Origin of the sequence: Paenibacillus apii, assembly GCF_011043685.1 — a bacterium.
Classification (GTDB): domain Bacteria; phylum Bacillota; class Bacilli; order Paenibacillales; family Paenibacillaceae; genus Paenibacillus_AQ; species Paenibacillus_AQ sabinae.
In genome coordinates, this window is the sequence record NZ_JAAKGU010000008.1 from 1 (window position 1) to 57671 (window position 57671).

Sequence of the window (57671 nt, forward strand, 5' to 3'; positions counted from 1 at the left end):
CTGATGCTTGGCGGGTTTTTTTCCAGATTAGAACTTAGCCAAACCACTGAGCAAGGCGGCATGCCCGAATGTGACCGTCGTCACGGCTTGATGATCATCCTTTTCTCCCCAAAACATTGGGAAAATTGCGGGATTGCTTGTCGTATGTTTCAAGTAGCCGCTGCCGAAATAGACCAGGGAACAGCGGTCTTCCGCGTGGCGTTCAGCCGCGATCAATCCATTTGTCGGCTTCAAGGTCGGTCCTGATGTGAATTTGATCAACGGGGTTGTCTCAATCCAACCTTTCGAGCCAGTGTCATCGGTCTGGTAACAGCGGGCCATTCGTTGGGAATCACGTTGTAACCATCCAGGCAGGTCCTTATCCAGTCTACTTCGAATGTAGGAAGGGGCATCGTGGTCCCATACTTCCTTCCAGGCGTTAAGGAACGGGGCCACATCCGCACCGAAGAGGGTGTGGCCATCGATGCCGTTAATGTTGAATCGCGTATCGTCCATTTTTTGACCGAATGTGGTTGGGAGCATATCTGCGATCGGCCCCACACCGGCACTAAAACCGCCTATAACGACCCGTCGTACCGTAGGTGGGGGCTGGTGGATACGATTGAAGCGGAATTGTGGTGGTACGGGAGCACGATCTTCATCGCGGCTGCTCTGTCCTCCTGACGTGTAACCCATACGGTGAAGGAAATGAGTGACCTCGGCTAAAAGCCGAGATAGTCCGGCGGCGTCAGCGAACGGACCCCAATTTCCATATGGTTGGACAGGAAACACCACCACCGCTTGTCGCTTAGCGGCGAGTAATTGATAGACCAGCCATTTCTCGCGGAACAAGTAACGATGACCCAACCCAGGGTACGGCTGAACAAGTCTATCGCCAATTTTCCATGCCATATAGGGATATTCTTCTTTACGGGCAGGAAACTTTTCGGGTATGGCGGTGTTCGGCGAGAAGAAGATAACGAAGTCGAGTTTACTCGGAGTTGTGCCGCGCCAGCGCGGCACCCATACAGCGACGAGCAAACGGGGACTTTTGTCGCCGATTCCCCACTCCAACCAAATCAGATTGCCCTCGCGGTTCGGTTCGATCTTGATTGGTTTGCTGTGATTCAGCCGGCCCGGATCGCCCGGTTCGATCTTATCCGGTTTACGACCCCACCCTTCCGTCGGTTTAGCGGGCAAGAGGGGGTGGTTCACTCGAACGAAGATTTCCTCGTTGTTGAATATTCCCAGGTAGCGGTTAGTAGGGTTTCCAGCATTGTCTTTCCAGGTGAAGACCGCCTTCGGATTAAACGAATCACGCTGCTTCATTTCTGCATCGGAGATCGGAAAAAGCGGCGCGGGACGGATGCGCGACAGGTGGACGATGACGGTAGCTGGAGGTGTCACCGTGCACACCGGATTTCCCCAAACAAAAGATCCGCCTCCATTTGGGGGGATGACGTCAACTTCTTCCTCCAGGTACAAGGGGTGAGTCGCTTCGACCGTGAAGAGTACGTTCGGCAGGGGTCGTAGAACGACCTGCCCTTTCCCGTCGGTTTTGCCGGTCTTGCGGTCTCCCGAAACGACGACAGCAACATCCGCCCCGCTGATCGGTGTACCCGCCGCATCCTTGACTTCGATAATTAGGTCCATGTAGTTCTTCCCCCTCTTAAACCCTATAATCTTTGGGTTTATCGCGTGATGTCTTAGAGCCCCCGCCCTTTTCTCCTTTAGAGTTGCTGGCCGGTCTTGGGGTCGTATTGTACGGCAACGGCAGCCACCTGATCAGTCGGTAGCACCTCGATCCATTGGTCGAAGACCTGGTAGGGCTCGGCGGGCCGGAAGCCGCCGGCCAGGGGGTCAAAACCGGTTTCAAACACCTTCTCCGAGGCCAAAGTGTTGGTATAGCTGGTATTAGTGTCCTTGAGTTCCTGCGCGAGGAGCTTCAGGGCCTCGTCGACCTTCTTGCCCTGGAATATGCCAGGGTCCCCTTGTTGATCGGGGCGGTAGGGGAGGCCCAGAGCGGCCACTCCTTCAACCTCAATGAGCCAGTTGAGGGCGGCGACCTCCTGTCCAGGACGGATCGGCAGGATCGCTTTCACCCACGCGGCGTTGAGGAATTCATTACGGCGCTCGTCGCCGTCGATCTGAATCAGCCACCCCAGCGAACTACCCATCGGCGCAGGCTGGGTCTGCTCAGTGATGAGGTAGTTCACCCGCCACTCCGAATCACCTTGAATAACGGTACTCATGGTGCCTTTAGCACCAGTTGAACCAGCAGAGTAAGAAGCGTCAATCTTGGAACCCGCAGAAGCAGCAGTGAATATAACCGTTGCACCCATACCGCCAGTTGTCCATCCAGAGAAAGATGTTCCTCTGATCAAGGTTGCAACATCAACAGCAGTCGATTGAATCGCTGGGTCTACAGCCACTTCTTGACTTACACCGTTAAGAGTAACCGTAATATTACCCGCAGCAGTTGGAGCCGCAGTAATTGTTAAGCCGGCTACCTCTGCTATGGTAGGGTTGATCGCCTTATACTCGTCCGTCCTGGAGTACCATCCGGCTACGGTCTGCCCCGTGAGCGGCAGCGGGGCCACAGGTTCCTCCACCTCGGGAGGCACCGGATATCTGCCGACGCTGTTTTTGGTGAGGGGAGGGGGAGATACAGGGCCGGGCCGCCAGAAGTCGGGGGCGACGAAGTACAGCATCTCGTCCACATCGAAGAACTGCTGGATCTGCTGGGATTCCAGGTACGGGAGGTGCTGCGGATTCTGGGGGTAGTGACCGAGTTCCTCCAGCTGACGGATGAGACTCCGGAACACCCAGCGACGCTCTTCACTGCGCAGGTCGTCAGCAGGCCGGGTGCGCATCGAACTGACCAGCTTCAGTCGCTCGCGGACGGCCTTGCCGTAAGCCTCGTGATGCAGACGTGCCACCTCCTTCTGATAAGCAGCCTCCGCATCGGCGTTTTTCTGGGCAACCTCCTTCTTGAGCTCTTCCGTCGGTTCGTAGAGCAAGACAATGTCAAAGGGCAATGACTTCTTGCCTTGGAAATTGGCGAAAGTTAGCTGCAGCTTGATGATCTTCTTCGTTTGGTCGAGGGTGAGCGGCAGAAAATCAACCTGAGCGCCTTGACGATCCACAGAAACGACCTTGCTGAATTCATAGTCCCGCGGAGGGGGCGGGAGCGGCACGTCGAAGCAGAACTGGATGGTGTCGTCGATGCCGGGATTAGACGGATTCACCCCGCGGCACGCATTTTGGGGATGCGGCGTATACGTTAGCTTGGCATCTTCGTCTGTCCCCGGCTTAGGTTTAAACGGTACGTCAAAGCGAATGGTCACTTGTTTGGCCTCCGGAGCCGGCAACTTCTCGGGTTTGCTGATCGCGGTAAGGTCCGGGGCCTCGACCACATGGACCATGTCCCCCAGCCCTAGGTCCTTGCCCGGGTCGCCGAGGTACACCTGCCAACACAGCCGCATACCGATGTGCTGCAGCTGCACTCCGACCTTCCGCATCTTGCGCCGCAGTTCGTAGTTCACCAGGTTCGGGGTAATGTTCTGAAGGATATAGCGGCGGCTGGAAATGTCCGTGGACTCGGTCACCGTCTTGAAGCTGGTCTTGAAGTTCCGCTTGATCTCGCTGGAGACCTTGGCGGTCTGTGTACGCGTCTGTTTGTGCGTCTCCTCCGATGCCTTCCTGACGTTGTTTGAGGTGCTGAAACTGGCGCTCGCGTCGGCATGGTAGATCTTGGCATTCACGCCGCCGGTCACACTAACGCCCAATTTAGTGTCCCTAGAGTTGTCCTCCTTGACGGCCTCCGCGACATCGTCCTGGTTCGTTAGGCTCTCCTCCGACTTATGGGAAATCTCCTCCGACTGCTCGGCCACCTTCTCTACCAGCGTGCGCCGGGTACTGGTCTCGACTACCTCCACAGTGCCGCCGGGGCTGACCCAGATGTGACCCGCAGGCGTACCGAGGAAGGTGTCGAACTCGAAAAAGTACTGCCGGAAAAGGTTCAGCAGCCCAACCGGTGACAGCCCGCCCGCAGTGACCGCCTCGTAGCGCTTAGCTAGCGCAGCTAGGGCCTCGTCGCTCAGGGTGCGGGCACTCTCCCCCAGGAAGCGTTCTCGGGTCAGCTTCGCGAACACGGACCCGGGATGCACCGCAACAGCCGACAGAGCGGACTGCAAGCCGATCCACCCGGGAAGGGGCTGGTAGATGCCAAAGAGCTCACTGGCGTACGGCAGGGTGCCTGCGAAGTCGTGTATCGGCCGACCGGTGTAAGCAGGTGCTCCGGGAGCCGGCAGTGGTAATATTTGGGTGTGGCTTGGCGCACCGTCCGGCACGGTGAAGGGCACAGATATCCACGAATCACCCGGTGTGGACTTGAAAAGAAGCACCTTGCCGGAGGCCGTGCGGGCCGGGGCAACGAACACGATCGTCAGACTGCCGGCAGAGCTGACCGTACGACCCGCATACTGAAGACCTGACGCAGGATCCCGCGAGAGGAACGTCCCCTCCAGTGCAGTCACATGAGGGAAGAGGCTCGGGTCCTGCACATTAACGTTACCCGGCAGGCCCAAAGCCCACTGCCGCCCCACCGGTATCTCCGATCCGGTTCCCTCGATTTTATATGTCCAAATCTTGTATGCAGTACCAGCCCCCGGTGTTTCGATCGGTGACGTACCGACGAATGTAACCAAAACCGCCATTGAAATTCCTCCTTAACATAAAGAATAGGAAACTAGCTTTTTTCTTTCGCAGGAATACACAGAGATAAACTTGCACATTAAACATGAAAATATTCAAAAGACGTCTCTTTTCCCATGATTTACCATGAGAAATATTCAATTAATTTGACGAAGAACGAGATAGGATTCCATTCGTATCCCGTGTAGATTATGACCCTGAAGTTTCACAGCAGCTTATAATTCAGCTTACCGAGAGTGTTAGGGCAGGGATCGAAGAAGCATACCATAAGGGATAGTCGAGGTACGATTATCGGCTGGTTTCAACTCAGTCATGAAATCAAAAGCAACTTTTATAGATAAAGCTTTTTGTAAAAAAAATCGGGCCCCGTCTCACGACGAGGCCCTTCATGGGAGAGGAGAAACCGGACGAAGAGCTTATGGGGAAGCGTAAGCTTGCTCCGCGGTTGTCTTCGACATTTTGTGATGTCGATAATTACAGGATGACCCCGGATAACCGGTTTTATACATCGGATGCAAAATTTTGTCCGCCGTCTTAGGTGACGGGGTGTGACAAACTTTTTTATAGAAATAGGAGAGAAGACCCCTTCCTCTATAGGCAGGGGATGAATCGACTTTTCACGTCTTACGGTTTCCTTTCGCCCCCTCAGGCATACAGCAGCTCCTTTTCTGGAAACTCCTTGAAATAAGAACTTATGTTCGATTATAATTGTAGGGAATGGAGGAGGATCATGCTGATTAATAAAGCCTACAAATTCCGCATCTATCCCACACCCGAACAAGCCACACTCATTAACAACACGATTGGATGCAGCCGCTTTGTGTACAATCGTTTTCTGGCGCGGTGGAGGGATGCGTTCCAGAAGACAGGCAAAGGCCTAACTTACAACTCGTCTTCAGCTGAATTAACCCTCCTCAAACAAGAATTGACATGGTTAGGTGAAGTAGACAGCATCGCTTTGCAATCGGCGCTCAAATACCTTGCCGATGCGTATCAACGATTTTTTAAGAAGCAGAATGATGCTCCCTGTTTTAAAAGCAAGAAGAATCCGGTGCAATCCTACACCACCCAAACCAGGGGAAAAGCCAGTCTCCGGAAGTGAGCATTGTAGAGAGTCGGATCAAGCTCCCCAAACTGGGATGGGTGAAGTTTGCCAAAAGCCGTGAAGTGATGGGACGCATTATCCATGCCACCGTTAGGCGCAGTCCTTCAGGAAAATATTTTGTATCCGTACTTGCAGAAACGGAAGTGCAGGAGCTGTCCCCAGCTCATTCCGAGGTTGGTATTGATGTTGGAATTAAGGATTTTGCGGTTCTATCAAATGGTGAAGTATTTGGCAATCCCAAATTCTTTCGTACTTTGGAGAATCGACTGGCCAAAGCCCAGCGCAAGCTCTCACGCCGGAAGAAGGGCGGATCAAATTGGAATAAACAGCGGATCAAAGTGGCTCGAATCCATGAAGATATCCGAAATGCAAGGAAAGACTATCTGGACAAAGTCTCCACGCATATTGTCAAAAACCACGACATCATTGCGATTGAAGATTTGAAAGTCGAGGGAATGCTTAAAAACCGGAAGCTATCCAAAGCGATTAGCGAAGCCTCCTGGTCTCTGTTTCGAAAGATGCTGGAATATAAGTGTGCATGGTACGGGAGAGTATTGATCACCGTAGGCCGTACCTTCGCCTCTTCCCAATTATGTTCTTGCTGTGGATATCGGAACCAAGAGGTCAAGAATTTGAATGTGCGTGAATGGACATGCCCGGCGTGTGGAAGCAGTCATGACCGAGACTTGAATGCCAGCCGTAACATTCTGGCCGAAGGCCAAAGACTGCTACAAGTGTAGATATTACATAAACTGCTGGAGCGGCAGGGTTCGCTTGGCCAACTTCTCTTCGGTAGAAGGGATTACCCAAGAATCCCCTTCCTCTAAGCCTAAGCGTAGGGAGGGGAATGTTCAATTAACGACGGGAATGTGGTACGATAGGCGTGAAATTATGCCGCTAACGGCGTAATAAATAGATATACAGAGCAGGTGAAGCAAGCAGTGAGAGTGGTGTCGGGCACAGCCAAGGGAAGACCATTAAAAAGCGTTCCGGGAACCGGAACCCGCCCTACGACCGATAAGGTCAAGGAGGCGATTTTCAGCATGATCGGCCCATATTTCGATGGAGGCGATTGTCTGGACCTGTTCGCTGGGACCGGCGGACTTGGAATCGAAGCTCTGAGCAGGGGCATCGGGAGCGCCGTATTTATCGACAAGGAACCGAAAAGCATCGATACGGTGCGCGAGAATTTAAAGACGGCAAAGCTTGAGGAACAAGCCGAGGTATACCGGAACGATGCGAACAAGGCGTTGTTCGCGCTCGAGAAACGGGGGCGGAAATTCGATCTCGTCTTTATGGACCCGCCTTACCGGCATAAATTCGGGGACGAGCTTATGGTCATGATGACTGCCAAGGGGCTGTTGCGGTCAGGCGCGGTCATTGTACTTGAGCATGAGTCCGGTTATGAATATCCTGAATTAATCCCGGGCTTTATACAGCTGCGTCATGCAGTGTATGGGGAGACGGCTGTCTCCATTTACCGTTATGAATCCGGCGCAGAGACCGACATCGACAAGGATGAGGGGGTATAAGAGTGAGTCTGCAAATCAGAGAGGAAAGAATCGCGATTTACCCCGGCAGTTTCGATCCGGTAACGCTGGGCCACATTGATATCATTGAGCGGGCGGCGAAGCAATTCGACCGGCTCGTCGTGGCTGTCTTGAACAATATAAGCAAAAACCCGCTGTTCTCTGTTGAGGAACGCATCGATTTGCTTCACGAGGTAACATCGCATCTTCCCAATGTGGAAATTGACAGCTTCCGGGATTTGACTGCCAACTATGTCAGGCAAAAAAATGCGCACGTCATCGTACGGGGCATCCGCACCGTTACCGATTTCGAATATGAGCTGCAAATCGCCACCATTAACAGCAAGCTGAATTCTGATGCCGAGACGATTTTTATGATGACGAATCCGAAGTATTCCTATCTGAGCTCCAGCGTGGTTAAAGAAATCGGCCATTTTGGCGGAGATTTGACCGATTTCGTGACTCCGGAGGTCGAACGGGCCATCCGGCGGAAGTTCAGTGAAAATGGCGGCGGAGAGCGAAAGTAAGCCGGACGGCGAAGGCCAGCACCAGCAGGGCGAGCAGGGTTATCGCGAACAGGACGGCTGCATTCGGAAAAAAGCTCCAAACCGCTCCTTCGCCGGTTGTTCCGGACAGAGGAGAAAGGTTCCCGCCTGAAAAAGCGGGCAGCGTCTCTTGAATCGCTGTAATCGGCTTATAGAGCAGCAGCGTCAGTAGGAACGCATAACCGCCATGCAGCAGCCGCCCGGCGGCAAACGGGAGAAAGCGGGCGCCGGCGGGTCTCAGCACCGTCAGTGATTGAAGCTGCGCGCTGATGCCGCTCCAGCCCAGCGCCCCCGACAGAACTGCAAGCCCCAGCGGTCCGGCGGATACGCCTGGAATTGCCGACGAGAGCAAGACCCCTGACGTGAGCGCCTTCGCCCCGAGATGAATTTCGAGAAAGCTGGCGGGCAGCGCTGCGGGCAGTGCAGGCCACACCCTTGCCACAATATTGATGACAACGGAGAAGATAATGATATATCCCCCGGCCAGCATCAGGCTCTGCACCGAGGCGCCAACCGACTCGCCGAGCAGTCTGCCGAAGCTGCGGCCGTCCCTGGCGCGGGCGTCCAATGCAGCGCATACCGCGCGCCGGAACAAGGAAGCCCGCCGGTTGGCGGGGGCATCAGGAGAAGTGGTATCCTTGCGGTGCGAAGCTCCCGCTGATACCGTCATGCCCGCGGCGAGCCCCGCTAGCCAGTGCACGGCCAGCAAGCCGTAACCGGCAGAGGGGCTGTGAAGCATGGCGGTGCCGACGACGATCAGCAGCGTCACCGGACTGGCGAAATGGGCAAGCGACGCCAGCCGGCAGGCATCTTTGGCGGAGATTTCGCCCTGCCTATGCAGTTGGAGCGCGCCTTGGGCTCCGCCGGGGAAGCCGGACGCCATCCCAAGCGCCAGCGTCCAGCCCGCGGAGCCGGGCAGGCGGAAGAGAAGCTTCATGATCGGTTCCAGCAGGACGCCGACAGCGTGGACGAAACCGGATGCACTTAGCATTTCTGAGAGCATCAGAAATGGCAGCAGCGCCGGAAAGACGAGCGTCCACCACAGCTGGAGGCCCTGAAGAGAGGCATGAAACGAGCTTTCCGGCGAGGAAATGATGGCTGCTGCGAGAAGTATGGCCAGGCCCCCAGACAGAAAAGGAGCGGATTGTTTGGCGATTTGTTTTATTTTGACGCTCATGTTTCATTCCACCTCCTCATAGCTTGGGAGCAGACGAGTTCTCTAACAATTTATGCAGGCTTGGCAGCCTTCATGCTACCTTCGGGTGCAGGACAGAAGGCTCGTTCATCGCACTATACATAACCGGAAATAAAGGGCGGAGTTTATTGGAAAGAGGGGGAACTCCATTGAGGCAGTCCAGGAACAGAACGGGAATACGTGCCGGAGTTTATCTGTTCACGCTAATCGTGCTAATCTACGTTATTGTGTTCATGGGGACTCCTTACGTGGTGTACCAGCCGGGAGCGGCTTCCGAGGTTGCCCCCATGATCAAGGTAGAGAATGAGGATAGAGATGAAGCCGGAACGTTCATGATGACCACCGTTTCCGCCAGCTATGCGAATGTGGCGCTGCTGATCTATTCAGCGCTGAACCCGAATGCCGAAATCGCTCGCAAAGCCGAAAGACTCGGCAACCAGTCAGAGGATGAGTACGCGGCTACACAGGTGTACTATATGAGCAGCTCACAGTCGAATGCAGTGGAGGCCGCATACAAGGCGGCAGGAATTCTGTACCGTGATGTCACCGATTATTTGTTCGTGTTCTCCGTTCCCGGAGAGACCGGTCATAAGCAGCTTCAGCCCGGAGACAAAATTCTCGGCGTTGATGGTAGGCAAGTGGCCGATCCCGAAGCGCTGAGCAAGCTGCTGTCGGCCAGAAAAATCGGGGATAAGGTCTCGGTATCGCTCGAACGAAAGGGCAAAAAGCTTACCGAAGACGTAACGCTCGTAGAAATCAAGGACAGCGGCAAGAAGGCGGTTCGTCCAGGTCTGGGCGTCGTTATCGGGGCTATTCAAAAGGTCAAGGCATCGGAGCCGGGAAGGGAAGTCAGCTTCACGGATACCGATGTCGGTGGACCGTCGGCGGGCTTGATGTTCACGATGGAAATATACAACCGGTTAACGAAGGGCGATCTGACCAAAGGGTACAGGGTCGCAGGCACCGGCACGATCGATCCTAAGGGGGAGGTGGGTCCGATTGGCGGAGTGCAGTTCAAAATCGTCGCCGCCGAGCGGAAGGGTGCCGAAATCTTTTTTGTTCCGGTGAAGAACTATGAAGAAGCCAAGGCGAAGGCGGACAAGATCGGCGCCAAAATGAAGCTGGTGCCCGTTTCGACATTGGACCAGGCTATTCAGTATATGAAGAAGCTGCCGGTCAAACCATAACCGGCGGCTGCAAATAGTCGCTGTACAGATCGCTGCGCAGCGGGTTCGTAAAGGCGGCGGCATACGCCGAAGAAGCCTGAAGATCCCGCGCAAGCATAGGATCGGAGCAGAGCGCCGGCCGGATGATGACGGGGAGAGCGGCGCTCTGCTTCATTTTTTTGAGAAGCGGCCGGCCGCTTTCCCTGAAGCCGAGCACCCGGATATATCCCGGCCCTTTTGACAGCGATTCCGGCGAGAATTCTTCCTTGCCGTGATTCAGCATGATATGCAGCAGCATCCGCTGAAGCCGGGTACGGGTATAGCGTTTGCTCTTCAAGGCGGAGAGCAGTCCATCGACCGTGAACCGTTCAAGCTCCGTTACAACGCGGAGGAGACGGTTCTCCAATCCTTCGCCGACATCAAGCAGTCCGGCGAGCTCGGCGGCTGTGCGGGTGGAGAGAAGATGAAGCAGCGGGGAGCGGAAGCTCTCCCAGTCCAGCGGCCCCCGGCCTTCCGTCTGTTCGCGCCGGAGAATGCTCAGGCTGTATTCCGGCATATAGCCTTCGGGAGAGCCCCCTTCCCGCAGCAGCCCGCGCAGCGCCGTTGCGCTGGCGATCGAGGCTCCCGGGCGGAGCGGATCGTGAAAGCCCGCCCCCAGGCGGGGAACAGTCAGCGGGACGATCCCGCTGCCCAGCCGCCGCAGGGCGATCAGGTAATGGAGACCGAGACTGTTGTTCGGTCTCCGCAAGAGATCCTCCAGGCCGCTGCCGCTGCCTGGAGAACCGGCGCTGCCCTCAGCAGCGTCTCCCGGACCGGCCGCCTGTCCGGCTGGTCCTGCGCTGCTGCCTGCAGCGCCCGCCGGACCGCCTTCGCCCAGGCGGTCCCGCCAAGCAAGCGCCGCCGCCGCGCTGTAAGCGGCGGGGAAGCTCTCGCCGAGCGCGAGACGCCGGCGAATCTCTCGCTGGAGCGGGCCGCTTTCCTCGGCGAGAAAGCGGGCCAGCGGCAGCAGCTTCGCCAGGCTGCCGGACTCAGAGCCGAAGCACAGGCTGTCCACGACGCCTGTCGCTTCAAGCAGCGAAGCCGCTCCGAAGGCGAACCACTCCGCGGGCTGCACGGCATATGCGACCGGGAGCTCGATCACTAGGTCGGCGCCCATGCGGAGGGCCATTTCAGTCCGCGCCCGCTTGCTTATGGCCGCGGGCTCTCCGCGCTGGGTGAACGCGCCGCTCATCACGACGATGGAACGGGATGCGCCGGATCGTCTCTTGGCCTCTTCGAAATGATGGACATGCCCGTTATGCAAAGGATTGTATTCGGCAATAATTCCTACTGTCGGCACCAGGGGTTCACTCCTGTTCGGTTTATCGGTCCGTTCTGAGAAAGTGTATAAAATCCTCCGTCAAAACGTCCCGAATCGGTTACTAATAGTTATAACATAAATCCTCCAGTCTTCTGCAACAATATAAAGGGAAAATGGTTGACAAAGGTAATAGACGATAGGTATAATAAATTTTGTTTGTTTGGAGTGATATCTATGAAGTTTCACTTTCGCAAAATTGCAAATGCCGACGGACCTTTGCGCTTTCACGAGAACGTGGATGTCAGCGGAGCCGTCAAAGGGCGTAAGGATATTTTGACTGTATCGCCGTTATTGGCCGATCTCGATGCGCTGCCCGCGGGTGCGGATCTCGTAACCGTGGAGGGTAAGCTGAGCGGGGATGCGGACATGTTATGTGCTCGTTGCCTGAATCCAGTCAAGAGCCATATGGATATTCCTTTTGCCGAGACGTTTAAGTGGGGTAAGGAACCGGCCGAGCCGGAGGAAGAGGAAGACGAGGATTTGATTTACGTGACCGATGAAGCCGTGGATCTGAAGCCTTATGTTATGGAGAGCTTTCTTCTCCATTTACCGCTTTCCGTGCTCTGCACTTCAGATTGCAAAGGACTCTGTCCGACTTGCGGGAAGAACTTGAACGAAGGCGCCTGCACTTGCGACAACACCGTAATCGATCCGCGTCTCGCCGGATTGAAGGATTTTTTCAAATGAGAAGATGAAATAAACAAAACCTGTATTAACGGGTTTACTTGAATAAGGAGGTGGAACACATGGCAGTACCTCAACGTAGAACGTCCAAAACACGCCGTGACAAGCGTCGCACGCACTTTAAGCTGGTTGTGCCGGGCATGGTGAAATGTGAACAATGTGGAGAACTGAAGCTTGCTCACCACGTATGCAAAGTGTGCGGAACGTACAAAGCTAGAGAGATCATCAAACAATAGTGATCTTTCTGAACAAAGTAGTACTTCATCTTTTGGTGAGGTGCTATTTTTTTTGCGGAATAAAAGCATGGGTTGTCAATCGGGTAGCACAATGCAGTTTTTGCGTCATAGCGCGGGTTTGAAGTCAATGCTTTATTTTTCCGGCTTCATGCTTTATACTACATACTAGTACCTGGTTCTAATTTATGAATTTATGATTGCTTCCATATCATTTGCGGCCGTTCAGAGGCCGGTCATTGCTTGCGCAGGGACGGACGGGAGGTGAACCGCCATCGAGCGGCTGACAAAAAAAGAACGCCAGCAGAAGCTGCTGCAGATCATTGCGGACAACCCTTTTGTCACGGACCGCGAGCTTACACGGCAGCTGAAGGTTAGCATACAGACGATCCGGCTGGACCGGATGGAACTCGGCATTCCGGAGCTGCGGGAGCGCATGAAGCAGATGGCGGAGCATTCCTACGATCAAGTGCGTTCCCTTCCGGCGGATGAAGTGGTTGGGGATATCGTTGATTTGCAGCTGGACAAGAGCGGGATCTCGATCTTCGAGATTCGTGAGGAGCATGTCTTCTCCAGAAACGGCATTGCCCGGGGGCATTATGTGTTCGCGCAGGCCAACTCGCTTGCGGTTGCCGTCATCAACGATGAAATCGCACTCACGGCTTCGGCCGATATCCGTTTTATACGCATGGTCCGGCTCGGGGAGAAATGCATTTCCAAGGCTTATGTCCGTTCGCTGGCGGGCCGCAGGGGCAAGGCCGAGGTCGACGTCTTCACTTATGTCGGCGAAGAGATGGTCTTTCAGGGCCATTTCGTCGTGTACCGGTCCGCGTCAGAAGAATACAGCGAAGGGGGAAGCCGAAGTGCAGATCGCCATTGACGCCATGGGCGGGGATCATGCGCCCGAGAGCAATGTAGAAGGCGCTTTGTCCGCGGCGACGGAGTGGAAAGATACGCAGATAGTGCTGGTAGGCGATGAAGCAAAGCTTGCGCCGCTGCTTAAGAATAAACCGTCCAATGTAACGGTACGCCATGCGAGTGAAGTCATTGGGCCTGATGAAGAACCCGTCAAAGCCGTTCGGAGAAAAAAAGATTCATCCATGGTTGTTGCGGGAAGAATGGTTAAAGAAGGCGAAGCCGAGGCCATGATATCAGCCGGCAATACAGGGGCTCTCATGACAACGGGGCTGCTTGTCGTCGGCAGAATGCAGGGGATCGAACGGCCGGCGCTTGCCCCCATGATCCCAACCCTCGATGATGTAGGGGTGCTGGCTTTGGACCTTGGTGCGAATATGGACGCCGAGCCGCAGCATCTGGCGCAGTACGCGCTGATGGGAAGCATCTATCGCAGCAAGATGCACGGGATTTCGCGGCCGCGCGTAGGGCTGCTGAACGTCGGCGCCGAACCGGGCAAGGGGAACAAGCTGACCAAGGAAGCCTATCCGCTGCTGGAGCAGCTGGAGGGCATTCACTTTGTCGGCAACGTGGAAGCGCGTGACGTATTAACGGGAAGCTGCGATGTGCTTGTCTGCGACGGCTTTGCGGGAAATATCTTGTTGAAGTCGCTCGAGGGAACGGCGGGAGCGATTTTTTCCCTGCTCAAGGAACAGTTCAGCAAGTCTCTGAAGACAAAGCTGGGGGCAGCGATGCTTATGCCCGAACTTAGAGGACTTAAGGGCAAGATGGATTACAAGGAGCACGGCGGAGCGCCGCTGCTCGGCTTAAACGGTCTGATCGTCAAGGGACACGGATCTTCCGATGGCAACGCCATCAAGAATGCCGTCCGTCAGGCGCGGCAGGCGCTCTCGTCCGGTCTTGTGCCAAGTATATCCAAGGAAATTAGTGGGAAGTGAGTGACAATATGAAGAGCTTACGGCCGGTCGGTATTATCGGCACCGGTAAATATGTGCCGGAGAGAATATTGACCAACAGCGATTTGGAAAAAATAGTGGAAACGAATGACGAATGGATCGTTAGCCGCACAGGCATCCGGGAGCGCCATATCGCGGCTCCGGAACAGGCGACCTCCGATCTGGCTTACGAGGCAGCGCTCCGTGCGCTTGCATCGGCGGGCATGAAGCCCGAGGATCTGGACCTGATCATTGTCGCAACGATTACGCCTGACACGACATTCCCTTCTACGGCTTGCATTCTGCAGGATAAGCTTGGCGCGAAGGGGGCTGCTGCGTTCGATCTGTCTGCAGCCTGCTCCGGCTTCGTATACAGCCTGGCGACGGCGGTCGGCTTCATTCAGAACGGCATGTACAACAACGCATTGATTATCGGTGCGGACGCGCTGTCCCGGATTACGGACTATACGGACCGCAATACTTGCGTGCTGTTCGGTGACGGCGCGGGAGCGGTTATTGTCGGCGAAGTGCCGGAAGGACGGGGATTCCAGTCCTTCGATCTTGGCGCCGAAGGCGCCGGCGGATCGCTCCTGAAGCTCGAAGGCGGCGGCTCGCGGCTGCCCGCTACGGTGGAAACGGTTGAAGGCAAGAAGCATTTTATCTACATGAACGGGCGGGAAGTGTTCAAGTTCGCAGTTCGGGTTATGGGAACTGCAACGGAGAAGGTATTGAACAAAGCCGGTCTTACGAAAGAAGACATCGATCTGTTCGTGCCGCATCAGGCGAATATCCGGATCATTCAGTCGGCGATGCAGCGTCTGGAGCTTCCGCCGGAGAAGTGTGTTATTAATGTAGATAAATATGCGAACACTTCGGCCGCATCCATCCCGCTTGCCCTTGTGGAAGCGGCGGAAGAGGGCCGGATAAAGGAAGGCGACACCGTTCTGCTGGTCGGCTTCGGCGGCGGCCTGACATGGGGCGCTTCCATCTTGATTTGGTAAGTGAAAGGGAGTTATAGCATAATGGGTAAAATCGCATTCGTATTTCCCGGACAGGGCGCGCAGGCGGTCGGCATGGCGAAGGATGTATTTGATGCCGTGCCCGAGGCCCGCGCGATATTTGAAACAGGCGATGAGGTTCTCGGCTTTCCGCTTAGCCAGCTCGTCTTCGAAGGGCCTGAAAGCGAGCTGAAACAGACCGTCAACACGCAGCCTGCGCTGCTGACCGCAAGCGCAGCCTATCTGGAAGCGCTGAAGGGCAAAGGCCTTGAGCCGGATTACGTGGCTGGGCACAGCCTGGGCGAATACAGCGCGCTGGTTGCAGCCGGAGTCCTGACCTACGAGGACGCCGTCAAGCTCGTGCGTCTGCGCGGCCGGTTTATGGAAGAAGCCGTGCCGGGAGGACAAGGCGCGATGGCGGCCGTACTGGGGGCCGAGCGCGAGGCGCTGGCCGAGCTGTGCCGGAGCATATCGGAGCAGGAAGGCCCGGTAGAGCTGGCGAACGTCAACTGCCCGGGACAAATTGTCGTATCCGGCTCGCAGGCAGGCGTGAACGCAGTCGTTCAGCGAGTGAAGGAAGCGGGCGGCAAGCGGGCAATTCCGCTGGAAGTGAGCGGCCCGTTCCACTCCTCCCTGATGAAGGAGGCGGCAGAGCGTCTGGCGGACGAGCTTGCCAAGATCACGTTCAATGCTCCGTCCGTTCCGGTTGTCGTAAACGTTACTGCTCTTCCCGTTACCGATCCTCAGGAGATCCGCGAGCTGCTGGTACGGCAAGTATATTCGCCGGTGCTGTGGCAGGACTCCGTGGAGCGGCTGATTGCAGATGGCGTGGACACGTTTGTCGAGATTGGTTCCGGAAGCGTGCTGGCCGGACTTATCCGCAAAATTGATAAGAACATCAAAGTGATCAACATCAACAGTCTGGCAAGCATTGAGGCACTTGCCTGACCTGTGAACGGATTTGAACCGCGCAAATAAGTTTTACGGATTATGAAAGGGGACTACTAGGATGTTCTCATCATTGCGGGGCCAGACGGCCCTCGTCACCGGCGGGTCGCGCGGCATCGGCCGCAGCATCGCGCTGGCGCTTGCGGAGTACGGCGTCAAGGTTGCCGTGAACTATTCTGGCAGCGAGGATGCGGCCCGGGAAACCGTGGAACGCATCGCGGAGCTCGGCTCCGAAGGCATCGCCCTCCGGGGGAATGTCGGCAGCGTCGAACAGGCGGAAGCTCTGGTTAAAGAGACCCTTAACGCTTGGGGACGGATCGATATTCTCGTCAACAATGCCGGGATTACACGCGACAATCTGATCATGCGGATGAAAGAAGAAGAGTTCGACCAGGTCATCGAGACGAATCTGAAAGGCGTGTTTAACTGCCTGAAGGCGGCTACCCGCCCGATGATGAAGCAGCGCTATGGCCGGATCATCAACATTTCCTCCGTGGTCGGCGTGACGGGCAATCCCGGGCAGGCGAACTATTCGGCGGCCAAGGCAGGCATTATCGGGCTGACCAAGTCGGCCGCGCGCGAGCTGGCTTCCCGCGGAATTACGGTCAACTGCATTGCCCCTGGCTTTATCGACACCGACATGACCCGGCAGCTGTCCGAGGAAGTACGCGCCGATCTCGCGAAGGGCATTCCGCTGGCCCGCCTCGGGCTGCCGGAAGAAATCGCGTCGGCTGTCCTCTTCCTCTCGTCGGAGGGAGCGGCTTATATGACGGGACAGACCCTTCATGTGGATGGCGGCATGTACATGTAAAGTGATCAGAAGCCCCTTACCGGGGTGCTAAGTACGGGAATGAGCTGCTGTAAAGCGTTTTTTTCGCTCTATGGTATTTTGGATTCATATCTCGTATAATACCAAAAGAGGAGGTGAACCGGATGTCCGATGTATTGGAGCGTGTAAAGCGCATTGTCATCGACCGCTTAGGCGCCGATGAAGCCGAAGTCACACTTGAAGCGTCTTTCAAAGATGATTTGGGAGCTGATTCTCTCGACGTTGTAGAATTGGTGATGGAATTGGAAGATGAATTCGATATGGAAATCTCTGATGAAGATGCAGAGAAAATTACGACCGTGGGTGAAGTTGTAAACTACATACAATCTCATACCTAGAGTCCTTTGCTTAAAGAGTCCCGTACCTGCTTAAGGCGGGACTTCTCCTCATTTTTAGAAGCGACTAAGTCTTGGCGAATGAAAAGCTCGGACACGCGAATTTCCACGGAAAACAACAAACCGCCGCCTTATTCGCGGCGTTTGCGGTATATATAGCAATTAATCAAGAGAGAAATCAAGCTAACAGTTAACAGATGGGGTGAATGCGTTTGAGTCATAGAGTGGTTATTACCGGTATGGGCGTGATGACAGCGCTGGGGAAAGATTTGGAGACGTTCTGGGACAGCCTGATGAACGGCAAGTCCGGCGTATCTACTATCGAAGCTTTCGATGTCAGTGAATATCCGACAAGGATCGCTGCTTCGATTAAAGATTTTGATCCCGACGAGCTGTTCGGCCGCAAGGAAGCCCGCAAAATGGATCGTTTCGTACAATTCGCCCTTGCGGCAGGGCAGAAAGCGCTGAATGACAGCGGTCTCGTGCTTGGCGAGAACATTAATCCCGAGAGAGTGGGCGTATCGGTCGGCTCGGGTATCGGCGGACTTGGCACTTGGGAAGACCAGCATAACCTGCTGCTTGAAAAAGGCCCAAAACGTGTCAGCCCGTTCTTTATCCCGATGATGATCGCCAACATGGGTTCGGGGCAGTTGTCCATCAGCCTTGGAGCGAAAGGCCCTAACACGACGCAGGTTACCGCTTGCGCCACGGGCAGCCACGCCATCGGCGATTCCTTCCGCATGATTCAGCGCGGCGACGCGGACGCCATGATCTGCGGCGGAGCGGAAGCGACGATCCGTCCGACAGGCGTGGCCGGTTTCTGTGCGATGAGAGCGATGTCCACACGCAATGATGAACCTGAGAAGGCAAGCCGTCCGTTCGACACGGACAGAGACGGATTTGTCATGGGCGAAGGTGCCGGCATTCTGGTGCTGGAATCGCTGGAACATGCGCTTGAGCGAGGCGCCCGGATCTACGCCGAAGTCATCGGTTATGGCCTGAGCGGCGACGCGCACCATATGACTGAGCCCGATCCGGATGGAGCAGCCCGCTGCATGAAGATGGCGATCCGCGACGCAGGCATTCAGCCGGATGAAATCGATTATATTAACGCTCACGGCACCTCGACTCCCGTAGGGGACAAGTCTGAGACGGCGGCCATCAAGAAGGCGCTGGGCGACCATGCGTACAAGGTGGCGGTCAGCTCCACGAAATCGATGACAGGCCATCTGCTCGGAGCGGCCGGTGGCGTTGAGGCGATCATTTGCGGACTTTCCCTGCAAAACGGCATGATCGCTCCGACGATCAATCTGGATAACCAGGACCCCGAGTGCGATCTGGACTACGTTCCGAATACGCCGCGCAAAGCGGATCTGAACATCGCTATGTCCAACTCATTTGGATTTGGAGGACATAACGCAACCGTTATTTTGAAAAAATACAATCAGTAAGGAGACCGTGCGATGAATGGGGACCTGAAGCAATTACAAAGTCAACTTCATATTCAATTCCACGATTCTCAGCTGCTGAAGCAGGCTTTTACCCATGCGTCCTATGTCAATGAACACCGCTTCAATCAGCACCAGGACAATGAGCGTCTTGAATTTCTGGGCGACGCCGTTCTGGAGCTGACGGTTTCCGAATATTTGTACAATCTGCTTCCGGATCGGCCGGAAGGCGAATTAACCAAGCTGCGGGCCGCAATCGTCTGCGAGCCCTCGCTGGTCAAGTTCGCCGAGAACCTCGGCTTTGGCCGCTATGTGCTGCTCGGCAAAGGCGAAGAGCTGACAGGAGGACGTACGCGGCCGGCGCTGCTGGCGGATGTGTTCGAGTCCTTCATCGGAGCGCTTTTTTTGGATCAGGGTTTGGAGACGGTGCGCCAGTTTCTGGCTGAGTATGTGCTCCCTTTGGTGGAGACGGACGGCAAGCTGCTGCTAGGAGTTAACGACTTCAAGACGGAACTGCAGGAATTGATTCAGCATCATGGGATGGGCACCCTGGAATATCGGATTATTGAGGAACGGGGACCGGCTCATGAACGTGAATTCGTGTCCGAAGTGAGCATGTCCGGCCGTACCCTGGGAAGGGGAAGCGGGCGCTCGAAGAAGGAGGCAGAGCAGCAGGCTGCTGCAGCTGCGCTATTGCGTCTGAAAGAAGACGGTTCTGAGAAATTGGGCTAATTGAACAAGCAGGTTATACGAAACGCAGCAGAGCAGCAAAGCTCTGAATTCATCGTAGTGATGGAACTCAGACCTTTGCTGCTCTTTTTTATTTTCTGGTGATCATGTCGAAAATTCTTGCTAAACAATTGAAAATGGATGGATTTGTGTTAATTTGTGTATTGACAAGAAATTTGGAAAAGTCTAACATGAACATGTAATAAATGAAATAAAATACCATATCTAAATGATACTGCTGAGGTGTTTGGATGTCTGAATTCGAATACCAGGAGAAGATCAGAAGGCTTGTAGTCAAGATTGTCAAGCATTATCGAGGCAAAGGTCCGGAGAATGTGAAGGTTAAGCTGGAGAGCAGCCAATTAATCACGATTGAGATTAGAGGGGTTCTCTCGAGCCTGTCGGAGATTTTGGTAAAGGAAGGCGCTGTCGATCTCGTTGCGGAATATTGGAAAGTGCTAAAGCCTTATTTGGAAAAAGAATTTATGGCCGAAATGATAGAGACGCTTGGCAGCCGGTTTACGTATACATGGCAGATTTACGAGCTTTGTCCAAGCGGCCGGGCAATTATGATTCAACTGAATAAATCGGTTTGATTAAAGAGAAAGAGCGTATGCTTCTTCGCTTTTTAATAAGCCAGTACACGGTGTATGTTCTGAATATACTTTGTATTGGCTTATTTTTTATTGTATAAATTGTGCAAAAAATCACATGAAGAGGTGGTTAACTAATGGCGAACAAAGTTCTGACGGTATGCCCATACTGCGGAAGCGGTTGTCAGATGCATTTGCTGGTTGAGGATGGGAAGGTTGTGGGAGCCGAGCCTGCTGACGGGAGAACGAATGAAGGGAACCTGTGCCTGAAGGGCCATTATGGCTGGGATTTTCTGAATGATCCGCAGATTCTGACCGCGCGCCTTCGTAAGCCGATGATTCGTAAAGAAGGGGTTTTACGTGAAGTTTCCTGGGAGGAGGCCATCCAATTTACAGCAGAGAAGCTTACGGCTATAAAGGAAAAATATGGACCGGATGCGATCATGGGCACGGGTTCGGCCAGAGGACCGGGGAATGAAGCCAACTATGTGATGCAGAAATTTATGCGGGCGGTGGTCGGCACCAACAATATTGACCACTGTGCCAGAGTATGCCATGGGCCTTCTGTGGCGGGGCTGACCTATTCGCTCGGCGATGGGGCCATGTCGAATTCGATTCCGGAAATCGAGGATACGGATCTGCTCTTTATTTTTGGCTATAATGCAGCCGTTACACATCCCATTGTAGCCAGAAGAATCGTCAAGGCGAAGCAGAAAGGCGCTGCGATTATCGTGTCCGATCCACGGAAGACCGAATCGGCCAGAATTGCGGATACCTGGCTCCCTCTCAAAGGGGGAACGAACATGGCGCTTGTAAATGCTTTTGGCAATGTGCTCATCGAAGAAGAGCTGTATGACAAGGATTATGTAGCCAATTATGTCGAAGGGTTTGAAGAATATAAGGCCGGTGTGCAAAAGTATACGCCGGAATATGCCGAAAGCATCACCGGTGTAAAAGCACAGGAGATCCGCAAGGTGATGCGGCAGTACGCCAAAGCGAATAAAGCGATGATTCTGTATGGCATGGGAGTGTGCCAATTCGCTCAAGCGGTGGATGTTGTCAAAGGACTCGCTTCGCTGGCGCTGCTGACCGGTCACTTCGGCAGACCCGGAGTCGGCATTGGACCGGTCCGCGGGCAGAACAATGTACAGGGCTCATGCGATATGGGGGCGCTGCCTAATGTATATCCGGGTTACCAGTCGGTCACCGATCCCAAAATCCGCAAAAAATTCGAGAAGGCCTGGGGCGTGACACTGCCGGATAATATCGGTTATCGCCTGACGGAAATTCCCCATCTGGTACTGAAGGAAGACAAGGTGAAGGCTTATTACATCTTTGGCGAAGACCCGGTGCAGAGTGATCCGAACGCGGCTGAAGTAAGAGAGACACTGGAGAAGATGGAGTTTGTCATTGTACAGGATATTTTCATGAACAAGACGGCGCTGCATGCGGATGTCATCCTGCCCGCCACCTCCTGGGGCGAACATGATGGGGTATATTCATCAGCCGACCGCGGATTTCAGCGGATTCGAAAAGCGATCGATCCACCGGGGGATGTGAAGCCGGACTGGCAGATCATCAGCGAGATTGCCACGGCGATGGGTTACCCGATGTCTTACCGCAATACCGAGGAGATTTGGGACGAGATGAGAGCACTCTGTCCGACATTTGCGGGAGCAAGCTATAAGAAGATGGAGGAGCAGGGCGGCGTTCAGTGGCCGTGCCCGTCCGAAGAACATCCGGGCACGCCGTATTTGTACGAAGGCAATCGTTTTTCAACGCCTAACGGCAAAGGACAGCTGTTTGCCGCGGAATGGCGGGCCCCGCTGGAGCAGCCGGATCAGGAGTATCCGTTAACGCTGTCGACCGTCCGTGAAGTCGGACATTATTCCGTTCGCACCATGACCGGGAACTGCCGTGCCCTCAGCCAACTGTCCGACGAGCCGGGCAATATTCAAGTCAGTCCCGGGGATGCCGCCAGCCTTGGGATAAAAGACGGGGAACTCGTTAGTATTATTTCCCGGCGGGGGAGAGTGGTGGCCAGGGCGCAAGTCAGCGAACGGGTCAAGCAAGGCGCGACCTATATGACCTATCATTTCTGGATTGGCTCTTGCAACGAGCTGACCGGCGATGCTTTGGACCCTGTCTCCAAGACGCCGGAATACAAATATTGCGCGATTCGCCTGGAGAGAATTCCAGATCAGCTTCGTGCCGAGCAGCAGGTGCAGCAGCAGTATGATTCGCTCAGAAAGCAAATGCACGTAGGAGCGGGTCAGGCATGAAGAATGAACGGACAAATTCGTTCGTCATTGCCGAAGCCAGTAAATGCATAGGCTGCAAAGCGTGCGAACTGGCCTGCTTCGCGGTGCATAACCAGGATCACGGGGTGGCCGGAGCGGTTGGTACGGTGACCACGCCGGTCCTTCCACGGCTGTATGTCATCCGGACAGACAGCTTCACCATGCCGCTTCAGTGCCGGCACTGCGAGAATGCGCCGTGCGCAGGCGTGTGTCCGGTGCAGGCGATCCGGCAGGAGGATGGCGCGATTCTGATCGATGAGGATCGATGTATAGGCTGCAAAGGCTGCGCCATGGTATGTCCGTTTGGCGCGATCAGCCTGTACAAGGCGTACACCGGCGGTCAGGAGTTGAAGCAGCCTTTCTTAAGGGAACAGCAGAACGGTGGTTTGGATAGGAAAGCGAGAGTCGTCGCTTATAAATGTGATTTATGCCGCAATATCGCGGTTCCCGGAACAACAACGGTGTCCGGAGAAATGGCAGCGTCAAACGCGGGATATTCTACAGGCAGCCACGCCGGAGACGGAGGCGGTCCGGTTCCGGCTTGCGTCTCCGTCTGTCCGGAACAGGCGCTGACGCTGGTCAGTCCGGAACGTGAGACCTCACGCTCACGGGCGGCTGAAAGCCTGAGCTGCTTAAGCAGGCTGAAATTATGACGAACCTTATTTCAGAAAAGAAAGGTATATCTGTAATGCCAAACCTCGATCCGATTATTCATATTGACGAGCAGCTGTGCACCGGCTGCAGACGGTGCGCGGCGGTCTGCCCGGTGGATGCCATTACCGGGGAAGCGGGCGCTCCGCAGAGTATTGACGCGCACCGCTGTGTCGTTTGCGGGCAATGTGTTCAGATATGCTCCGCTTATGCCGCGGATAGCGAACCTTCCGCAGCTTCCCGCACGGAGAAGCTGCGACAACGAGAGCAGCTTTCGAGCGTGCGCGAACCTTTATTCGCCGCTTATTCGATCGGACATGCACCGGAGCTTAAGAAAGCGCTGGCCGATCCGAAATTGTATAAAGTCGTGCAATGCGCTCCGGTTATCCGCGTATCGCTTGCCGAGGAATTCGGCCTGCCGTTCGGCACCCTGACGCCTGGCAAGATGGCGGCTGCGTTAAGACAGCTGAATTTTGACCGGGTGTATGATACGAACTTCGGCGCTGACGTCACGATTATGGAAGAGGGCAGCGAATTGATAAGCAGAGTCATGTCCGGCGAGCGGCTTCCCATGTTCACATCCTGCTGTCCGGCCTGGGTCAAGCATGCGGAGACGGCCGCGCCGCAGTTATTGGAACATCTGTCGAGCTGCAAGTCGCCGATGCAAATGGTGGGAGCCCTGGTCAAGACCTACAGCGCCGAATTGGATGGAGTCGATCCTGTTGATATCTTCAGCGTGGCAGTCATGCCGTGTACCTGTAAGAAGTTTGAAGCCGGCAGGGAAGAGATGAATGTCGACGGGCTTCGGGAAGTCGATCTTGTCATTACAACGAGGGAGCTCGCCCAATTAATCAAGGACAAGGGCATTGATTTTCTTAATCTCCCCGACGAACCGTTTGACTCGCCGCTAGGTAAATATTCGGGGGCGGGGACGATTTTTGGGGCAACCGGAGGGGTCATGGAAGCGGCGATCCGAACAGGGTATGAACTAGTAATGCATGAGTCCATTCCGAATCTCCAGCTTGATTTTATCAGAGGAGATGAAGGAATCCGTACGGCAACGGTTCAGATCGGTGATTTGGAGCTTAGAGTCGCCATGGTCGCGGGGCTCAAGTACGTCTCGACCATTTTGAAGCAAGCCGCCGAAGGGACCTGCCCTTACCATTTTGTCGAAGTGATGGCCTGTCCAGAAGGATGCGTCAGCGGCGGCGGACAGCCGAAGCTTCTGCTGGAAACGCAGCGGAAGGCCGCTTATCAGGCCAGGAAGAGCTCGATTTACCGTCATGATTCCAACCAAAAGGTCCGCAAGTCGCATGAGAACCCGGCCATTATTAAATTATATAAAGATTTTTTAGGTGAGCCATTGGGCCACGTCTCCCATCATTTGCTCCACACCAAGTTTATATCAAGAAGTGCCAAGGAGGAGTAGACATGAACAGTTTCGTACTTGCCGATCCGGATAAATGTATAGGTTGCCATACTTGCGAAGCGGCCTGTGTCGTTGCGCATTCGGGAAACCGTCTGTTTGAGCAGGAAGAAAGCGAGATCGCTTTTTACCCGCGTCTCACCGTCATTGAAACGGACGAGGTTACCGCTCCGGTCCAGTGCCGGCATTGTGAGGATGCGCCTTGTGCCAATGTGTGCCCGAACGGCTCGATTTTGAACAAGGACAATGCGATTTTTATTAACCAGGATACGTGTATCGGCTGTAAAACCTGTATGCTGGCCTGCCCGTACGGGGCTATTACGATGGTAACCGCATACCAGGAAGGCCGAAAACAGCGGCAATCCGGGCTGCGGAAAATTATAGAGGGCACATGGAGTCCAAAGGAAAGAATTGTTGCCAATAAATGCGATCTGTGTGAAGAAAGCGGCAATGGGCCGGAATGTGTACGTGTGTGCCCGACAAGTGCCCTGCGGTTCATTGTCCCCGGTGAAATTGATGAATCGATTGCCCGGAAAAGAGCGGCCAGCGCTCAGCTTCTGCAGCAGTTTGGCGGCTTGTCCGGCTATTAGACCCAAACTGCATGCAATCATATACAGTCAGAAAAAATAGAAAGCAAGGTGAATTCTTTGTCCGATCATCTGGTTGACTCCTTTGGCCGTGTGCACAATTATGTGCGAATTTCCGTTACGGAACGCTGCAATCTGGGCTGCCAATATTGCAGGCCGGGCAAAACGGCCGGATATCCTTTCAAGAAGGACCTGCTCACCTTTGACGAGATCGCTGCCATCGTAAGTGTGCTCGCGGAGATGGGGGTCACCAAGGTGAGAATTACCGGGGGAGAGCCGCTCCTCCGGCCCCATCTTGAAGACCTTGTGGACAGATTGAGCGCCATTCCTGGCATCAGCCGCGTTGGCCTGACCACAAACGGCATGCTGCTGGCGACCAAGGCTGAGGCGCTCTTCCGGGCGGGACTGACCGACATGAACATCAGTCTGGATTCCCTGCTCCCGGATCGGTACGCCATGATTACACGCGGGGGTGATTTGTCCCGGGTAATCAAAGCGATAGAGGCCTGCTTTAAGGCCGGATTCAAAATGCTCAAGCTTAATGTTGTACTCATGCAGGGAGTCAATGATGACGAGATCGAATCGTTTTTGCGGCTGACCCTGGATTATCCGCTGCAAATCCGCTTCATCGAATATATGCCGATCGGCAAGCAGGCAGATGCATGGAAAGCGGGATATATGCCACTGGATGGCATAATGGCGCAGTGCGCGGAGAAAGGCTGGAACGCAAGGCGTGTTGAGCCTGCCGATCGTCTGTCAGGCTCGTCTTTTTGCGGTACGACGGATGACTCGGGGCCGGCCAAGTATTACCGGATTTCCGGAGCTGCCGGAGAATTCGGTCTGATTAATCCGGTCAGCGATCATTTCTGCATGGCCTGCAACCGGCTGCGCATTACGGCGAACGGCTCCGTCAAGCCCTGCCTTTACTGGAACGATGAGTGGGATCTGAAACCGTATATCGGCAATGACGAACTGCTTAGACAAGCAATCCGGCGTTCGCTTGAAGCCAAGCCCCAGCGCCATGAGATGATTGTTCAGCCGGGCCACAAGCCTGCCCAGCCTACGATGATGCGTCAAATGTCACAGATCGGCGGGTGATCTTTAAGATGGTTGATGAATCCAGCTTCCGTATGGAGAAGGACTCGCTTGGCCATGCCTCCGTTCCCAAAGATGCCTATTACGGGATTCATACCGTACGCGCCCGGGACAATTTTGCGGTCAGCGGATGCCCGGCTCATAGGCGGCTCATGCAGGCGATGGTGTTAGTCAAGAAGGCCGCGGCCAAAGTAAACGGACAACAAGGGGCTATTCCGGAATCCGTAGCTGAAGCGATTCAGCTGTCATGCGATGATATTTTGGCGGGTATGCTGGACGATCATTTTATTGTAGATGCCTATCAGGGCGGAGCGGGAACAAGCACTAACATGAATGTAAATGAGATGATTGCCAACCGGGCCATCGAGCGATTAGGCGGAATGAAGGGGGACTACCAGCTGGTCCATCCCATTGATCATGTCAATCTCTATCAGTCCACGAACGACGTATATCCGACCGCGCTGCGCATCGCTGTCATTCCGCTGCTGCGTCTCTTGAGTGACGAGTTGTCTTCTCTTCAGGAATCGCTGCAGGAGAAGGAGCGGCAATTTGCCGATGTGCTAAGACTGGGCCGGACGCAGCTGATGGATGCGCTGCCGATCTTGGCCGGGCAGAGCTTCGGCGCTTACGCCAAGGCGGTAGCCCGCGACCGGTGGCGGCTGTATAAAGCGGAGGAGCGGTTGAGGGAGATCAACCTTGGCGGTACGGCTGTCGGAACGGGGATGAACGCCCCGCTAAAATATGCTTACGCTGTTGCGGAGGAGCTGCGTGAAATGACCGTCCTCGGCTTATGCCGAAGCGATTTCCCCATGGATGCGACGCAGAATATGGATGTGTTCGTAGAGACTTCGGGTCTGCTCAAAGCGGCTGCGGTGAATCTGCTGAAAATATCGGGCGATTTCCGGCTGCTGGGTTCCGGACCGCAGGGCGGAATTGGCGAATATTTGCTGCCCGCCGTGCAGGTAGGTTCCTCCATCATGCCCGGCAAGGTCAACCCGGTTATCGCCGAGATGGCCGGGTCCGTAGCGATGCGGGTGATCGCCAACGATACGGCGGTAACGCTGGCGGCGGCAAGCGGGCAGCTTGAGCTTAATGCGTTCACGCCCTTGATCGCCGAGGCGCTGCTGGAATCGTTGGAGCTGCTAAGCCGTGCCGTGCCGCAATTTAAAGAGCGGTGCGTTGAAGGGCTGACGCTTGACACCGCCCGATGCGGGGAAAATCTTGACCGCTCGGGAGTGATGGCTGCAGCAGCTGCAGCTTATCTTGGCTACGACACCGCGGCGGAGCTGGCCAGAGAAGCGGCGGCCGCGGGGCTGCCGCTTGAACAGGCTGTGCGGCAGAGCGGCCTGATGACGGAGGAGCAAGTCGAAGCGATCCTTCATCCGCTGGAAGTGACCAAGCCGGGGATTCCCGGAAGCGGTAGTGGTATCTATTGAGGGAAGGGAAAGCGAAGGAGAGTACTTTATGAGCTTGAACGGTACACCAAGAGGAGAACGATTGCATATTGCCGTGTTTGGGCGGCGAAATGCGGGGAAATCAAGCGTGATCAATGCGCTTGGCGGACAGGAGACCTCGATTGTCTCCCCGGTGAGTGGTACGACAACCGATCCGGTCTATCAGCCAATGGAGCTTCTGCCGGTCGGTCCGGTGGTCCTTATTGATACAGCCGGTCTGGATGACGTTGGCGATTTGGGACAGCAGCGTATACACCAAACGATGCGCATACTAAACAAAACCGATTTGGCGCTGCTAGTTGTGGATGCAGCCTGTGGAACCGGCGAATTTGAGCAGGAGCTGCTGCGGACGATTTCCGACAGAGGGATTCCGGCGATAGTGGTATTAAACAAAATCGATCTGCTTCACGTTCAGGGAGATGAAAGTGAGGTCGGCGCGGCTGGGTTACAAGCCGAAGCCGCGCTCGGCTGTAAGCCGGTTCCAATAAGTGCCGCCACCGGCTATGGAATCGGCGAATTAAAGAGGTTGATTGTCGCCTCCCTGCCAAAGGAAGAAGATAAGTTCCGGATTGTCGGCGATCTGTTAAATCCCGGCGATCTTGCGGTTCTTGTCGTCCCGATCGACAAAGCGGCGCCCAAAGGCCGGCTGATCCTGCCTCAGCAGCAGACGATACGCGACATCATGGAATGCGATGCGGTAGCTGTTGTGACCAAGGAGCAGGAGCTTGGGCATACGTTGGCTTCACTCGGGCGCAAGCCGAAAGTGGTGATTACAGATTCGCAGGCGTTCCTGAAAGCGCAGGCCGACACACCGAAGGATGTGTGGCTCACCTCCTTCTCTATTTTGTTCGCGCGCTATAAAGGCGATCTTCCCCGGCTTGTTCGCGGGGTACAGGCGATCAGCCGCCTGAATGACGGCGACAGGGTGCTGATTGCAGAGGCTTGTACGCATCATCGGCAGTCCGACGATATCGCCACCGTCAAAATTCCCCGCTGGCTCCGGGAGATTACAGGCAGGCGGCTGCAGATCGAGCATGCCGCCGGAAGTGATTTTCCAGAGGGGCTTAGCCAGTACTCCCTCATTATTCATTGCGGAGCCTGCATCCTGAACCGCAGAGCAATGCTGCATCGAATAGAGGAAGCCGCCGCCGTGGGGGTCCCAATTGTCAATTATGGCGTGTTTATTGCGTATGTCCATGGGGTATTCCCAAGGGCGATTGAAATGTTCCCGTCCGCGATGCTGGCATGGGAAGACGAGCTGAGTTTCGGTTAATAACAACACCCGGTTCCTTTTTCAAGGTTCCGGGTATTTTTGTGAATATATGTTCAATTATGATTGTTATCAGAATCGAAGGTCCCGCTCGCCCGAACGGATGCGTGCAAGCTGCTTTATCGTGGCTCTCTTAACGGATTCCTTGGGGATGCGCTCCAGATTCTCGCGAATGGTCTGCTCCCCGATGGCACGCATTTCCTCGTCGGCGTAATCCAGCAGGTATTCCTGAAAGGTCATCAAGGAATTCGGCTGGCATACATTGTGGATATTCCCTGATTTGGCCAACTGCATAAAGCGGTCTCCCGTCCGACCTTCGCGGTAGCAGGCGGTGCAATAACTGGGAACATAGCCGTCTTGACACAGACTTTTGATAATTTCCATGGGAGAACGGTGATCACCGACAGTGAACTGCGGCTTATCGTCCTTGTCTTTATTGACGCTATACGCGCCAACGCCGGTGGCTGAGCCTGCGCTGATCTGTGATATACCCAGCCTAATGATCCGGTCGCGGAATTCCGGGTCTTCACGGGTGGACAGGATCATCCCCGTATAAGGTACGGCCACCCTCAGTACGGCGACAATCTTCGCAAAATCACTGTCGCTTACAAGATAGGGGTAATTGTCCAGATTCACGTTCTCCGCTTCCCGGAGACGAGGGACAGAGATTGTATGCGGTCCGCAGCCGAATGTCCGCTCCAAATGCTCGGCGTGCTGCAGCATGGCAATGGTCTCATATTTATAATCGTAGAGTCCGTACAGGACGCCGATGCCGACATCATCGATCCCGGCTTTCATTGCCCGGTCCATGGCGGTCGTGTGCCAGTCGTAATCGCTTTTTGGCCCTTGCGGATGGTATTTGTCGTAGCTGGGCCGGTGATACGTCTCCTGGAATAAAATATACGTTCCGATCCCGGCATCGGCCAGTTTGAGGTAATCATCCACGGTCGTGGCGGCTATATTGATGTTAACCCGCCGGATACTGCCATTGTCCAGCTTGGTCTCGTATATGGTCCGGATACATTCCAGAATGTAGTCGATGGAACAGTGGTTAGCGTCTTCCCCCGCTTCAAGGACAAGCCGTTTATGCCCAAGGGACTGAAGAGCCTTGACTTCCTGGGCAATTTCATCTTGAGTGAGACGGCTGCGCTCAAACTCGGAGTTGGAATGCTTGTATCCGCAGTAGACGCAGTTATTGACACAATAGTTGCTGACATAGAGGGGGGCGAACAGCACGATCCGGTTGCCGTAAATCCGTTCCTTGATTTCCCGGGATACCTGATACAGCCGCTCCAGCGTTTCTTCATCATTCACATGCAGCAGCACCGCGGCTTCGCGAGAAGTCAGGCCTTTGCACATTCTTGCTTTGTCCAGGATTGCGGTTATGAGCTTGCTGTCGTTAACCGCTGTCTCCCCGTACTGCAGCGCACCCTTGATTTCCTCATCTTGAATAAAATCCGCCGGACGGCGCTCATTTACTCGGTTCACGAACATCCACTTCTTTCTGAGTTCATTTTAATCTGAGGACGTGACAGCCAGTTCAGACTGTCTCCGCGGCCCATATCAACTCGAAATCCGGCAGTCTCGATCCGCTGCTCCAGGCAGAACCGGCACTGCGCCGATTCGTCTCCCGTGCATATTTTATTGTCGTATAACGTATATTTCGGACGCACGGACAGAGGCGACAAATTGGGCATGACGACATTTGCACCCGCCTGCAGTGCGAGCTCTCGTCCGTATGGATGGGCGGTTCCCATCGCAGTCGTAGCCGGAATCAGGGCGTCCGGCACGAATAGCCGCGCAAGAGCAATCATATCCAGTGTGGCTTCCAGCGTTCCGGCCGGCTCGTCCTTTAAAGGCGTCGCTTGGTGCGGCAAAAAAGGCCCGATGCCAATCATGTCCGGATTAAGCTCCTTGAGGTACAGTAAATCCTCGGCCAAGTCTTGAGACGTCTGCCCGGGCAATCCGACCATAAACCCGGCACCGACTTGATAGCCGATCGTTTTCAAAGCCCGTAAGCGGTCCAGCCGATTCTCAAAGGTCATGGTCGGATGCAGCGCTTCATACAACCTTCGGGAAGCCGTCTCATGCCGGAGCAAAAAACGCTCGGCACCCGCTTCAAATAACCGGGTATACGTCTCGTCATCACGTTCGCCGATCGAAAGCGTCACCGCCGTATCCGGCCAGCTCCGCTTGATATCGGCAGTAAGTCTCGCCAGCTTGTCCGCCGTATACCAATCGTCCTCGCCGCTCTGCAGAACGAAGGTGCGATAGCCCAAGTCGTATCCTTCCCGGCAGCAGTCCATAATTTCTTCGAGCTGCAGACGGTAACGGGAGGCCGATTTGTTAGCGGAGCGAATTCCGCAATACAGGCAGTTTTGTTTGCATATATTGGAGAATTCAATCAGACCTCGCAAATAGACCTTCGTACCGTAACGTTCCGTCCGTTTCCTGTGGGCTAAAGTCCGCAGCCACCTTCGGGAAGCCGGGCCAAGATTTTCGAGCAGCAGGATAATTTCCTCGGAATCCAACGATTCTTGTGCATATAAACGATCCAATAATTGATCCAGTAAATGATCCGTTGTACATCCCTCCCCAAGATGAACAGGTGAACCTTTCCTGCAAGCACAAACATGTAAATAATGTAACAAAAGTAAAAAATGAAGAACTATGAGCTTTCTGCTTGAAATCGGAGTTTGTTCAATTGCTGTTCAGAAGAGCACAATCGCTGATCCGCTCCGGTCGTGTATACACGTTGCATGAGTCCTGCCGGATGAAGCCGACGGTCGTAATCCCGAGCTGTTCAGCTAGTTCAAGGGCCAGCGCCGTCGGGGCGGATTTGGACAAAATGATCTCGCAGCCGATTTTGGCGACCTTCAGCAGAATTTCCGATGAAATCCGGCCGCTGAACACGATGATTTTGTCATTCAGGTTCATCGCATGTCTTAGGCAGTGGCCGTAAATTTTATCGAGGGCATTATGCCGGCCGATATCGCTGCGGGCGAGCAGCACCCCGTCGGTATCGCAAATCGCGGCAGAGTGGACCCCGCCCGTCCGGTGAAACAGCTCAGAACCGGTCTGCACTTCTTCCATCAGGCGAAAACAATCTTTAAACGATAAAGAGACATGAACACCGTCCATCATCTTGGCCGTCCTTGCGTCGTTAACAAACACGAAGCCATGACGCCCTCCGCCGCAGCAGGAATTGACATAACGCTTGGCATACAGCTGGCGGTGAAGCTCATTCCAGCGGTCAGTGGATACGTGTACGTACCCTTCTTCTTCCTGAGTCCACATTTCCTTGATGTCCTGAATTCCCCGGATAATGCCTTCCGACGCCAAATAGCCGACCGCCATGTCCTCAATGTGCTCGGGTGTGCAAACCAGAGTCACGAATTCTTCACCGTTGATCTTGAGTGTGACCGGATGCTCTGTCACGATGAGATCCGGTTCCCTGGTGATTCGGCCTTGCCGGTAGCGAATAATGTGTCCTTGCTGTTCAGGTCCACGCTTCATCTCCATCACCCTTATTAATGAAAGATTTGAAATATAGAAAAAAACTTAAATAGTAAAAAATAGAAATGAGAACAGCTTTACTACATCACGAATTGCAATATCTGTCAATTTTATATTTCACAATCCAGCTATCTTCCAACATCCTGCTCTTCATGGCAACGTTCTCTTTGTGGGTATGGAACGCTATGGTATAATGGGGCGGAGGTGACTGGCAACGTATGTTTTTGAAACGGATTGAATTAGCTGGCTTTAAATCATTTGCCGACAAAACGGAGATGGAGTTCGTGCGGGGCATTACGGCTGTCGTCGGACCCAACGGAAGCGGCAAGAGCAACATTTCCGACGGCATCCGCTGGGTGCTCGGTGAACAAAGCGCCAAATCGCTCCGCGGCGGCAAGATGGAGGATATTATTTTTGCCGGAAGCGATGCCCGCAAGGCGGTCAATTATGGCGAAGTGTCGCTGACGCTGGACAACGAAGATCATGCCCTGCCGCTCGACTTCAGCGAAGTGACGGTAACGCGGCGGGTCCATCGCAGCGGCGACAGCGAGTATATGATCAATAAGCAGGCGTGCCGCCTGAAGGATATTACGGAGCTGTTCATGGACACCGGCATCGGCCGCGAGGCGTACTCCATTATTGGACAGGGGCGGATTGAGGAAATTCTCAGCACCCGGTCCGAGGATCGGCGGGGGATCTTCGAAGAGGCGTCGGGAATCGTTAAATATAAGTCGCGGAAAAAGGATGCGGGGCGGAAGCTCGATGAGACGGAACAGAATCTGCTGCGTATCCACGACTTGATCAGCGAGCTGGAGGATCAGATTGGTCCGCTGAAGGAGCAGTCCGAGAAAGCAACCCGTTACAAGGAACTGAAAGAGCAGCTGAAGCAGCTGGAAATATCCGTCTACGTCCATCAGATCGAGGGGATTCATGAGGCGTGGAAGGATGGCAACGCCAAGCTGGAGATTTTGCGGGACGAGCAGCTTCAATTGTCGACGGTCGTCACGGCCCATGACGCCAAGCTTGAAGGCGGACGAGCCGCGCTCCGTCAGCTGGAGGAGAAGATCGAGAAGCTTCAGGAGCAGCTACTGCGGTACAGCGAAGCTTTCGAGAAGAGCGAAGGGTACGGTGAACTGCTGAAAGAACGCAGACGGCATCTGGAAAAAAACAGGGAGCAGCTGCTTCAGGCCATCGGCTCGGTCGGAGAGCGTTCGGAAGACCGGTTGCGCGAGCTGAGCGCTCTGGAGAAGACATTGGAACAGACACGACTCCGCCTTGCCGAGCTGCGAAACCAGCTGAAGGAAGAAGAAGCAAGGCTGTCGGGTGTTACGGACGGGCTCAGCCAGAGCAAAGAGGAGAGCTTGAAGAGCACGCTGCTGGAGCTTATGAACAAAATGGCCCAGGCGCGCAACGAAATCCGCTATGCCGACCAGCAGAAGGAAAATCTGGAGCGGCGGATGAACCGCAGCGAGGAAGAGAGCGGAAAATGGACGGCGCGGAATGAGGAGCTTCTGCGGGAGCAGGGCAAGCTGAAGAGCGCCATCGAGGCGCTGGGCAATGAGCTTGGAAAGCTGCGGAAGGACTATATCACCGAGAGCGAACAGACGGTGGCAAGGCAGAAGCTGCTGGATGAAGCCCACACAGGGCTTCGCAAGTGGGAGCAGAAGCGGGAAGCCCAGGTCTCCAGGCATGAGACGATGAAGGAAATGCAGGACGACTTCGACGGCTTCATGCTCGGCGTCAAGGAAGTGCTCAAAGGCGCGCGCAAGGGCCAGCTCAGCGGCGTCCACGGCGCGGTGGCCGAGCTGATCTCCGTGCCCGAGAAGCTGGAGACGGCCGTCGAAACCGCCCTGGGCGCTTCGCTGCAGCATATCGTGATGGAGAACGAGGCTGTGTCGCGCCAGGCGATTTCTTTTCTGAAGCAGCGGCAGCTTGGACGGGCTACGTTCCTTCCGCTTGATGTCATCCGGCCGCGGCAGATTACCGGCAGCGACCGCGGAATGATTGTGGGAGCAGACGGATTCGTCGGCATCGGCTCCGAGCTGGTCGGCTTTGACGATAAGTATGCCAGTATTGTCGGCAGTCTGCTCGGGAATGTCGTGATCGCGGAAAATCTGGAGCAGGCGAACCGAATCGCCGCCAGATGCCAGTATCGCTACCGCGTCGTTACCCTGGAGGGCGATGTCGTCAATGCGGGCGGGTCGATGACCGGCGGCAGCCAGCACAAGAAGAATGTCAATCTGCTGGGACGCAAGCGCCAGCTCGATCAGCTGAAGGAAGAAATCGGCGAAACCGAGCGCCAGATCGACAAGCTCAAAGCCGGCATCTCCCGGCTGCGAAAGGAGCAGGAAGATTCCAATGACAAGCTGGAGAAGCTTCGTCTTGGAGGCGACGAGAAGCGGCTGGAGGAGCAGCGGCTTGCCGGCGATCTGAGACAGCTGGAGCAGGAGCTCCGCCACGTGCAGGAGCAGGTGGAGAGCGCAGGAGCGGAGCGAAGCGGGTTCGCTGATGAAGCGAAGCAACTGGAGAAGCTAAGAGAGCAGGCGGCAGCCGAGCTGGCTTCGCTCGAAGCGGAGGAGAAAGCCGCGCATGAAGCGATCCGGAATGCTGAATCGCTCCGCAAGGCGAGCGAAACCGAGAAGGAAGAGCTCCAAAGCAAGCTGACCGGAATGAAGGTTGCTGAGGGCAAGCTGGATCAGGAAATTTTCTCCTTGGAGGAACAGCTGCGGAGGCTGAAGGCCGACGCCGGTTCCCAGGATAAGGAGCTGCGGCAGAACCGCAGCCTGCTGACAACGATCGAGCAGGATTTGAATACGAATGCCGAGGAAGCCGTCAAGCAGCAGGAAGATTTGAACACCTACCGTCTCAAGAAGGAAGAGGCGGCAGAGAATCTTGACTACGCAAGGGCGGAACGGACGTCGCTGACCCGAAAGCTGGAGCTGGAGGAAGGCGAAACGAAGGAACAGCGTCAGGCGCTGAAAGCGGTGGAAGACCGTTTGCGGGCGACTGAGGTGTCCGTCGGCCGTCTGGACGTCGAGCTGGACAATATTTTGCGGAAACTGAGCGATGATTACGAGCTGAGCTACGAGCTGGCCAAGCAGCGCTATTCCGTGCCGGAGGACGTCCCTGCTGCGCAGGCCGAGGTCCAGAAGCTTAGACGGAGCATTTCTGCGCTTGGCGAAGTGAATCTCGGAGCCGTGGACGAGTATCAGCGGATACATGAACGCTATACGTTCCTCAGCGAGCAGAAGGACGACCTCGTTGAAGCGAAGACCACGCTGTACCAGGTGATCCGCGAGATGGAGGATGAAATGTCCAAGCGGTTCAAGCAGACATTCGATGCCATCCGCAGGGAATTCGGCACGGTGTTCACCAAGCTGTTCGGCGGCGGCCGGGCCGACCTGATGCTGCTGGACCCGGACAATCTGCTGGATACGGGCATTGACATCGTCGCCCAGCCTCCGGGCAAGAAGCTGCAAAATCTGCAGCTGCTTTCGGGCGGCGAGCGGGCACTTACCGCAATGGCGCTGCTGTTCGCGATCCTGCAGGTGAAGCCTGTCCCGTTCTGCGTACTGGACGAGGTGGAGGCGGCGCTGGACGAAGCGAATGTGGTCCGGTTCGCCCAATATTTGCGCGAATTCTCGGAGCAGACCCAGTTTATCGTGGTGACCCACCGCAAAGGAACGATGGAAGAGGCCGATGTGCTCTACGGGGTCACGATGGAAGAGGGCGGCGTATCGAAACTTGTTTCCGTGCGGCTTGAAGATGAGGAAGCGGAGATCGCTTAAATTTGGCGTTTAGCCATTTTACATGACGAACGGAGGAAGAAGATTGAGCTTTTTCAGGAAATTGAAGGAAAGCATTGCCGGCAAAACGGAAAGTGTGACGAAGCAGTTCCGGGAAGGTCTGGAGAAGACCCGCAAAGGGTTCGTGGAGAAAGTATCCGACCTGATGATCCGCCGGAAAAAAATCGACGAAGAGTTCTACGAAGAGCTGGAAGAAATTCTGATCGGGGCCGACGTTGGCGTGAATACGGTCATGACCCTCGTCGACGAGCTGCGGACCGAGGTCAAGAAGCAGCGCATCGAGAACGCGGCCGAGCTTCAGCCGATTCTCTCCCGCAAGCTGATGGAGCTGCTGCGCGGCGACGACGATGTAAGGCTGAATGAGAATCCGGACGGCATTACGGTCATTCTGTTCGTTGGCGTCAACGGCGTCGGCAAGACGACGACAATTGGTAAGCTGGCGCACCGCTACAAGCAGGAGGGCAAAAAAGTGCTGCTCGCGGCAGGCGATACATTCCGTGCGGGAGCCATCGAGCAGCTTGAAGTATGGGGCCAGCGGGCAGGCGTGGATGTCATCAAACAGAGCGCCGGCTCCGACCCGGCGGCGGTCATGTTTGACGCGGTTCATGCCGCCCAGCAGCGCGGCGTTGATGTGCTGATCTGCGATACGGCGGGACGGCTGCAGAACAAGAGCAATCTGATGGAAGAGCTGGCCAAAATATTCCGGGTCATCCAGCGCGAGATTCCAGGCGCGCCGCATGAGGTGCTGATGGTGCTCGATGCGACGACAGGGCAGAATGCGCTTGCGCAAGCGAAGCTGTTCGGCGAGAAGAGCGGAGTGACGGGCCTTGTCCTAACGAAGCTGGACGGAACGGCCAAAGGCGGTATTGTCGTTGCCATCCGCCAGGAATTGAACCTTCCGGTGAAGCTGGTCGGACTCGGCGAGAAAATGGAGGATCTCCAGCCGTTCGATTCCGAACAATTCGTGCACGCTCTGTTCGCGGGAGCGATTATCGAAGAGAAGGAAGACGCGAACCCGGAAGGCTGACTTTTTTCTTAAATTAGATCAACATCTATGAGCGCTGGCATCTGCCGGCGCTTTTTTAATGCTTGAAGTTCACAGTTATAATATTACAACATATGAAAAATTCATAATAGCCCCCCCTAACCTCTCTTGCGTTCATTTAATCCAGAATTCAGTCAAATATGCTCAATCCAGAAGAAGGAAACCGCATACAAACTAGCATAAAATGGAAGTCTATCAAATCCGTTGTTATATATATTGACATGAATAAGCGTGTTTACGTATTATGAAAGTGTGATTGAATTATTTTATGGATTTTGGATTATTTATAAGTATGGTTTGTCAAAAAACATTACATTTTTGTGAAAGGAGTCGGGCTTATGTCCAAACTTGATCCACTGCCCGGTCTGTCTCCGTATCCGCTGCATCACTTTTACGATGAAATGTTCGAAGGTGAACGCAGCGTCCGCCCTCATTACAAGCATGTCAACCACATGTTTACCGGAATGAGTCCCGAGGAGCTGCAGGCCAAACAGCATTTAATGCAGCGGCGAATGATGGAGGAGGGCATAACCTTTACTCTGTACAACCCGGCTCAGGACCATCCTATGGAACGAACCATCCCCTTTGATATGATCCCGAGAATTATCGCCAAGGACGAGTGGGAGAAGCTCGAAGCGGGGATTATCCAGCGCGTAACGGCGCTGAACCTGTTCATCCATGATATTTATCATGAACAATATATTGTAAAAGACGGCATAGTTCCCCGTAAAATGGTCATCTCCAACTGCTATTTTCGACCGGAAATGACAGGTCTGCGCGTTCCCGGCGGCGCCTATATTACGACATCAGGAATTGATCTGATCCGGCACCACGACGGAAACTATTATGTGCTGGAGGACAATCTCCGCACACCTTCCGGTTTTTCTTACCTATTTAAAGGAAGATCCCTGATGAACCAGCTCTTCCCCGAGCTGTCTTTCTCAAGCTCCATCCGGGACGTCGAGCACAGCATCAACCGATTCCTGTCTGTGCTTCGCAGCCTTTCCCCTTCGCGCACGCCCGATCCGGTAATTGCTCTTCTGACTCCGGGCGAATACAATTCAGCCTATTACGAGCACGCCTTTCTGGCCCAGCAAATGGGAGTTCATCTAGTGGAAGGCCGCGATTTGGTCATTCAGGACCATAAACTGTATTTAAGAGAAATGAACGGACTCAAGCGCGTGGACGTATTGTACCGCCGACTAGACGACGACTATATCGATCCGCTTGCCTTCGATCCCAACTCGCTGCTTGGGGTGGCGGGGCTTATGAACGCTTACCGCGCAGGCAATGTGGCCATTGCCAACGCTCCGGGAACCGGCGTCGCAGACGATAAGGCCATGTACGTATATGTGCCGGAAATGATCCGGTATTATTTGAAAGAGGAACCGATTCTGAATAACGTTCCAACCTATCTGCTGTCCAAACCGGACGAACGGCAGCATGTGCTGGATCATCTCGAAGAAATGGTTGTTAAAGAAACCTCGTTGTCAGGCGGTTACGGCATGCTGATCGGAAGCGAGGCGAGCAGGAAAGAGCGGGAGGATTTCCGGCTCAAAATTCTGGCCGAACCGGAACGCTATATCGCGCAGCCGATTATGTCTCTTTCGAGAGCGCCGATTTTGTCCGAAGGCCAGATGGTCCCCCGGCACATTGATTTGAGAGCTTTTGTTCTGATGGGCGCGGATCGCAAGCCGCATGTCATTCCGGGAGGACTGACGCGCGTGGCCATGAAGGAAGGCTCGCTCGTTGTGAATTCCTCTCAAGGTGGCGGAGTCAAGGATACCTGGGTCATGTCCTAGAAAAATAGATCGCATCAATACGAGGACGAGGGAGTGACGGTACATGTTGAACCGCAACGCGGAATCATTATTTTGGATCGGCCGTTATATGGAAAGAGCAGAGAATCATGCAAGACTGATTGACGTGCATTATCATATTCAGCAGGAAGAAGATTTTCTGGAAGATGGACATAAGTGGTCCAGACTGATCGATGCGCTTGGAGCCAGAAATGAATATTTGCAGCAATTTGAAAGCTTTTGTGAACCGGATGTTCTGTCATTCATAACACTGGATCTTGGGAATGCCAATTCTTTGTACTCCTGCGTGCATCACGCGCGCAACAATCTTCGTACCCTGCGCCAGCAGCTTCCGAGCGAGCTGTGGGATATCGCCAACAGCTTTAACCTTTGGCTCGGCGAACGGTCTGTTGCGGATATTATGAAGAGCCCGCATCAGTTCTACCAGCAGATTAAAGAGCGGGCGGAGACGTTCCTCGGAGCCGAGGAGTCAGTAATGCTGCGGGGCAATGAATGGCGGTTTATCGAAAGCGGCCGCTTTCTGGAACGGGCGGAGAATACCGTGCGCATTCTGCAATCGGTGACCTCTTCCTGCGAGGGCAAGGAACCGTCTGCGGTGTATACGCAGCTTCAAGCCGTGTTGAAATCGGTCAGCGGATACCAGGCGTTCCGCAAGTTTTTCGCAGATGCGGTGTCCCCGGAATGCATTCTGGAATTTTTGATTACCAACATCTCGTTTCCGCGTTCCATCCGGTATTCCGCCCATCAGCTCGAGGAGCACTTGGCGAATATCGAAATTGATTTTAGCGACCGGGGCGAAGGGTATGAGCGAGTCATCCGTCAGGCGGGCAAGATCCGGGCGGAGCTTGACTATATGGAGAAGGAAGATATAGCCGGGCATGTGGTGGACCAGGTGCTGGGGTCGCTGAAGTCATCCTGCCAGAAGCTGGGGAGAACGATGGAGGGTGCTTTTTTTCGGCAAGAAGGGGTTAAAATATGAAAATTCAAATCAATCATACGACCCGGTATACTTATCCGGAGCCCGTGACGGACAGTGTCAATGAAATCCGGCTCACTCCGCGAACCAATTACAGGCAGTCCTGTTATCATCATGAGGTGGAAATTTTTCCGCCGGCGAATTTACTTACTTACGAAGATTTCTTCGGAAACCGGGTCCACGCTTATTCGGTGAACAAACCTCATACCGAGATGGTCATTCATACCCGCGCAACAGTCGTAACGGAAGACCGGGCCCAACGCCGTGATCTACCGAAGCTGGATCTGGAAGATCAGGTCAGACGAATGAAGGAAGAGGAATTTCAGAACCGTTATATTGAGTTTATTCTGCCGACCCGCTATACGGAGGTAACACCGGAGCTGATGGAATTTGCCTCCCAGCATCCTTTTGACGAAGCGGAGGATTTATACGAATGGACCAAGAGGCTCTCATCCACCATTTATGAGCAGTTCACCTACGATCCGGAAGCGACAAGCGTCAACACTACGGTCAAAAAAGCGTTAAAGCTCAAACGCGGCGTCTGCCAGGATTATGCCCATCTTATGATCGCGGTCTGCCGCAGCGTCGGGCTTCCATCGAGATATGTGAGCGGATATCATTTTGTGGGTGATCTTCAGGGCGGCAACGCCGATTTTGAACAGGCTTCCCATGCCTGGGTGGAGACGCATATCCCGGGAAGCGGCTGGCTCGGCTTCGATCCGACCAACAATGTGGAAGTGAATTGGCGTTACGTGAAGCTGGGACATGGACGAGATTATAAAGATATTGTTCCGGTCAAAGGGGTGTACCGCGGAGTTGCGGGCAATCTTGAAGTCACAGTGGATGTTCGCTTATTGGACAAGTAATCAGGTTTACACGGCGCTTAAGCGCGCTGCCAGAGTTTTTACGGCTGCTTTCGGTTTTTAACCGAAGGCGGCCGTTTTGTTTTGTCTTTTTTGGTTAAAATAGTAAGATAGTCTTCCTTTATCTGAGGCAACGAGCGAACCTTTTTGGATTGAAATGATTAAAAGGGCGGTTCCTTTGGGTAATCTTGAGACAGGGTAACTTATCATGTGAAAAAGGAAGGAGAGCCTACATATGAGCCCAAATACTGAACCCAAGCAGCGTTTTGCAGGAAAAACAGCCATCATTACCGGAGCGGGCTCGGGCATCGGCAGAGCGACTGCCATCAAGATGGCCCGTGAAGGGGCCAATATCGCCCTGTTCGATCTGGTGAACGAACGTACCGCCGATGTGGAGCGGAAGCTGAACCAGATCCGCAAAGGCTGTGCGCTGGCCGTCGATGTGGATACCTCAAACCCCGAGCGGATGGAAGCGGCGGTTAAGAAGACGGTGGAGCATTTCGGCGGGCTGGACATCGTATTTGCCAATGCGGGAATCAACGGTTCCATTGGCCCGATTGAAGAGCTTAGCATTGAAGACTGGCAGCGCACGTTGAATGTGAATCTTACCGGAACGTTTCTCTCCTTGAAATACACCATTCCCCATATGAAGAGCAAAGGAAAAGGGAGCATTATTATTACCAGCTCGATCAACGGCAACCGGCGGTTTGCCAGCTTCGGCTTCTCGCCCTACAGCACGACTAAGGCGGGGCAGGTCGCCTTTGCCAAGATGGCCGCTCTGGAGCTGGCCAAATTCAAAATCCGCGTGAACGTCGTTTCGCCGGGGGCTATTTCCACAAACATCGACCAAAGCACCGAACCAACCGAAGAACTTGAATCGATTGTCATCCCGATCGAATTTCCCGAAGGGCAACAGCCGTTGGCCGACGGGCCGGGCAAGCCGGAGGATGTGGCTAACCTTGTAAGCTTCCTTGCATCGGACGAATCGTCCCATATTACCGGAGCGCATATCGTAATTGACGGCGCCGAATCTCTGCTGACTTAACGCAGGGCGAATATACACCTAAGTTGTTCCGTATTTTTCGGAATTGTTTCCGGAAAATGCGGATTTTTTTTGCGGCATGAACTGGAAATAAATGATAAACTGTTGGGAGGTTGTTATTTTTCCCATGAGGTGACAATGTTGAGAGTATTAAATTTTGTAACTTCCTTCCATTTGACATGCAGCACGATTCGAAGGCCGACAGTAAGGGAGGGAATCACAGCCCTGTTGTATTTTGTTTATGTGAATGTGATTTTTTATCTGCTTGGGCTGATCTATAATTCCCATTGGATGGTTCAGTTAACAACTGCAATACCCCATGAGGACTGGATGAGATTGGCATTTACTTTTCCGGCGGTTGTTCTGCAGCTGGCTCCGCTGTTCATCATCTTGAAGCTGCGGGGAGAAACCTGGAGTTCGATCGGAATTAAACGTTCCAAAATCGGGTTGTCCCTTCTCATCGGTCTCATTGCCGTCTTGCCTTTCCGATGGGTCCCCCTTATGAACTGGATCTTTCACGGCAAATCTCTGCCGCTGGATGGAGGGGCGGTGCTGGGGTTTCTGTATTATTTGACGCTGATCGCGCTGCCGGAGGAATTGATCTTCCGGGGTTACATCCAAACGAGGATAATGGGTCTCATTCCGAGTAAGTCAGTGGCCATCCTCACAACGGGCTTGCTCTTTGCCTTAACTCACGTTCCGTTCCAAATGGCGGTGCTGAATCTGAATTATGCCGGGTATCTTGGCAAAATGTACATCCAATTGTTTATTATTTTTTTCATACATCTTTATTTTACATACATTTATACGAGAACGAACAATATAGCAGGGGTGACGTTGTGCCATGCCCTCGTTGATTTTATCTTTGGCTGATCACCGGCGGTTCCTGTGTTAAAATAAATCCAAGCACTCAAACCAACACATTTGGATCGAGGAGGCGGTGGAAATGGCCATTATGTCCTGGCTGGCCGAGCAGCGGATTGAAGAGGCGATGCGCAAAGGCGAATTCCGGAATTTGCCGGGCCATGGCAAGCCGCTGGAGCTGGAGGATTTGTCGGGGGTGCCCGATGATCTCCGAATCTCGTTCAAGATCATGAAGAATGCCGGGCTTCTACCGGAGGAGCTGCAGCTGCGGGCGGAATGCGCGACTCTGGAAAATCTTCTGGCCGCCTGCCACAGCGGTGCGGGGGAGAAGCGCGAGCTCGGACGCAGACTGACAGAGAAAAAGCTGAGGCTGGAAGAGCTTCTGCGGCAGCGGGGACTTGACGGAAGCGCTGCTTTTGCGCAGTACGGTGAACAAATTCGGAAAAGACTGGATCAAGGGTAGGAAATGACTCAGTAATAATAATCAGCCGGGGATGGTTGAAATGAGGGCCGCCCCTGAGCCGTGCAAAAAAGTAAAAATGCCCGGACGCTCGCTTATGGAGCGCCCGGGCATTTATTATTATGTCCAAGCATTTCTAGTTAGAAGCTGGATCCCGTTTATTGTTTCAGGGAAGGGTGCAGGAGGCCCAGCATATCGGATGTGACAATGATGTCCTTGCAGGAAATCCGGTTCAGCTCGAATAAGGGAAGCAGCTCTTGCGGCGAGACCTGTTCAGGCTCGGGCAGCAGTCCGGCCGCCCAGGCCAGCCAGCCGTTTATCGTCTGCGGGGTTACCCCCGCATCGCGCAGCTCGGCGAGGGTAATTCCGCCATGACGCTTGGCGAGCCGCCGCCCGTCCGGGCCCATCAGAAGCGGGACATGGGCGTAGCGCGGCGGCTTCCAGCCCAGCGCTTCGAAGAGCATCAGCTGGCGGGGCGTGGAATCGAGCAGATCGGCCCCTCGTAGTACGTCGGTGATTCCCATCAGGGCGTCGTCCACAACGACGGCAAGCTGGTACGAGAAGATCCCGTCGGCGCGGCGTACGATGAAATCGCCTCCGGCGGCTGCGCTGCTCACCCGATGCCCGGCAACGCCGTCGGTGAAAGAAATTTCACCGGACGACACTGCGAAGCGGAGGGAAGGCGACTTGGTCATGGAACGCCAGTGCGCCTCCTCGGAGGACAAGCTGCGGCAGGTTCCTGGATAAACCGGCCCTTCCGAAGCCAGGCCGTGGGGAGCGGCGGCGGCGGCGAGAATATCATGGCGGCTGCAGTAACAGGAATACAGCCTGCCTTCGGCCTGCAGCCGGTTCAGCGCGTCTTCGTACAGCTTCAGGCGCTCGCTTTGGACATAAGGTCCATAGGGGCCGCCGACGTCGGGTCCTTCGTCCCAATCGAGTCCGAGCCAGCGGAGATCGTTGATGATTTGCCGGGCAAATTCGGGCCGGCAGCGGGCGGTGTCAATGTCCTCCATCCGGAGGACGAAGATCCCGTCCCGGCTGCGAATCTGCAGCCAGGCGAGCAGGGCGGCCAGGGCGTTGCCGATGTGCATGCAGCCGGACGGCGATGGCGCGAACCGGCCGCGAATGTCGCTGCCGTAGGGAGCGTTGTTCAGGTGATGAAGCAAAGGAGAACCCTCCTAATTGTGCAATAATAGGATAACGTGCGAAGCGGGAGTTTCACATTACAAGGCGGGCCTCTGCTCGAAGCGCAGCCCCCGCCCTTGAATTTTCCGTACGTTTCGCCCATGATGACTATAGTGGAAATGATGCAAATGAATCTATGAATGAACCGGATTTTTACTATTCAATATGTTATTGTAATTCACGATCCCTTCCATTTCCAGTCCGGCTGTATGTTTGCCGGGATCATTTGAATGACGCGCCTTATTCCATATTGACTACCTATCTTTGATGACGGAGAGATTTATATGAGTACACTGCCAATTATGCAGGTCATGCCTGAGCTTAAACATATCCTTGCGGAGACTTCCTCCGCCGTTCTTATTGCGGAGCCGGGAGCGGGCAAGACAACAGCGGTCCCGCTGGCGCTGCTGAATGAACCCTGGATGAAGGGCAAAACGATGCTGATGCTGGAACCGAGAAGGCTGGCCGCCAGGGCGGCTGCGGTCTATATGGCGTCCGTTCTGGGGGAACAGGCGGGCCAGACCGTTGGCTACCGGATGCGGCTGGACAGCAAGACGGGACCGAATACCCGCATCATCGTCGTTACCGAGGGGGTGCTGACACGGATGCTTCAGGACGACCCTTCGCTTGGCGACACCGGCCTCGTGATTTTCGACGAGTATCACGAACGAAGTCTGAATGCGGATCTGGGCCTTGCGCTCTCTCTGGAATCGCAGGCCGTTCTGCGCGAGGATTTGAAGCTTCTCGTCATGTCCGCCACACTTGACGGAGAGAAGGTGTCGGAACTGCTTGGCGCAGCACCGGTTATCCGTTGTCCGGGAAGAACTTATCCCGTTGAGACGATCTATACGCCGCCGGCAAAGACACTCCCACTTGAAAAGGCTGCGGGAAACGCGGTCCGGCGAGCGCTCGCCGAGCAGCCCGGAGACATTCTGCTGTTTCTTCCCGGCGAAAGGGAGATCCGCCGGGTGGAGTCGGAGCTGCTGTCCGGCCAGCTTCCGGGCAACACGGAAATCCGCCCGCTGTATGGACAGCTTCCGCAGGCCGAGCAGGACCGGGCTGTTGCGCCGGCTGTGGAGGGCCGGCGTAAAGTCGTGCTGGCGACTTCGATCGCCGAGACAAGCCTGACGATCGAGGGCGTGCGGACCGTCATTGACTCCGGGCTGCGCCGTACGCAGCGGTTCTCGCCGCGAACCGGCATGCCGCGACTGGAGACGCTACCGATCTCCAGGGCGTCGGCGGATCAGCGGCGCGGCCGTGCGGGACGGACGGCGCCGGGCGTGTGTTACCGGCTCTGGAGCCGGGAAGAGCATGACCGGCTGCCCGAAGCCGACGCGCCGGAGATCCTCGAGGCCGATCTCACCGGCCTCGCGCTCGAGCTGGCGCTGTGGGGCGTGCGCGACCCCGCCCAGCTCGGCTGGCTGGACGCCCCGCCGCCAGCGCCGTACGCGCAGGCGACGGCGCTGCTGCGCCGGCTTGGCGCATTGGGCGCCGCCGGCGCCATAACCCCGCACGGCCGGCGTCTGGCGGCGCTCGGCACGCACCCGCGCGCCGCGCACATGCTGCTGCGCGCGGCGGGGCTTGGCGCAGCGCCGCTCGCCTGCCGGCTGGCGGCGCTGCTGCAGGAGCGGGACCCGATGCGCGGTCCCGCCTCGGGCAGCTGCGACCTCACGCTCCGCGTGGAGGCGCTGCTGCGGTACGAGGCCTCCGCCGGGCGCGAAGCGGGCGGAGGCGATCCCGCGGCTCTTCGCGCCGCTGCGCGCGCGAGCCGCGGACTGCTGGCGCAGCTGCGGACGGCTGCGCCCGAAGCCGCTCTTTCGGCCGATTCGCTATCGGCCGAGGCGGAGGCCGCAGACCCTTACCTCTGCGGCCTGCTCCTGTCGTTCGCCTATCCCGACCGGATCGGACAGCGCCGAGGCGGCGGAGCCTTCCTGCTGTCCGGCGGCCGCGGCGCGGCGATGGGGGAGGGCCAGCAGCTTGCGCGCGAGCCATATATTGTTGCCGTCTCTGTCGACGACAAGGGGACGCAGAGCCGGATTATGCTGGCAGCTCCGGTGCAGGAGAGAGAGCTGATGGCTCATCATGAGGATCAATTAAACCAGCTCTCCGAAGTGTACTGGGACGAAGAGAGCAAGAGCGTGAAATCCCGCCGTCGTGTCATTCTCGGCGAGCTTGTGCTTAAAGAGACGGGGCATGAACAGGCTTCGCCGGAGGAAGCTGCAAGGGTCCTGATGGAGGTAATTGCCGGTGAAGGTCTCCGGCTGCTTCCCTGGGACAAGGGAACCGTTCAGCTGAGGGAGAGGATGGCATTCATGCACCGGCTTGATCCGGACTGGCCGGATATGAGCGATGAGGGGCTAACTGCCAGCATGGAAGAATGGCTGCTGCCTTACCTCATCGGCTGCCGAAGCCTTCGCGATGTGCAGCGTCTTTCGCTGCGCGATGCGCTGGAAGGGATGCTGGCTTGGGAGCGGAAACGCGAGCTCGACCGGGAGGCTCCTACGCATATCGCGGTGCCAAGCGGCTCCCGGATTGCCGTGGATTACAGTGATCCAGCGACACCGGTATTGGCGGTAAAGCTGCAGGAAATGTTCGGACAGAAGGAGACACCGGCTCTGGGAGGAGGCAAAATCCCCGTTCTGCTGCACTTGCTGTCCCCGGCGAGGCGTCCGGTACAGGTAACCGCCGATCTGGCCAGCTTTTGGAAGAGCGGTTATTTTGAGGTCAAGAAAGATTTGAAAGGGCGGTATCCCAAGCATTACTGGCCGGAGGACCCGCTTCAGGCCATTCCGACCAACCGCACGCGGCCGGTCCATTAGCTTCAGGTGAGTATCCTCATTTTGAAAAATCTGCAATTTTGGAAACAGATTGAAACTCCTCCACTTTCACTCATCTCGTTTGGAAACCCTCATGAAGGGTAATAACTAACGTAGCATCATGACAAAGGAGGGCTTCAAGTGACAAAGAAAATTGTAGGCATTTTCGATACGGAACGAGAGGCGACCCAATCGATAAAGGAATTGCAGGCCAGAGGATTCCGCAATGAAGATATTTCAGTGGTAACGAGGAATCGCGATGATCTGAATACGATCACTGATGACACGGACACCATAGGACTGGAAGGAGTCGCGACAGGCGCTGCAACCGGGGGAGTGGTCGGAGGCATAGCGGGTCTGCTGGCCGGCATTGGCGCATTGGCCATTCCAGGTATTGGCCCGATTATTGCAGCAGGACCGATTGCGGCTGCACTGACAGGTGCTGCGGTGGGAGCGGGAGCAGGCGGACTGGTCGGAGGACTGATCGGACTTGGCATCCCGGAAGACGAAGCAAGAGAGTATGAAGGATACGTCGACCAAGGCAAAATTCTGGTGATGGTGGACGACAACGGCCGGGATACCGAAATTCATGACATTTTCCGCGGCAACCGCTCGTTGAACGCTTCCCGGTATTCATCGTCGTCGGCTGATCGGGTGATCAGTAGTGATGCGCCGCTTCAGGACAGAGGTCCGACCAATCCGGATATCGTAACGGACGATACAAGAGTCGGCAACGCGATGGGCAACAGAGGGCCGATGAACGCAGATACCGAACCGGAGGTCAATAAACGGGACAAGTTCTAGTATGAACCCGTTGTAACCTCTCTAAAATAAACTAATCAAACCGCATTTCCCCTTAGCTGGGAAGTGCGGTTTTTTGCGTTATTCAAGTCAACCACTATTAACAATATTACAACATATGAAAAATTCATAATAGAAAAGCAAAAAACTCCCTCAATTCCTTTCACAGATCCCATCAATACTCTCTCCCCGCACCCGTTGTATTGGAAAAAAGGAGGAGCATTTTCCCAAAATCATATTGTGAAATTTGGGAAACAGTGATTATATAGAGATATGATACCCGTATTTTTTGAAAAAGGGAGGTCTTTCATGGCTTTTATGATTGCCCAAAGGGCGTTTATCAAGCTGTATCTCATTACGATGGTGGAGAAGCATCACGGCTATGGCTATCAAATGCTTGAAGATTTGCGCAGAGACTTCAAAAATCACGGGTATAATCCTCCGCAGAGCGAAATATATCGCGCCCTTCACGAACTGGTGCAGCAGGGGATTTTGTACCGAACGAAGCAGTTAAAGGGAAATGATCCCAAAGTTGATTTTCAGGAAATCGTTCTATACCATTTCACTTCGGACGGAGCGGAGAAGGCAAAGCTTTACAAAAAGCAGGTAAAGACGGATCTTGACCGCTGCCTGGGCATATTAAACAAAGCTGTGGCAGATAACTTTTAGAAGGATGGGAAGGTTTCGGTCCTTGCGGTCTGTTTTCAGCATCTTCTCACCTTGCTATAATAAGAAGGCCGGAAGAGAGCAGTCCACATTTGGAGGTAATGGAAGATGGATGAACATATGAAGCGGAGGCTGGACAAACAGAGAAAATTGTTCACTCAGCTTGGAATCGCGCTTGACGCACTCACCATTCATGAGAAAGAATTCGGCATGAAGCTGCGCGGATACGATCCGGAGGAAGTAGATACGTTTTTGGACAGCGTCATTAAGGATTACGAGCGGTTCTATGCAACCATCGCCGACTTGATGGACAAATGGCAAGAGCAGCAGATTACCCTGCGTGATTTGAAAGAGGAAAGCAGGCAGGCCCCGCCCCCCGTTGTCCGCGGAATCGATCCGAAGGAGATCGAGGAGACGATTTTGAGGCTTGAGTCAGGCGTCCGTCAGCTCAAGGAACGCGTCATGCGAACCGAAATCATTTAGCCTCCGGGAATAGGTATGCCAAATTAACCGGTGAATCCGCCGGATACCGGGACGGAGGTTGTATTTTTTGTGGATAATCGTGTATGGAATTTGAAAGTCCGTGGAAAAATTGCACTTGGCTATAGTATGATTCTGTTTCTGCTCGGCCTGTTTCTGGTCATCGTTCAGGGCCGGATCTCCGAACTGGAACAAGAAACGGTGATGCTGAGCGGACATGATATGCAGGTGAACGCCCTTACTTTTCAGATTGAAAAAAATGTACTCGATATGGAGACCGGCCAACGCGGGTATGCGCTCACAGGTGATGAATCCTATCTTGCCCCATATTACGACGGGCTGGAGCAATGGCGGATCCATTATACCGATCTAAATGCAATGATCTCGGGAAATTCTAGCCAGGTGGATAATCTGAGCAACATCAAAACCAATATCGAAACATGGATCGTCAAATCAGGACAATACGTCGTTGATCTCAAGCAAGCAGGACGCGATGCCGAGGTAAGCGCCTATTTTCGGGCGGATACCGGCAAATCGATTGTCGATCAAATCCGTAAGCAGTCTAAGCATTTTCGCGATATTGAGAAAACCATCACATCACAACGGATCACCAATCTTAAGAGTCGCAACAGCCAACTGATTGTTACCATGTATATTTTATGGAGTCTGGTCGCGCTGGTCGCCATTGCCGCTTCCATTCTGATTTCCGGCGGGATCGTCAAGACGCTCAAGAACGTGATCGATGCCATCAACCATATCGCCGATGGAAACAGCAAGGTGAGACGAATTGAAGTGAAGACCAAAGACGAGATCCACGATCTCGCCATGGCGACCAACCGTCTTCTGGAAAATGTGGAAAGAGAGCAGCGGATCAGCGATCAGGTAGCCCGCATGTCGGTTAAGCTTCAGGAGAAAACGGCTCCTGCCGATTTAAGCGATACGTTCCTGAGCCAGCTGGCTACCATGCTGGAAATCCAATATGGCGCGGTTTATATTGCCCAAGGCAACTACGGCGATAGTCTGGTTCGGGTCAGTTCTTATGCGGGCGGCGAAGAGGATATACACATCGGCAGGGAAAAAGTCATGATGGGCGAAGGCCTGGTCGGACAGTGCGCGCTGGACCAGAATGTCCTGAAGCTTCAAGAACTCCCCGGCGATTATATTCACATCAGCTCGGGTCTTGGAAGAACTCCTCCAAGGCAGGCGGTGATCGCGCCGGCTGTATTCGAGAACCGAACGGTTGCGGTGGTGGAGGTCGCTTCGCTCATGAAATGGGCTCCGGAGCATTTTACGCTGCTGAAGCAGATGCTCGATCTGTTGGCCGTCTCTGTCAATTCGGTTATGACCCGTATGCAGATTGAACAGCTCTATTCGGAATCCCAGACTATGAACGAGGAGCTGCAGACCCAGTCTGAAGAGCTCCAGATACAGACCCACGAACTGATAAATGTTAACAGCAAGCTGGAAACCCAAAAGCAATTCGCAGAGAATACGGCAGCGGATCTGGAAGAGCTCAACGAGGAATTGGAAAGAAGCTCCCGCTACAAATCCGAGTTTTTGGCCAATATGTCGCATGAGCTGCGGACTCCACTTAACAGCATGCTGCTGCTTTCGCAGATTTTGGCCGAAAACCAGGGGGGCAATCTGACGGAAGAGCAGCAAACCTATGCATCGGTCATTCATTCCTCGGGGAGCGATCTACTTTCCATTATCAATGATATTCTGGATTTGTCCAAGGTCGAGGCAGGCAAAATGCAAATCGAAACAAGCGCGGTTAATCTGACGGAATTTCCTTCCCTGTTCGACGGCTATTTCGGCAAGACCGCGGAATCCAAGAAATTGGAGTTCATTGTCGATATTCAAGATAATGTGCCTGATATCTTTTACACAGATGAGCTTCGGCTGCATCAAATTCTGCGAAACCTGCTGTCCAATGCGTTTAAATTTACGGAAAAGGGCAGTGTAAAGCTCGAAGTATCCAAGCTCGACAGCTTCTCGGCCGCCGGATATCATCCATCCGGGCCCGTGCTGGCGTTCTCCGTTATAGACAGCGGCATCGGAATTTCTTCGGACAAGCGAAATCTGATTTTCGAAGCTTTCCAGCAGGCCGATGGTTCAACGGCGAGAAAATTCGGCGGTACAGGGCTCGGATTGTCGATCTCCCAGCAGCTTACAAAGCTGCTCGGTGGACATCTTGGGCTTAAGAGTAAGCCGAATGAGGGCAGTATTTTCACTTTGTATCTTCCTTGCACGGAAGAACCATGGGATCCGCAGAGCCAATTATTCAACTCCGAAGCAGCGGCAGCAGTTGAAGTCGGAGGGGCTACAGATAGCGGTTATTCGGAAATGCGGATCGACAACAGCTTGAACTCGGCCGAGTACCGGTGCTTGGCCGGTAAAACCGTGCTGGTGGTTGATGACGACTCCCGCAATATTTTCGCGCTGACTAAGACGCTGCAAAAGTACGATATGAAGGTGCTGACTGCGCAGAACGGATTTGAATGTCTTCAGACCGTCAGAGAACATCCCGAAATCGGAATCGTTCTTCTCGATATTATGATGCCGGTGCTGGACGGCTACGACACCTTATCCATTCTTCGTGAGGAGCTGCTCCTGTCGGAGCTTCCGATCATTGCCGTTTCCGCGAAGACGATGAAGGAAGACAGAGAGAAGTGCCTTTCCGCCGGCGCGACGGATTTCATCAAAAAGCCTGTAGTCATCAAAGAACTTCTTCAAATGATGTGCCAATACATGAAAGAACAATGCGATTGGCGTTCGGAGAACGCCGAGACGCGATAACGACATCTTGAAACTGCCCGCAACAGTCAGTACCACACTGCCGTAACATTCTGCAACCGCAATTTACAGCCCGCGGTCTGTCGCTTTCCTTATGAAGGCAGCGATAGGCGCGGGCTTTTTCCTGTGCAAATTCCCTTATAGCGTCCGTATATGGTGATCCGCATATGATCGGTTAAGGTCGGTTACTAATTCCGGAAGCCAATCCGAAAGGGAAAGAAAAGAGCAGCCGGCAGCCTGAGCTTTTGCTGTATCCATGTACCAGGACTGCCCGATGCCAAATGGAGACATATGCCGATCCTCCGTTCCTGTTTGGACCACAGCCTGTCGGCCGGCAGCCTGCTCAATGAGAGAGATCATCTCTCCAATCGTTATGAAGCCGTCAGAACAAGCATTCACCGGACCGGTTAATGATGAACGCCCGAGCCAGAGCATAATATTGGCGGCCTCATCCGAGCGGATGAAGGAGATCCGCGCTTCAGGATTTGGAATGCCTATCGGCTCTCCCTGCCGTACATGCTCGATGTGAAAATGTAATCGTCTCGTATAATCATCAACGCCGAGTACGATCGGAAACCGGACAGCGGCTACCGGAAACGCAGCTTGCTGCAAGAATACCGCTTCAGCCTGCCGTTTTGCCTCCGAATACGGGAGATCTACCTTACCGCCCCCCTGAATCGGATAAGCTCCGGGATCAAACCTGTCTTCTCTCAATATTTCCGGGCTTGGATCGTAAACAGACTGACTGGAAGTCAGAATATACCGATTTGTTTTATTATTAAAAATGCGGCAGGCGGCCATGGCTTCATCCGGCGAATAACAAATATTGTCATAGACAACGTCCCACATTTGATTCCCTATCGCTGCGGCAAGTTCATCCGGATGGGTGCGGTCCGCATGGATGCGGCGAAGCCGGTCTCCAAAAGGGTCAACCGTCGTTCCCCGCGTCAGAATTACAACGTCATTTTCGGGGTCCTCCAAAAGCAGCTCTACCAGCCTTTTGCCAAAAAAACGCGTTCCGCCGAGCACCAGAATTTTCTTCAAGAGGCTCACTCCTTGCTTCAGATTGATTTCTCCAGTGTATCACAAAGCCAATACTTGGATATCTCTATTTCTGGTATACTCTTGGATAACTAGATCAAGCTGAAAGGGGCACTAAAAATGGCAAACCAGCGGACGGCTTTCATTCTGATTGACGTGCAGGAGGCGATGTTTTCCTATCCGGGAATGAAGCTGCATGACGAAGAAGGTGTGATGGAGCGAATCGTGTCTCTGCTCGATCGGGCGCGGAGGAACAGCACGCCAGTGATCTTTATTCAGCATACCGAGGATCAGGAGTATACCAAAGGAGTACCGACATGGCAGATCAGCTCCCGCGTCACGCCGCTGCCCGGGGAAAAGATTATTGAGAAGCCGACGTGGGACGCCTTCCATCTTACCGGACTTAGGGAAGAACTGGAGCGTGAAGGAATCACCAATCTGGTCTTCGCAGGCATGCAAACCGAGTACTGCGTCGATACGACATGCCGCCGGGCGTACAGCCTCGGTTACTCTTCAATTCTGGCGGAGGATGCCCATAGCACATTTGACAACGGACAGCTTACCGGTGAAGAAATTGTTCGCCACCATAACGCAGTGCTCGGAGGACGCGTCGTCACGCTCAAACCGGCTGGCGAGATTACATTCTGAAAAAGGCCGATTTTTTATAAAAAGGCTGATTTTTTTTGCCGTCTGCGTTACATTAAGAAAGCAGCTTTTTTAACCCATCGACGCACACGGAAAGGAAGACCGATTCATGACTACCAAAAAACCGCCGGTCCCCGTCGCATTGCTTATGCTGATCGGGATTATCGCCATCTCGTTCTCGGCCATTTTTATCAAATGGTCCTCGGCGCCGGCTTCTGTACAGGCGATGTACCGCCTGCTGTTCACCTCGCTACTGATGGCCCCGTTCGTCCGACCGTACAGCGGTGCGCTAGTGAAGCTGCGGCTAAATGACTGGCTGCTGCTGGCAGCCTCGGGATTCATGCTGGCGCTGCATTTTTTACTGTGGATGGGTTCGCTTGAATTCACTTCGGTCGCCAGTTCTACGATGATTATGGCGCTTGAACCCGTTTTCATAATGATTGGCTCGTTTCTTCTATATAAGGAGCGCAGCTCCGTTTCGGCGGTAGCCGGTCTTGGCGTGGCGATTATCGGCGTCGTATTCATCGGCTGGGGAGACATCGGACTGTCGCAAGACAACCTTAAGGGGGACTTGCTTTCCATTTTTGGGACCGCGGCGGTAGCCGTCCATCTGATGATCGGCAAAAAGCTGGTCGCCCGAATGCCGTCTTATCTCTACAGCCTGATTGTATTTATCATCGCCGGCGCCGTGTTTGCATTGTACAATTTGGCAACCGGCACCGCCTTTTTCGACTATCCGCCTAAGGAGTGGGGTATTTTCGCGCTGCTGGCTGTTGTGCCGACCGTATTTGGGCATATTTTGTTTAACTGGCTCCTCCAATACACCTCTGCCACTACCGTCTCCATGAACATTCTTGGTGAACCGGTCGGAGCGAGTATCCTGGCCTATTTGCTGCTTGGCGAACGGCTGACCGGACTGCAATGGGGCGGCGGCGTGCTGGTGCTCGGCGGTCTCGCATGTTATTTGTATGTTGGCGCCCGGATAGCAACCAGAGAAGAAGAACGGCAACGCAGCTATATGCAGGAAGCTCAGGTACTGCCGGAAAACGCTTCTTGATCGCTGAAAATTCCGATTGGCACCACTTAAGAATGAGTTAAAGGAGCTTTTACACTATGCATGACAATCATACGGATGATCATAAACCCGTTACAGCGGTAACCTCCTCCATCAGCGAAGAACTGTGGAATGAGGATACATACAGCGCTTGGACAAGCAGGTTCGGTCCACCCCAAGAAGCCGCGCTCAAGCTGCACAATAATCCGGCCGCCAAGCTTCAACCCCTTATGGCCCATTTTGGAGAAGTAAGCGGCAAGAAAATTATGAACCTGATGGGATCAAACGGGGTAAAGGCGGTAGCTCTTGGCCTGCTCGGCGCGGAGGTGTCAGTCGCCGACTTCTCCGAAGGCAATGCGCGTTATGCGTCCGAGCTGGCGCAAGCGGCGGGAGTCCGGCTGAACTATGTTGTTTCAGACGTCTTGAATCTGCCTCGGGACACTGCTTGGGGAACGTATGACATTGTTTTTGCGGAGCAGGGGATCGTCCATTATTTTACCGACCTGAAGCCTTTCATGGATACGGCCTATTCACTGCTGGCACCGGGTGAAACGTTTATTTTGCGGGATTTCCATCCCGTCTCGACGAAGCTGATCTCCTCCAAAGGCTCGACGGCCAAAATCCGCAAGCATAAAGTCACCGGGGATTACTTCGATTCAACGCTTGAGGAAAAGCGGGTGTCGTATGCCAAGTATTCGCCGGAAGGCGGAGAGAGCCGGGAACAGACGGGTATCGTGTACTGGCGCAAATGGACCCTCGGCGAAATTGTGACCGCAGCGGCTGACAGCAGCTTCCGGATCAGGAAGCTGATCGAAGAGCCGAATTTGTCCTCGGAGGTGTTCGACAAGGGCATCCCGAAGACATTTGTACTAGTTGCAGAGAAGCCGATGTGAAACTGATTGCTAAGTGTAAAAAAGTGCCGGGCAACTGCCGCCCTGGCACTTTTTTGTCTTCCTGTCAATTTAACTTCTTACGCATAAACAAGGACGGCTTTAATTCATCGCTCTCGATGACGATGGCGGTCAGTCCTGAAGCGGTCTTTGTTTCATGCCATTCGCCTTTTCCCCAAAAGACAGCGTCTCCAGCCTGCACCTTAATATATTCTTCGTCCTTGCTTCTCACATCTCCTTCACCTTTTATTATGATAAGCAGCTGGGGCACTACAGCTTGGTGGTAACCGACAACACCGTTTTCCTCTAAGTGCATACATCCAATATGAGCCGGCTTATCCGTTTGTACAATGCGCGACATTGTGAAGTCGGAGTTGAATTGGGTAATCTTTTTACCGCTGTCTTTACTGAAATGATAAAGCTCCATATAAATATGAACCTCCCGTATGCTAATAAATAGAATGAAATTCGGACTCCAGACTGTCTGCAAAAGCCTGCTGTATTTCCGTCAGGGCGTGGCCCTTACGCCAGGCCATATAGAAACCGCCGCGCTCCGGCATGATCCCCGGAAGCTGTCGATACCCCAGGCTCCCCGACTCCAGCTCCGCTGCTATGCCGATTTTGGAAAAAACAGCGACCGCATGGCCTTGAACGACCGATCTTTTGACGGCCTCTGAGCTTTGAAGCTCCATCTTGTTCCATAAGTGCAGGCCGTTCAATTCGGCCCAGCTGTCGGCGAATTCCCGCAGACGGCTGCCTTGGGCATGCTGAATCCAGGGTTCCCGGGCAATTTCATCCGGTGCGAGATCATCCTTGTATATAAAAGGGTGATCTGAAGGAAAGATAAGCACAGCTTCATCGTCAGCGATCTTTTTCAAATGTAAAGATTCGTCCGCCTGCCCGCCGGTGTGCAGAACGCCAAGACCGAGCTCGCGGGTTCGCAGCCGTTCGCGCAGACTAGGTTCACCGGCTTCCGATACGCTGATTTCGATTTCCGGATACTTTCGCACCAGTCCGGCCAATACAGCTGGCAGCAAATAAGCCGCCGGGACCTGCGAAGCACCGATGTCCAGCTTGACCTTTGAGCGGGAAACGGTCTGTTTGACGCTTCGTTCGGCCTCCGATGCCAGCGCGACAATACGGACGGCATAGGGGTGCAGCGCAAGTCCGGCTTCGGTCAGCAGCACACGTCCGCTCCGGCTTTGGAACAGCGGGGTACCTAGCTCACTCTCTAGCGATTTCATATGAAACGACACTGTCGGCTGCTTGAGCCCTAGCTCGGAGGCGACGTCGGTAACTTTTTTATATTTTTCAATAAGAACAACAATTTGCAATTTTAAAATATTCATGGGATTCCTCCGTATAAACCGGGCTTTTCAACAATTCTCTCTATCTATTATAGAATATCTCTATATTGTTATACATATTTTATTTCTTTTTTTATCTTTCCGTTTACACAAGTCGGTGGTTTAACTTACGTACAGATTTTACAATTAATCATGTTAGGGCGAACGAGCCTAAATAAGACACCATTTGTAGGAGGAGACAAACAATAATGCGCTCTAGAAAATCCTGGTTTTTGGCACTTGCATTAACTAGCGTATTGGCACTTTCGGCATGCGGAAATAACGGGGGAAACAATTCGGGCAACGGCGGCAACGCCGGGGCTAGCAGCGCGCCTACAGAAACAAACACCGGCGCAGAACTGAGCGGTTCGATTCTGGCATCCGGTTCCACGGCTCTTCAGCCGCTGGTTGAGCAGGTTGCCGAGAAATTCATGGAGCAGCACGCTGGCCTGGACATTCAGGTTCAAGGCGGCGGCAGCGGTACAGGCCTCACACAAGTTGCGGAAAAACAAGTCGATATCGGTAACTCCGACG

At 54.2% G+C, this 57671-nt stretch carries 49 protein-coding genes and 1 pseudogene (1 of these 50 running past the window's edge); 39 read left to right on the forward strand and 11 right to left on the reverse strand.

The genetic code is table 11. The annotated features are described in order from the left end of the window. Positions 1-27: 27 nt before the first annotated feature. The gene (locus G5B47_RS16555) at positions 28-1632 is read right to left on the reverse strand and encodes a carboxypeptidase-like regulatory domain-containing protein (RefSeq protein ID WP_165100224.1); all 1605 of its coding nucleotides are present in this window, start codon (positions 1630-1632) and stop codon (positions 28-30) included. A 77-nt stretch (positions 1633-1709) separates the two neighbouring features. Continuing rightward, positions 1710-4697, reverse strand: coding sequence for a hypothetical protein (locus tag G5B47_RS16560; RefSeq protein WP_235949722.1), 2988 nt, complete (start codon positions 4695-4697; stop codon positions 1710-1712). Between the two features lie 728 nt (positions 4698-5425). Here G5B47_RS16560 and tnpB point away from each other — a divergent pair. The 3 genes and pseudogenes from tnpB to coaD all read left to right on the forward strand — a co-directional run bounded on the left by tnpB (position 5426) and on the right by coaD (position 7856). Continuing rightward, positions 5426-6540: pseudogene (gene tnpB / locus G5B47_RS16565) on the forward strand (IS200/IS605 family element RNA-guided endonuclease TnpB). Positions 6541-6729: 189 nt separating this feature from the next. Next, complete coding sequence (gene rsmD / locus G5B47_RS16570; RefSeq protein WP_328804559.1) at positions 6730-7332, forward strand: 16S rRNA (guanine(966)-N(2))-methyltransferase RsmD; 603 nt, start codon at positions 6730-6732, stop codon at positions 7330-7332. A gap of 2 nt (positions 7333-7334) precedes the next feature. Beyond that, positions 7335-7856, forward strand: coding sequence for a pantetheine-phosphate adenylyltransferase (gene coaD / locus G5B47_RS16575; protein ID WP_025334818.1), 522 nt, complete (start codon positions 7335-7337; stop codon positions 7854-7856). On the opposite strand, the gene G5B47_RS16580 is transcribed toward coaD, so the two are convergent. Then, positions 7825-9051 (reverse strand): nucleoside recognition domain-containing protein, encoded by a 1227-nt coding sequence (locus G5B47_RS16580; RefSeq protein ID WP_165100230.1) that lies wholly within the window; start codon positions 9049-9051, stop codon positions 7825-7827. The two genes, coaD and G5B47_RS16580, sit on opposite strands and share 32 nt — an antisense overlap. A 167-nt stretch (positions 9052-9218) precedes the next feature. Here G5B47_RS16580 and G5B47_RS16585 point away from each other — a divergent pair, with 167 nt between their 5' ends. Continuing rightward, on the forward strand, positions 9219-10256 hold the full coding sequence (locus G5B47_RS16585; protein ID WP_235957203.1) for a SepM family pheromone-processing serine protease: 1038 nt from the start codon (positions 9219-9221) through the stop codon (positions 10254-10256). On the opposite strand, the gene G5B47_RS16590 is transcribed toward G5B47_RS16585, so the two are convergent. Continuing rightward, the gene (locus G5B47_RS16590) at positions 10246-11574 is read right to left on the reverse strand and encodes a tRNA(Met) cytidine acetate ligase (protein WP_165100232.1); all 1329 of its coding nucleotides are present in this window, start codon (positions 11572-11574) and stop codon (positions 10246-10248) included. The two genes, G5B47_RS16585 and G5B47_RS16590, sit on opposite strands and share 11 nt — an antisense overlap. Positions 11575-11769: 195 nt before the next feature. Here G5B47_RS16590 and G5B47_RS16595 point away from each other — a divergent pair, with 195 nt between their 5' ends. From G5B47_RS16595 to hydF, 18 genes are all read left to right on the forward strand, one after another. Beyond that, a complete protein-coding gene (locus G5B47_RS16595) occupies positions 11770-12282 on the forward strand; it encodes a YceD family protein (protein ID WP_165100235.1) in 513 nt (170 codons plus the stop codon). 59 nt (positions 12283-12341) lie between these two features. Next, positions 12342-12515, forward strand: a complete 174-nt coding sequence (gene rpmF / locus G5B47_RS16600; protein ID WP_019911234.1) for a 50S ribosomal protein L32 — start codon at positions 12342-12344, stop codon at positions 12513-12515. A gap of 280 nt (positions 12516-12795) precedes the next feature. Then, positions 12796-13392: a transcription factor FapR gene (fapR, locus tag G5B47_RS16605; protein WP_165100736.1), complete on the forward strand. Its 597-nt coding sequence runs from the start codon at positions 12796-12798 to the stop codon at positions 13390-13392. Next, positions 13376-14365, forward strand: a complete 990-nt coding sequence (gene plsX, locus G5B47_RS16610) for a phosphate acyltransferase PlsX (protein ID WP_165100238.1) — start codon at positions 13376-13378, stop codon at positions 14363-14365. The genes fapR and plsX overlap by 17 nt, the downstream gene beginning before the upstream one ends. 8 nt (positions 14366-14373) lie before the next feature. After that, on the forward strand, positions 14374-15363 hold the full coding sequence (locus tag G5B47_RS16615) for a beta-ketoacyl-ACP synthase III (protein ID WP_165100241.1): 990 nt from the start codon (positions 14374-14376) through the stop codon (positions 15361-15363). 21 nt (positions 15364-15384) lie between these two features. Next, on the forward strand, positions 15385-16308 hold the full coding sequence (gene fabD, locus G5B47_RS16620; protein ID WP_165100244.1) for an ACP S-malonyltransferase: 924 nt from the start codon (positions 15385-15387) through the stop codon (positions 16306-16308). Positions 16309-16369: 61 nt separating this feature from the next. Beyond that, on the forward strand, positions 16370-17119 hold the full coding sequence (gene fabG, locus G5B47_RS16625; RefSeq protein ID WP_025334827.1) for a 3-oxoacyl-[acyl-carrier-protein] reductase: 750 nt from the start codon (positions 16370-16372) through the stop codon (positions 17117-17119). 122 nt (positions 17120-17241) lie between these two features. Further along, complete coding sequence (gene acpP, locus G5B47_RS16630; protein WP_160036471.1) at positions 17242-17475, forward strand: acyl carrier protein; 234 nt, start codon at positions 17242-17244, stop codon at positions 17473-17475. A 209-nt stretch (positions 17476-17684) separates the two neighbouring features. Continuing rightward, entirely contained in the window at positions 17685-18923 is a 1239-nt protein-coding gene (gene fabF / locus G5B47_RS16635; RefSeq protein WP_165100247.1) for a beta-ketoacyl-ACP synthase II, read from the forward strand. 12 nt (positions 18924-18935) lie between these two features. Continuing rightward, positions 18936-19652: a ribonuclease III gene (rnc, locus tag G5B47_RS16640; RefSeq protein ID WP_165100250.1), complete on the forward strand. Its 717-nt coding sequence runs from the start codon at positions 18936-18938 to the stop codon at positions 19650-19652. Positions 19653-19900: 248 nt separating this feature from the next. Next, the gene (locus tag G5B47_RS16645) at positions 19901-20245 is read left to right on the forward strand and encodes a Na-translocating system protein MpsC family protein (protein ID WP_165100253.1); all 345 of its coding nucleotides are present in this window, start codon (positions 19901-19903) and stop codon (positions 20243-20245) included. Between the two features lie 134 nt (positions 20246-20379). Continuing rightward, complete coding sequence (gene fdhF / locus G5B47_RS16650) at positions 20380-22524, forward strand: formate dehydrogenase subunit alpha (protein WP_165100255.1); 2145 nt, start codon at positions 20380-20382, stop codon at positions 22522-22524. Next, a complete protein-coding gene (locus G5B47_RS16655) occupies positions 22521-23195 on the forward strand; it encodes a 4Fe-4S dicluster domain-containing protein (protein WP_165100259.1) in 675 nt (224 codons plus the stop codon). The genes fdhF and G5B47_RS16655 overlap by 4 nt, the downstream gene beginning before the upstream one ends. Before the next feature lie 35 nt (positions 23196-23230). Further along, a complete protein-coding gene (locus G5B47_RS16660; protein WP_165100261.1) occupies positions 23231-24622 on the forward strand; it encodes a [FeFe] hydrogenase, group A in 1392 nt (463 codons plus the stop codon). 2 nt (positions 24623-24624) lie between these two features. Then, entirely contained in the window at positions 24625-25209 is a 585-nt protein-coding gene (locus G5B47_RS16665; RefSeq protein ID WP_165100263.1) for a 4Fe-4S dicluster domain-containing protein, read from the forward strand. Positions 25210-25257: 48 nt separating this feature from the next. Continuing rightward, complete coding sequence (gene moaA, locus G5B47_RS16670) at positions 25258-26304, forward strand: GTP 3',8-cyclase MoaA (protein WP_328804561.1); 1047 nt, start codon at positions 25258-25260, stop codon at positions 26302-26304. Positions 26305-26312: 8 nt separating this feature from the next. Further along, a complete protein-coding gene (locus tag G5B47_RS16675; protein ID WP_165100268.1) occupies positions 26313-27737 on the forward strand; it encodes an aspartate ammonia-lyase in 1425 nt (474 codons plus the stop codon). A gap of 28 nt (positions 27738-27765) precedes the next feature. Continuing rightward, positions 27766-29028 carry a [FeFe] hydrogenase H-cluster maturation GTPase HydF gene (hydF, locus tag G5B47_RS16680; RefSeq protein ID WP_165100272.1) on the forward strand — a complete coding sequence of 421 codons (1263 nt, stop codon included), beginning with the start codon at positions 27766-27768 and terminating at the stop codon, positions 29026-29028. A gap of 69 nt (positions 29029-29097) precedes the next feature. Here hydF and hydG read toward each other — a convergent pair whose 3' ends face one another. The 3 genes from hydG to fdhD all read right to left on the reverse strand — a co-directional run bounded on the left by hydG (position 29098) and on the right by fdhD (position 32541). Then, positions 29098-30513 carry a [FeFe] hydrogenase H-cluster radical SAM maturase HydG gene (hydG, locus tag G5B47_RS16685; protein ID WP_328804562.1) on the reverse strand — a complete coding sequence of 472 codons (1416 nt, stop codon included), beginning with the start codon at positions 30511-30513 and terminating at the stop codon, positions 29098-29100. Next, a complete protein-coding gene (gene hydE / locus G5B47_RS16690) occupies positions 30510-31583 on the reverse strand; it encodes a [FeFe] hydrogenase H-cluster radical SAM maturase HydE (RefSeq protein ID WP_235957204.1) in 1074 nt (357 codons plus the stop codon). The genes hydG and hydE overlap by 4 nt, the downstream gene beginning before the upstream one ends. A gap of 142 nt (positions 31584-31725) precedes the next feature. Further along, positions 31726-32541 carry a formate dehydrogenase accessory sulfurtransferase FdhD gene (gene fdhD / locus G5B47_RS16695; protein WP_165100278.1) on the reverse strand — a complete coding sequence of 272 codons (816 nt, stop codon included), beginning with the start codon at positions 32539-32541 and terminating at the stop codon, positions 31726-31728. Positions 32542-32759: 218 nt separating this feature from the next. On the opposite strand from fdhD, the gene smc reads away from it, so the two are divergent. The 8 genes from smc (at position 32760) to G5B47_RS16735 (ending at position 43420) form a co-directional block, all read left to right on the forward strand. Beyond that, positions 32760-36329 carry a chromosome segregation protein SMC gene (gene smc / locus G5B47_RS16700; protein WP_165100281.1) on the forward strand — a complete coding sequence of 1190 codons (3570 nt, stop codon included), beginning with the start codon at positions 32760-32762 and terminating at the stop codon, positions 36327-36329. A gap of 43 nt (positions 36330-36372) precedes the next feature. Next, complete coding sequence (ftsY, locus tag G5B47_RS16705) at positions 36373-37374, forward strand: signal recognition particle-docking protein FtsY (protein ID WP_165100283.1); 1002 nt, start codon at positions 36373-36375, stop codon at positions 37372-37374. Between the two features lie 356 nt (positions 37375-37730). Continuing rightward, positions 37731-39194, forward strand: coding sequence for a circularly permuted type 2 ATP-grasp protein (locus tag G5B47_RS16710; protein ID WP_165100286.1), 1464 nt, complete (start codon positions 37731-37733; stop codon positions 39192-39194). Positions 39195-39237: 43 nt separating this feature from the next. Continuing rightward, entirely contained in the window at positions 39238-40191 is a 954-nt protein-coding gene (locus G5B47_RS16715; RefSeq protein ID WP_165100288.1) for an alpha-E domain-containing protein, read from the forward strand. Next, positions 40188-41054 carry a transglutaminase family protein gene (locus G5B47_RS16720; RefSeq protein ID WP_165100291.1) on the forward strand — a complete coding sequence of 289 codons (867 nt, stop codon included), beginning with the start codon at positions 40188-40190 and terminating at the stop codon, positions 41052-41054. The genes G5B47_RS16715 and G5B47_RS16720 overlap by 4 nt, the downstream gene beginning before the upstream one ends. A gap of 232 nt (positions 41055-41286) precedes the next feature. Further along, a complete protein-coding gene (locus G5B47_RS16725; protein ID WP_165100293.1) occupies positions 41287-42096 on the forward strand; it encodes an SDR family oxidoreductase in 810 nt (269 codons plus the stop codon). Positions 42097-42231: 135 nt separating this feature from the next. Beyond that, positions 42232-42966, forward strand: a complete 735-nt coding sequence (locus G5B47_RS16730; protein WP_165100296.1) for a CPBP family intramembrane glutamic endopeptidase — start codon at positions 42232-42234, stop codon at positions 42964-42966. A 73-nt stretch (positions 42967-43039) separates the two neighbouring features. Further along, complete coding sequence (locus G5B47_RS16735; protein WP_165100299.1) at positions 43040-43420, forward strand: DnaJ family domain-containing protein; 381 nt, start codon at positions 43040-43042, stop codon at positions 43418-43420. 155 nt (positions 43421-43575) lie between these two features. On the opposite strand, the gene gluQRS is transcribed toward G5B47_RS16735, so the two are convergent. Then, positions 43576-44583: a tRNA glutamyl-Q(34) synthetase GluQRS gene (gene gluQRS, locus G5B47_RS16740; protein ID WP_268958509.1), complete on the reverse strand. Its 1008-nt coding sequence runs from the start codon at positions 44581-44583 to the stop codon at positions 43576-43578. A gap of 303 nt (positions 44584-44886) precedes the next feature. Here gluQRS and hrpB point away from each other — a divergent pair, with 303 nt between their 5' ends. From hrpB to G5B47_RS16765, 5 genes are all read left to right on the forward strand, one after another. After that, on the forward strand, positions 44887-47421 hold the full coding sequence (gene hrpB / locus G5B47_RS16745; protein ID WP_165100302.1) for an ATP-dependent helicase HrpB: 2535 nt from the start codon (positions 44887-44889) through the stop codon (positions 47419-47421). Positions 47422-47559: 138 nt separating this feature from the next. Next, the gene (locus G5B47_RS16750) at positions 47560-48222 is read left to right on the forward strand and encodes a general stress protein (protein ID WP_165100304.1); all 663 of its coding nucleotides are present in this window, start codon (positions 47560-47562) and stop codon (positions 48220-48222) included. 306 nt (positions 48223-48528) lie between these two features. Further along, complete coding sequence (locus tag G5B47_RS16755) at positions 48529-48888, forward strand: helix-turn-helix transcriptional regulator (RefSeq protein ID WP_025334853.1); 360 nt, start codon at positions 48529-48531, stop codon at positions 48886-48888. Between the two features lie 105 nt (positions 48889-48993). Continuing rightward, a complete protein-coding gene (locus G5B47_RS16760) occupies positions 48994-49368 on the forward strand; it encodes a DivIVA domain-containing protein (protein ID WP_165100307.1) in 375 nt (124 codons plus the stop codon). A gap of 69 nt (positions 49369-49437) precedes the next feature. Further along, a complete protein-coding gene (locus G5B47_RS16765; protein WP_165100309.1) occupies positions 49438-52164 on the forward strand; it encodes a CHASE3 domain-containing protein in 2727 nt (908 codons plus the stop codon). 135 nt (positions 52165-52299) lie between these two features. On the opposite strand, the gene G5B47_RS16770 is transcribed toward G5B47_RS16765, so the two are convergent. Further along, positions 52300-53205, reverse strand: coding sequence for an NAD-dependent epimerase/dehydratase family protein (locus G5B47_RS16770; RefSeq protein WP_165100312.1), 906 nt, complete (start codon positions 53203-53205; stop codon positions 52300-52302). Between the two features lie 117 nt (positions 53206-53322). On the opposite strand from G5B47_RS16770, the gene G5B47_RS16775 reads away from it, so the two are divergent. The 3 genes from G5B47_RS16775 (at position 53323) to G5B47_RS16785 (ending at position 55794) form a co-directional block, all read left to right on the forward strand. Continuing rightward, positions 53323-53850: a cysteine hydrolase family protein gene (locus tag G5B47_RS16775; RefSeq protein ID WP_165100315.1), complete on the forward strand. Its 528-nt coding sequence runs from the start codon at positions 53323-53325 to the stop codon at positions 53848-53850. A 106-nt stretch (positions 53851-53956) separates the two neighbouring features. Continuing rightward, positions 53957-54904, forward strand: a complete 948-nt coding sequence (locus G5B47_RS16780) for a DMT family transporter (RefSeq protein ID WP_165100318.1) — start codon at positions 53957-53959, stop codon at positions 54902-54904. Between the two features lie 56 nt (positions 54905-54960). Next, positions 54961-55794: a class I SAM-dependent methyltransferase gene (locus G5B47_RS16785; protein ID WP_165100321.1), complete on the forward strand. Its 834-nt coding sequence runs from the start codon at positions 54961-54963 to the stop codon at positions 55792-55794. Positions 55795-55858: 64 nt separating this feature from the next. Here the strand turns inward: G5B47_RS16785 and G5B47_RS16790 are convergent, their stop codons facing one another. Together G5B47_RS16790 and G5B47_RS16795 are read right to left on the reverse strand one after the other, a co-directional pair. Then, positions 55859-56218, reverse strand: a complete 360-nt coding sequence (locus G5B47_RS16790; protein WP_165100324.1) for a cupin domain-containing protein — start codon at positions 56216-56218, stop codon at positions 55859-55861. Between the two features lie 22 nt (positions 56219-56240). Further along, the gene (locus G5B47_RS16795) at positions 56241-57140 is read right to left on the reverse strand and encodes a LysR family transcriptional regulator (protein WP_165100327.1); all 900 of its coding nucleotides are present in this window, start codon (positions 57138-57140) and stop codon (positions 56241-56243) included. A gap of 206 nt (positions 57141-57346) precedes the next feature. On the opposite strand from G5B47_RS16795, the gene G5B47_RS16800 reads away from it, so the two are divergent. Further along, positions 57347-57671 carry the 5' end (the start) of a phosphate ABC transporter substrate-binding protein gene (locus G5B47_RS16800; protein ID WP_165100329.1) on the forward strand. It continues 626 nt past the right edge of the window, so only the first 325 of its 951 coding nucleotides appear in the window; it begins with the start codon at positions 57347-57349; its stop codon lies beyond the right edge, outside the window.

Coding starts and splice junctions, on each gene's coding strand:
- G5B47_RS16555 (WP_165100224.1), bottom strand. CDS start 1,632: ATGGACCTAATTATCGAAGTCAAGGATGCGGCGGGTACACCGATCAGC.
- G5B47_RS16560 (WP_235949722.1), bottom strand. CDS start 4,697: ATGGCGGTTTTGGTTACATTCGTCGGTACGTCACCGATCGAAACACCG.
- G5B47_RS16580 (WP_165100230.1), bottom strand. CDS start 9,051: ATGAGCGTCAAAATAAAACAAATCGCCAAACAATCCGCTCCTTTTCTG.
- G5B47_RS16595 (WP_165100235.1), top strand. CDS start 11,770: ATGAAGTTTCACTTTCGCAAAATTGCAAATGCCGACGGACCTTTGCGC.
- rpmF (WP_019911234.1), top strand. CDS start 12,342: ATGGCAGTACCTCAACGTAGAACGTCCAAAACACGCCGTGACAAGCGT.
- G5B47_RS16615 (WP_165100241.1), top strand. CDS start 14,374: ATGAAGAGCTTACGGCCGGTCGGTATTATCGGCACCGGTAAATATGTG.
- fabD (WP_165100244.1), top strand. CDS start 15,385: ATGGGTAAAATCGCATTCGTATTTCCCGGACAGGGCGCGCAGGCGGTC.
- fabG (WP_025334827.1), top strand. CDS start 16,370: ATGTTCTCATCATTGCGGGGCCAGACGGCCCTCGTCACCGGCGGGTCG.
- acpP (WP_160036471.1), top strand. CDS start 17,242: ATGTCCGATGTATTGGAGCGTGTAAAGCGCATTGTCATCGACCGCTTA.
- rnc (WP_165100250.1), top strand. CDS start 18,936: ATGAATGGGGACCTGAAGCAATTACAAAGTCAACTTCATATTCAATTC.
- G5B47_RS16645 (WP_165100253.1), top strand. CDS start 19,901: ATGTCTGAATTCGAATACCAGGAGAAGATCAGAAGGCTTGTAGTCAAG.
- fdhF (WP_165100255.1), top strand. CDS start 20,380: ATGGCGAACAAAGTTCTGACGGTATGCCCATACTGCGGAAGCGGTTGT.
- G5B47_RS16655 (WP_165100259.1), top strand. CDS start 22,521: ATGAAGAATGAACGGACAAATTCGTTCGTCATTGCCGAAGCCAGTAAA.
- G5B47_RS16660 (WP_165100261.1), top strand. CDS start 23,231: ATGCCAAACCTCGATCCGATTATTCATATTGACGAGCAGCTGTGCACC.
- G5B47_RS16665 (WP_165100263.1), top strand. CDS start 24,625: ATGAACAGTTTCGTACTTGCCGATCCGGATAAATGTATAGGTTGCCAT.
- G5B47_RS16675 (WP_165100268.1), top strand. CDS start 26,313: ATGGTTGATGAATCCAGCTTCCGTATGGAGAAGGACTCGCTTGGCCAT.
- hydF (WP_165100272.1), top strand. CDS start 27,766: ATGAGCTTGAACGGTACACCAAGAGGAGAACGATTGCATATTGCCGTG.
- fdhD (WP_165100278.1), bottom strand. CDS start 32,541: ATGAAGCGTGGACCTGAACAGCAAGGACACATTATTCGCTACCGGCAA.
- smc (WP_165100281.1), top strand. CDS start 32,760: ATGTTTTTGAAACGGATTGAATTAGCTGGCTTTAAATCATTTGCCGAC.
- G5B47_RS16710 (WP_165100286.1), top strand. CDS start 37,731: ATGTCCAAACTTGATCCACTGCCCGGTCTGTCTCCGTATCCGCTGCAT.
- G5B47_RS16715 (WP_165100288.1), top strand. CDS start 39,238: ATGTTGAACCGCAACGCGGAATCATTATTTTGGATCGGCCGTTATATG.
- G5B47_RS16720 (WP_165100291.1), top strand. CDS start 40,188: ATGAAAATTCAAATCAATCATACGACCCGGTATACTTATCCGGAGCCC.
- G5B47_RS16725 (WP_165100293.1), top strand. CDS start 41,287: ATGAGCCCAAATACTGAACCCAAGCAGCGTTTTGCAGGAAAAACAGCC.
- G5B47_RS16730 (WP_165100296.1), top strand. CDS start 42,232: ATGTTGAGAGTATTAAATTTTGTAACTTCCTTCCATTTGACATGCAGC.
- G5B47_RS16735 (WP_165100299.1), top strand. CDS start 43,040: ATGGCCATTATGTCCTGGCTGGCCGAGCAGCGGATTGAAGAGGCGATG.
- hrpB (WP_165100302.1), top strand. CDS start 44,887: ATGAGTACACTGCCAATTATGCAGGTCATGCCTGAGCTTAAACATATC.
- G5B47_RS16755 (WP_025334853.1), top strand. CDS start 48,529: ATGGCTTTTATGATTGCCCAAAGGGCGTTTATCAAGCTGTATCTCATT.
- G5B47_RS16760 (WP_165100307.1), top strand. CDS start 48,994: ATGGATGAACATATGAAGCGGAGGCTGGACAAACAGAGAAAATTGTTC.
- G5B47_RS16775 (WP_165100315.1), top strand. CDS start 53,323: ATGGCAAACCAGCGGACGGCTTTCATTCTGATTGACGTGCAGGAGGCG.
- G5B47_RS16780 (WP_165100318.1), top strand. CDS start 53,957: ATGACTACCAAAAAACCGCCGGTCCCCGTCGCATTGCTTATGCTGATC.
- G5B47_RS16785 (WP_165100321.1), top strand. CDS start 54,961: ATGCATGACAATCATACGGATGATCATAAACCCGTTACAGCGGTAACC.
- G5B47_RS16790 (WP_165100324.1), bottom strand. CDS start 56,218: ATGGAGCTTTATCATTTCAGTAAAGACAGCGGTAAAAAGATTACCCAA.
- G5B47_RS16795 (WP_165100327.1), bottom strand. CDS start 57,140: ATGAATATTTTAAAATTGCAAATTGTTGTTCTTATTGAAAAATATAAA.